The organism is Erysipelatoclostridium sp. An173, assembly GCF_002160495.1.
In the GTDB taxonomy this organism is placed as follows: Bacteria; Bacillota_I; Bacilli_A; order Erysipelotrichales; family Coprobacillaceae; genus Thomasclavelia; species Thomasclavelia merdavium.
The window spans coordinates 1-57,671 of sequence record NZ_NFKR01000006.1 but is presented as its reverse complement, the minus strand read 5'-3'; the positions used below and the strand labels follow the sequence as shown (position 1 = coordinate 57,671).

Annotated in this window: 65 protein-coding genes, 3 tRNA genes, 1 riboswitch and 1 other annotated feature (1 of these 70 running past the window's edge); of the genes, 20 read left to right on the top strand and 48 right to left on the bottom strand. The window is 28.9% G+C overall.

Annotated elements, in window-relative coordinates:
• The 10 genes from B5F09_RS04245 to B5F09_RS04200 all read right to left on the bottom strand — a co-directional run.
• A protein-coding gene (locus B5F09_RS04245) for a phosphoribosylformylglycinamidine synthase (RefSeq protein ID WP_087371965.1) crosses the window boundary here: on the bottom strand, positions 1-302 show its 5' end (the start). Its footprint begins 3,460 nt before the window's first position; the window shows 302 of its 3,762 coding nt (coding positions 1-302); it begins with the start codon at positions 300-302; the stop codon falls past the left edge of the window.
• A 10-nt stretch (positions 303-312) separates the two neighbouring features.
• Complete coding sequence (gene purD / locus B5F09_RS04240) at positions 313-1,563, bottom strand: phosphoribosylamine--glycine ligase (protein WP_087371963.1); 1,251 nt, start codon at positions 1,561-1,563, stop codon at positions 313-315.
• Positions 1,564-1,580: 17 nt separating this feature from the next.
• Complete coding sequence (gene purH / locus B5F09_RS04235; RefSeq protein ID WP_087299642.1) at positions 1,581-3,104, bottom strand: bifunctional phosphoribosylaminoimidazolecarboxamide formyltransferase/IMP cyclohydrolase; 1,524 nt, start codon at positions 3,102-3,104, stop codon at positions 1,581-1,583.
• Positions 3,105-3,698, bottom strand: a complete 594-nt coding sequence (purN, locus tag B5F09_RS04230; RefSeq protein WP_087299640.1) for a phosphoribosylglycinamide formyltransferase — start codon at positions 3,696-3,698, stop codon at positions 3,105-3,107. It lies immediately after the preceding gene.
• Positions 3,692-4,717 (bottom strand): phosphoribosylformylglycinamidine cyclo-ligase, encoded by a 1,026-nt coding sequence (gene purM / locus B5F09_RS04225; RefSeq protein ID WP_087371960.1) that lies wholly within the window; start codon positions 4,715-4,717, stop codon positions 3,692-3,694. The genes purN and purM overlap by 7 nt, the downstream gene beginning before the upstream one ends.
• 14 nt (positions 4,718-4,731) lie before the next feature.
• Positions 4,732-5,433, bottom strand: coding sequence for a phosphoribosylaminoimidazolesuccinocarboxamide synthase (purC, locus tag B5F09_RS04220; RefSeq protein WP_087299636.1), 702 nt, complete (start codon positions 5,431-5,433; stop codon positions 4,732-4,734).
• A gap of 13 nt (positions 5,434-5,446) precedes the next feature.
• On the bottom strand, positions 5,447-5,935 hold the full coding sequence (purE, locus tag B5F09_RS04215) for a 5-(carboxyamino)imidazole ribonucleotide mutase (protein WP_087299634.1): 489 nt from the start codon (positions 5,933-5,935) through the stop codon (positions 5,447-5,449).
• Between the two features lie 47 nt (positions 5,936-5,982).
• Positions 5,983-7,653: a formate--tetrahydrofolate ligase gene (locus B5F09_RS04210; protein ID WP_087299632.1), complete on the bottom strand. Its 1,671-nt coding sequence runs from the start codon at positions 7,651-7,653 to the stop codon at positions 5,983-5,985.
• 150 nt (positions 7,654-7,803) lie between these two features.
• A riboswitch (ZMP/ZTP riboswitch) is annotated at positions 7,804-7,883 on the bottom strand.
• 36 nt (positions 7,884-7,919) lie between these two features.
• Positions 7,920-8,186, bottom strand: a complete 267-nt coding sequence (locus B5F09_RS04205) for a hypothetical protein (protein WP_087371958.1) — start codon at positions 8,184-8,186, stop codon at positions 7,920-7,922.
• 53 nt (positions 8,187-8,239) lie between these two features.
• Positions 8,240-9,289 carry a CapA family protein gene (locus tag B5F09_RS04200; RefSeq protein ID WP_087299628.1) on the bottom strand — a complete coding sequence of 350 codons (1,050 nt, stop codon included), beginning with the start codon at positions 9,287-9,289 and terminating at the stop codon, positions 8,240-8,242.
• A gap of 181 nt (positions 9,290-9,470) precedes the next feature.
• Here B5F09_RS04200 and B5F09_RS04195 point away from each other — a divergent pair, with 181 nt between their 5' ends.
• Positions 9,471-9,920, top strand: a complete 450-nt coding sequence (locus tag B5F09_RS04195; protein ID WP_087299626.1) for an N-acetyltransferase — start codon at positions 9,471-9,473, stop codon at positions 9,918-9,920.
• Between the two features lie 27 nt (positions 9,921-9,947).
• Here the strand turns inward: B5F09_RS04195 and B5F09_RS04190 are convergent, their stop codons facing one another.
• The 3 genes from B5F09_RS04190 to eno all read right to left on the bottom strand — a co-directional run bounded on the left by B5F09_RS04190 (position 9,948) and on the right by eno (position 12,560).
• Positions 9,948-10,319 (bottom strand): metal-dependent transcriptional regulator, encoded by a 372-nt coding sequence (locus B5F09_RS04190; protein ID WP_087371956.1) that lies wholly within the window; start codon positions 10,317-10,319, stop codon positions 9,948-9,950.
• Positions 10,320-10,821: 502 nt separating this feature from the next.
• Positions 10,822-11,175 (bottom strand): class Ib ribonucleoside-diphosphate reductase assembly flavoprotein NrdI, encoded by a 354-nt coding sequence (gene nrdI, locus B5F09_RS04185; protein WP_087371953.1) that lies wholly within the window; start codon positions 11,173-11,175, stop codon positions 10,822-10,824.
• Between the two features lie 95 nt (positions 11,176-11,270).
• Complete coding sequence (gene eno, locus B5F09_RS04180) at positions 11,271-12,560, bottom strand: phosphopyruvate hydratase (RefSeq protein WP_087299620.1); 1,290 nt, start codon at positions 12,558-12,560, stop codon at positions 11,271-11,273.
• Between the two features lie 697 nt (positions 12,561-13,257).
• Between eno and B5F09_RS04175 the strand changes: the two genes are divergently transcribed.
• Positions 13,258-14,142: a LysR family transcriptional regulator gene (locus B5F09_RS04175; protein ID WP_087371949.1), complete on the top strand. Its 885-nt coding sequence runs from the start codon at positions 13,258-13,260 to the stop codon at positions 14,140-14,142.
• A gap of 2 nt (positions 14,143-14,144) precedes the next feature.
• Here the strand turns inward: B5F09_RS04175 and B5F09_RS04170 are convergent, their stop codons facing one another.
• Positions 14,145-14,525, bottom strand: a complete 381-nt coding sequence (locus tag B5F09_RS04170) for a MerR family transcriptional regulator (protein ID WP_087371946.1) — start codon at positions 14,523-14,525, stop codon at positions 14,145-14,147.
• Between the two features lie 116 nt (positions 14,526-14,641).
• Complete coding sequence (locus B5F09_RS04165) at positions 14,642-15,967, bottom strand: MATE family efflux transporter (protein ID WP_239404243.1); 1,326 nt, start codon at positions 15,965-15,967, stop codon at positions 14,642-14,644.
• 359 nt (positions 15,968-16,326) lie between these two features.
• On the opposite strand from B5F09_RS04165, the gene B5F09_RS04160 reads away from it, so the two are divergent.
• On the top strand, positions 16,327-17,343 hold the full coding sequence (locus B5F09_RS04160) for a M42 family metallopeptidase (protein WP_087299616.1): 1,017 nt from the start codon (positions 16,327-16,329) through the stop codon (positions 17,341-17,343).
• 32 nt (positions 17,344-17,375) lie between these two features.
• Here B5F09_RS04160 and B5F09_RS04155 read toward each other — a convergent pair whose 3' ends face one another.
• Positions 17,376-18,770, bottom strand: a complete 1,395-nt coding sequence (locus B5F09_RS04155) for a 6-phospho-beta-glucosidase (protein WP_087299614.1) — start codon at positions 18,768-18,770, stop codon at positions 17,376-17,378.
• Positions 18,771-18,931: 161 nt separating this feature from the next.
• Here B5F09_RS04155 and B5F09_RS04150 point away from each other — a divergent pair, with 161 nt between their 5' ends.
• Positions 18,932-19,387 carry a GNAT family N-acetyltransferase gene (locus B5F09_RS04150; protein ID WP_087299517.1) on the top strand — a complete coding sequence of 152 codons (456 nt, stop codon included), beginning with the start codon at positions 18,932-18,934 and terminating at the stop codon, positions 19,385-19,387.
• A 60-nt stretch (positions 19,388-19,447) separates the two neighbouring features.
• Complete coding sequence (locus B5F09_RS04145) at positions 19,448-20,332, top strand: DUF362 domain-containing protein (protein ID WP_087299515.1); 885 nt, start codon at positions 19,448-19,450, stop codon at positions 20,330-20,332.
• Positions 20,333-20,390: 58 nt separating this feature from the next.
• On the opposite strand, the gene B5F09_RS04140 is transcribed toward B5F09_RS04145, so the two are convergent.
• The 8 genes from B5F09_RS04140 to B5F09_RS04105 all read right to left on the bottom strand — a co-directional run bounded on the left by B5F09_RS04140 (position 20,391) and on the right by B5F09_RS04105 (position 26,054).
• Complete coding sequence (locus tag B5F09_RS04140; RefSeq protein ID WP_158095186.1) at positions 20,391-20,699, bottom strand: cyclic-di-AMP receptor; 309 nt, start codon at positions 20,697-20,699, stop codon at positions 20,391-20,393.
• Between the two features lie 120 nt (positions 20,700-20,819).
• Positions 20,820-21,572: a MurR/RpiR family transcriptional regulator gene (locus tag B5F09_RS04135; protein ID WP_087372054.1), complete on the bottom strand. Its 753-nt coding sequence runs from the start codon at positions 21,570-21,572 to the stop codon at positions 20,820-20,822.
• A 96-nt stretch (positions 21,573-21,668) separates the two neighbouring features.
• Complete coding sequence (locus B5F09_RS04130) at positions 21,669-22,265, bottom strand: PTS sugar transporter subunit IIB (RefSeq protein ID WP_158095801.1); 597 nt, start codon at positions 22,263-22,265, stop codon at positions 21,669-21,671.
• 126 nt (positions 22,266-22,391) lie between these two features.
• Positions 22,392-23,216, bottom strand: a complete 825-nt coding sequence (locus B5F09_RS04125; protein WP_087303014.1) for a histidinol-phosphatase HisJ family protein — start codon at positions 23,214-23,216, stop codon at positions 22,392-22,394.
• Between the two features lie 351 nt (positions 23,217-23,567).
• On the bottom strand, positions 23,568-23,966 hold the full coding sequence (locus tag B5F09_RS04120) for a cupin domain-containing protein (RefSeq protein WP_087371940.1): 399 nt from the start codon (positions 23,964-23,966) through the stop codon (positions 23,568-23,570).
• 12 nt (positions 23,967-23,978) lie between these two features.
• Positions 23,979-24,716, bottom strand: a complete 738-nt coding sequence (locus B5F09_RS04115; protein WP_087371937.1) for a carboxymuconolactone decarboxylase family protein — start codon at positions 24,714-24,716, stop codon at positions 23,979-23,981.
• A 20-nt stretch (positions 24,717-24,736) separates the two neighbouring features.
• The gene (locus B5F09_RS04110; protein WP_087371934.1) at positions 24,737-25,069 is read right to left on the bottom strand and encodes a MerR family transcriptional regulator; all 333 of its coding nucleotides are present in this window, start codon (positions 25,067-25,069) and stop codon (positions 24,737-24,739) included.
• Between the two features lie 103 nt (positions 25,070-25,172).
• On the bottom strand, positions 25,173-26,054 hold the full coding sequence (locus tag B5F09_RS04105; protein ID WP_087371932.1) for a LysR family transcriptional regulator: 882 nt from the start codon (positions 26,052-26,054) through the stop codon (positions 25,173-25,175).
• 175 nt (positions 26,055-26,229) lie between these two features.
• Between B5F09_RS04105 and B5F09_RS04100 the strand changes: the two genes are divergently transcribed.
• The 4 genes from B5F09_RS04100 (at position 26,230) to B5F09_RS04085 (ending at position 28,173) form a co-directional block, all read left to right on the top strand.
• Entirely contained in the window at positions 26,230-26,763 is a 534-nt protein-coding gene (locus B5F09_RS04100) for a hypothetical protein (protein WP_087371929.1), read from the top strand.
• Between the two features lie 37 nt (positions 26,764-26,800).
• Positions 26,801-27,163 carry a hypothetical protein gene (locus B5F09_RS04095; protein ID WP_087371926.1) on the top strand — a complete coding sequence of 121 codons (363 nt, stop codon included), beginning with the start codon at positions 26,801-26,803 and terminating at the stop codon, positions 27,161-27,163.
• A gap of 212 nt (positions 27,164-27,375) precedes the next feature.
• Entirely contained in the window at positions 27,376-27,732 is a 357-nt protein-coding gene (locus B5F09_RS04090) for a hypothetical protein (protein ID WP_087371923.1), read from the top strand.
• Between the two features lie 90 nt (positions 27,733-27,822).
• On the top strand, positions 27,823-28,173 hold the full coding sequence (locus B5F09_RS04085) for a hypothetical protein (protein ID WP_087371921.1): 351 nt from the start codon (positions 27,823-27,825) through the stop codon (positions 28,171-28,173).
• Positions 28,174-28,363: 190 nt separating this feature from the next.
• Here B5F09_RS04085 and B5F09_RS04080 read toward each other — a convergent pair whose 3' ends face one another.
• Positions 28,364-29,473: a metallophosphoesterase gene (locus B5F09_RS04080; RefSeq protein WP_087371917.1), complete on the bottom strand. Its 1,110-nt coding sequence runs from the start codon at positions 29,471-29,473 to the stop codon at positions 28,364-28,366.
• Positions 29,474-29,619: 146 nt separating this feature from the next.
• Between B5F09_RS04080 and B5F09_RS04075 the strand changes: the two genes are divergently transcribed.
• The 5 genes from B5F09_RS04075 (at position 29,620) to B5F09_RS04055 (ending at position 33,245) form a co-directional block, all read left to right on the top strand.
• A complete protein-coding gene (locus B5F09_RS04075; protein ID WP_087302996.1) occupies positions 29,620-30,120 on the top strand; it encodes a nitroreductase family protein in 501 nt (166 codons plus the stop codon).
• A gap of 40 nt (positions 30,121-30,160) precedes the next feature.
• Positions 30,161-31,036: a MurR/RpiR family transcriptional regulator gene (locus B5F09_RS04070; protein ID WP_087371914.1), complete on the top strand. Its 876-nt coding sequence runs from the start codon at positions 30,161-30,163 to the stop codon at positions 31,034-31,036.
• Between the two features lie 74 nt (positions 31,037-31,110).
• Positions 31,111-31,186: transfer RNA gene (locus B5F09_RS04065), tRNA-Glu, on the top strand.
• Positions 31,187-31,440: 254 nt separating this feature from the next.
• Complete coding sequence (locus B5F09_RS04060; protein WP_087371911.1) at positions 31,441-32,244, top strand: aldo/keto reductase; 804 nt, start codon at positions 31,441-31,443, stop codon at positions 32,242-32,244.
• Between the two features lie 26 nt (positions 32,245-32,270).
• A complete protein-coding gene (locus B5F09_RS04055) occupies positions 32,271-33,245 on the top strand; it encodes an alpha/beta hydrolase (protein ID WP_087371908.1) in 975 nt (324 codons plus the stop codon).
• Between the two features lie 64 nt (positions 33,246-33,309).
• On the opposite strand, the gene gltX is transcribed toward B5F09_RS04055, so the two are convergent.
• Positions 33,310-34,713, bottom strand: coding sequence for a glutamate--tRNA ligase (gltX, locus tag B5F09_RS04050; RefSeq protein WP_087371904.1), 1,404 nt, complete (start codon positions 34,711-34,713; stop codon positions 33,310-33,312).
• Positions 34,714-34,771: 58 nt separating this feature from the next.
• Between gltX and B5F09_RS04045 the strand changes: the two genes are divergently transcribed.
• A tRNA-Gln gene (locus B5F09_RS04045) sits at positions 34,772-34,847 on the top strand.
• A gap of 144 nt (positions 34,848-34,991) precedes the next feature.
• Here B5F09_RS04045 and B5F09_RS04040 read toward each other — a convergent pair.
• The 9 genes from B5F09_RS04040 to B5F09_RS04000 form a co-directional block, all read right to left on the bottom strand.
• Entirely contained in the window at positions 34,992-36,137 is a 1,146-nt protein-coding gene (locus B5F09_RS04040) for a site-specific integrase (protein ID WP_087371901.1), read from the bottom strand.
• Positions 36,138-36,625: 488 nt separating this feature from the next.
• A complete protein-coding gene (locus tag B5F09_RS04035; RefSeq protein WP_087371898.1) occupies positions 36,626-37,609 on the bottom strand; it encodes a D-isomer specific 2-hydroxyacid dehydrogenase family protein in 984 nt (327 codons plus the stop codon).
• A 61-nt stretch (positions 37,610-37,670) separates the two neighbouring features.
• On the bottom strand, positions 37,671-38,303 hold the full coding sequence (locus B5F09_RS04030) for a GyrI-like domain-containing protein (RefSeq protein ID WP_087371894.1): 633 nt from the start codon (positions 38,301-38,303) through the stop codon (positions 37,671-37,673).
• A 73-nt stretch (positions 38,304-38,376) separates the two neighbouring features.
• Entirely contained in the window at positions 38,377-39,282 is a 906-nt protein-coding gene (locus tag B5F09_RS04025; RefSeq protein ID WP_087371888.1) for a YafY family protein, read from the bottom strand.
• A gap of 2 nt (positions 39,283-39,284) precedes the next feature.
• Positions 39,285-40,061 carry an HAD-IIB family hydrolase gene (locus B5F09_RS04020; protein WP_087371885.1) on the bottom strand — a complete coding sequence of 259 codons (777 nt, stop codon included), beginning with the start codon at positions 40,059-40,061 and terminating at the stop codon, positions 39,285-39,287.
• Between the two features lie 9 nt (positions 40,062-40,070).
• On the bottom strand, positions 40,071-41,036 hold the full coding sequence (locus B5F09_RS04015) for a phosphotransferase (protein ID WP_087371882.1): 966 nt from the start codon (positions 41,034-41,036) through the stop codon (positions 40,071-40,073).
• 89 nt (positions 41,037-41,125) lie between these two features.
• Complete coding sequence (locus B5F09_RS04010) at positions 41,126-41,932, bottom strand: MetQ/NlpA family ABC transporter substrate-binding protein (protein ID WP_087371880.1); 807 nt, start codon at positions 41,930-41,932, stop codon at positions 41,126-41,128.
• A gap of 10 nt (positions 41,933-41,942) precedes the next feature.
• A complete protein-coding gene (locus tag B5F09_RS04005) occupies positions 41,943-42,608 on the bottom strand; it encodes a methionine ABC transporter permease (RefSeq protein WP_087371877.1) in 666 nt (221 codons plus the stop codon).
• Positions 42,608-43,606, bottom strand: a complete 999-nt coding sequence (locus B5F09_RS04000; protein ID WP_087302722.1) for a methionine ABC transporter ATP-binding protein — start codon at positions 43,604-43,606, stop codon at positions 42,608-42,610. The genes B5F09_RS04005 and B5F09_RS04000 overlap by 1 nt, the downstream gene beginning before the upstream one ends.
• Positions 43,607-43,640: 34 nt before the next feature.
• Positions 43,641-43,870 (bottom strand) — a binding site (T-box leader).
• 124 nt (positions 43,871-43,994) lie between these two features.
• On the opposite strand from B5F09_RS04000, the gene B5F09_RS03995 reads away from it, so the two are divergent.
• From B5F09_RS03995 to B5F09_RS03980, 4 genes are all read left to right on the top strand, one after another.
• Positions 43,995-44,270 (top strand): nucleotide pyrophosphohydrolase, encoded by a 276-nt coding sequence (locus tag B5F09_RS03995; protein ID WP_087371874.1) that lies wholly within the window; start codon positions 43,995-43,997, stop codon positions 44,268-44,270.
• Positions 44,271-44,347: 77 nt separating this feature from the next.
• Positions 44,348-44,548: a helix-turn-helix transcriptional regulator gene (locus tag B5F09_RS03990; RefSeq protein WP_087302726.1), complete on the top strand. Its 201-nt coding sequence runs from the start codon at positions 44,348-44,350 to the stop codon at positions 44,546-44,548.
• A gap of 114 nt (positions 44,549-44,662) precedes the next feature.
• Complete coding sequence (locus B5F09_RS03985; RefSeq protein WP_087371871.1) at positions 44,663-45,394, top strand: ATP-binding cassette domain-containing protein; 732 nt, start codon at positions 44,663-44,665, stop codon at positions 45,392-45,394.
• The gene (locus B5F09_RS03980; RefSeq protein WP_087302730.1) at positions 45,387-46,559 is read left to right on the top strand and encodes an ABC transporter permease; all 1,173 of its coding nucleotides are present in this window, start codon (positions 45,387-45,389) and stop codon (positions 46,557-46,559) included. Before B5F09_RS03985 ends, B5F09_RS03980 begins: the two co-directional genes overlap by 8 nt.
• A 29-nt stretch (positions 46,560-46,588) precedes the next feature.
• On the opposite strand, the gene B5F09_RS03975 is transcribed toward B5F09_RS03980, so the two are convergent.
• The 10 genes from B5F09_RS03975 to B5F09_RS03930 form a co-directional block, all read right to left on the bottom strand.
• Entirely contained in the window at positions 46,589-47,755 is a 1,167-nt protein-coding gene (locus tag B5F09_RS03975) for a cation diffusion facilitator family transporter (protein ID WP_087371869.1), read from the bottom strand.
• A gap of 2 nt (positions 47,756-47,757) precedes the next feature.
• Positions 47,758-48,099, bottom strand: coding sequence for a hypothetical protein (locus B5F09_RS03970; protein ID WP_087302734.1), 342 nt, complete (start codon positions 48,097-48,099; stop codon positions 47,758-47,760).
• 130 nt (positions 48,100-48,229) lie between these two features.
• Entirely contained in the window at positions 48,230-48,868 is a 639-nt protein-coding gene (gene hisIE, locus B5F09_RS03965; RefSeq protein ID WP_087371867.1) for a bifunctional phosphoribosyl-AMP cyclohydrolase/phosphoribosyl-ATP diphosphatase HisIE, read from the bottom strand.
• Positions 48,868-49,632: an imidazole glycerol phosphate synthase subunit HisF gene (gene hisF, locus B5F09_RS03960; protein ID WP_087302738.1), complete on the bottom strand. Its 765-nt coding sequence runs from the start codon at positions 49,630-49,632 to the stop codon at positions 48,868-48,870. The genes hisIE and hisF overlap by 1 nt, the downstream gene beginning before the upstream one ends.
• On the bottom strand, positions 49,614-50,339 hold the full coding sequence (hisA, locus tag B5F09_RS03955; protein WP_087371864.1) for a 1-(5-phosphoribosyl)-5-[(5-phosphoribosylamino)methylideneamino]imidazole-4-carboxamide isomerase: 726 nt from the start codon (positions 50,337-50,339) through the stop codon (positions 49,614-49,616). Before hisA ends, hisF begins: the two co-directional genes overlap by 19 nt.
• Positions 50,333-50,941, bottom strand: a complete 609-nt coding sequence (gene hisH / locus B5F09_RS03950; protein WP_087371860.1) for an imidazole glycerol phosphate synthase subunit HisH — start codon at positions 50,939-50,941, stop codon at positions 50,333-50,335. Before hisH ends, hisA begins: the two co-directional genes overlap by 7 nt.
• Positions 50,942-50,953: 12 nt before the next feature.
• Entirely contained in the window at positions 50,954-51,541 is a 588-nt protein-coding gene (gene hisB / locus B5F09_RS03945; protein ID WP_087302744.1) for an imidazoleglycerol-phosphate dehydratase HisB, read from the bottom strand.
• Positions 51,531-52,841 carry a histidinol dehydrogenase gene (hisD, locus tag B5F09_RS03940; RefSeq protein WP_087302746.1) on the bottom strand — a complete coding sequence of 437 codons (1,311 nt, stop codon included), beginning with the start codon at positions 52,839-52,841 and terminating at the stop codon, positions 51,531-51,533. Before hisD ends, hisB begins: the two co-directional genes overlap by 11 nt.
• Complete coding sequence (gene hisG / locus B5F09_RS03935; protein WP_087302748.1) at positions 52,835-53,470, bottom strand: ATP phosphoribosyltransferase; 636 nt, start codon at positions 53,468-53,470, stop codon at positions 52,835-52,837. The genes hisD and hisG overlap by 7 nt, the downstream gene beginning before the upstream one ends.
• Entirely contained in the window at positions 53,463-54,440 is a 978-nt protein-coding gene (locus tag B5F09_RS03930) for an ATP phosphoribosyltransferase regulatory subunit (RefSeq protein WP_239404241.1), read from the bottom strand. The genes hisG and B5F09_RS03930 overlap by 8 nt, the downstream gene beginning before the upstream one ends.
• A gap of 442 nt (positions 54,441-54,882) precedes the next feature.
• Between B5F09_RS03930 and gdhA the strand changes: the two genes are divergently transcribed.
• Positions 54,883-56,226, top strand: a complete 1,344-nt coding sequence (gene gdhA, locus B5F09_RS03925) for an NADP-specific glutamate dehydrogenase (RefSeq protein WP_087302752.1) — start codon at positions 54,883-54,885, stop codon at positions 56,224-56,226.
• Between the two features lie 21 nt (positions 56,227-56,247).
• On the opposite strand, the gene B5F09_RS03920 is transcribed toward gdhA, so the two are convergent.
• The 3 genes from B5F09_RS03920 to B5F09_RS03910 all read right to left on the bottom strand — a co-directional run bounded on the left by B5F09_RS03920 (position 56,248) and on the right by B5F09_RS03910 (position 57,667).
• A complete protein-coding gene (locus tag B5F09_RS03920; RefSeq protein ID WP_087371857.1) occupies positions 56,248-56,631 on the bottom strand; it encodes a hypothetical protein in 384 nt (127 codons plus the stop codon).
• A gap of 313 nt (positions 56,632-56,944) precedes the next feature.
• The gene (locus B5F09_RS03915) at positions 56,945-57,379 is read right to left on the bottom strand and encodes a hypothetical protein (RefSeq protein ID WP_087371854.1); all 435 of its coding nucleotides are present in this window, start codon (positions 57,377-57,379) and stop codon (positions 56,945-56,947) included.
• Positions 57,380-57,591: 212 nt separating this feature from the next.
• Positions 57,592-57,667: transfer RNA gene (locus tag B5F09_RS03910), tRNA-Phe, on the bottom strand.
• Positions 57,668-57,671 lie beyond the last annotated feature (4 nt).

The window sequence follows — 57,671 nt, the reverse complement described above, 5'->3', positions numbered from 1 at the left end:
TGTTCACAAGAATCTGCTCTTTGATCATATTGACCAGGTAAATATTCAATCGCAAAAACTGACTCTTGATTACTTACCGGGAAACTTTCTTGATATACATCATCAACCATTGGTTCAGCTAAAATTGTATTAATTCCTTGATTTAACACATCATCGCTAATACCTTGAATGTCATAACGATTAATTATTCTTAAAGAATTAATATTTATATTTAGCTGTTGACTTAAATTTTGTTTTGTTTCATTGGCTTCTGTTGCATAAGCTAAACGTTTTTCAACATAGATTCGCTTTACATTACTCATTTTCATCCCCCTATCTAAGTCCGATATCATTGCGGTAGAATTTACCATCAAAATCAATTTTATTGGCTACTTTATATACTTTTTCACGTACCTCATCTAAAGAATCACCAGTAGCACAAATATTTAAGACACGACCACCACTAGTCACTAATTTTCCATCTTTGATAGCTGTTCCGGCATGGAATACTACACAATCATCACAGTCATCGATATTTTTTATTTCAATTCCTTTTGGATAACTTCCTGGATATCCTTGACTTGCAAGTACTAAACATGCAACATGTTTATCATTCCATTTTACTTCAACATCTTTTAATGTTTTAGTCGCACAAGCTACCATAATATCATATAAATCACTATCTAAACGAAGCATGATTGATTGTGTTTCTGGATCACCGAAACGAACATTGAATTCTAATACTTTTGGTTTATTATTTTCAATCATTAAACCAATAAATACAACACCACGATAATCCATGTTATCGGCTTTTAAACCAGCCATAAATGGTTCTAAAATTTCTTTTTCAAAAATCTCGTCCATACCTTCAGGTAAGAAAGGATTTGGTGATACAGTTCCCATACCACCAGTATTAGGACCAGTATTACCGTCAAAAACTTGTTTATGATCTTTAGCACTTACCATTGGTACAATTGTTGTTCCATCTGTAAAGCAAAGTAAAGAACATTCAAACCCTGTTAAAAATTCTTCTAAAACAACTTTACTTCCAGCACCATCTAAGCTGCCATCAACCATCATTTCTTTTAATGTTTTTTTAGCATCATCAACATTTTCAACAATAACGACACCTTTTCCAGCTGCTAAACCATCAGCTTTAATTACTAAAGGAAATTGGAAATCATTTATTGCTTCGACAGCTTCATCATAACTATTTACCTCTTTATAACGAGCTGTTGGAATATTATGACGAATCATAAAGTCTTTCGAGAATGCTTTACTTCCTTCTAATGTTGCAGCATATTTAGTTGGTCCAAAAGCCATTAGGCCAGCTGCTTCTAAATCATCAGCCAAACCATTACATAATGGTACTTCAGGTCCAATTACCGTTAAATCAATATTATGATCTTTTGCAAATTTAACGATCATTTCATTATCTTCAACACTACCAGCAACACATTCACCGATTTTTGCTATCCCTGGATTACCAGGAATAGCATAAATCTTATCAACTTTTTCACTTTGATTTAATTTATATGCAATCGCATGTTCACGACCACCACTACCAATTACTAATACTTTCATATTTTTTAGCCTTTCCATTAATGTCTAAAGTGACGATATCCTGTAAATACCATTGGAATACCTTTTTCATTACAATAATCAATTGATTCTTGATCTCTAATAGAACCACCAGGTTGAACAATTGCTTTAATTCCTGCTTTATAAGCAACTTCAACACAGTCGCTAAATGGGAAGAAAGCATCACTTGCTAAAACAGCTCCATCGAAATCTTTATCAGGATTATTATGAATTGCATTTTCTAATGCCCAAACACGTGATGTTTGACCACCACCAACTGCTAATGTTACACCATTTTTAACAATACAGATTGCATTTGATTTTACGAATTTAACTACACGCATTCCAAATTCCATATCGCTGATTTGACTTTCAGTTGGTTTAGCTTCAGTAACACAGTTCATTTCTTTGATCATTTCGGTATTGATATCTTGAACAAGTACTTTTCCTTCTAAATATTTAATATCATATTTTGCTTCACGAACTTCTGGATTCTTTAATTTTAAAATACGTAAATTTTTCTTTTTCTTTAAAATTTCTAAAGCATCATCATCAAAATCTGGTGCTGCAACAATTTCTAGGAAAATTTTATGCATTTCTTCTGCTGTCTTTTTATCAATTTTATAATTAACAGCTACGATACCACCAAAAATACTTTGAGGATCAGCTTCATAAGCTTTCATATAAGAATCGTAACCATCTTTACCAATAGCTACTCCACAAGGTGTTGAGTGTTTAATTGCTGCTGTTACGATTTGATCTTTAAATTCACGAACTAAAGCAACTGCTCCATATAAATCATTAACATTATTGAATGAAATTTCTTTTCCGTGTAATTGTTCATAATCTAATAGACTATGTTGAACAAATGGATCAACATATGCATTAGCACGTTGTTGTGAATTTTCACCATAACGTAAATGTTCAGTTTTCTTTAAACTAATATTTAATGTATCTGGGAAATCATCACCAACAACCCCAGCAAAATAGCGTGAAATCATGGCATCATAAGCACCTGTTGTTGAAAAGGCTTTATATGCAAGATTTAATCTAAAATCAAAATCATCACTATTATTTTTAATTGCTTCTAAAACATTATTATAATCACTTGGGTCAGTAACAATTAAAACATCTTTAAAGTTTTTAGCTGCTGAACGAATCATTGATGGACCACCGATATCGATATTTTCAATCATATCTGCCATTGGTTTACCGGCTTTTAAAGCTTTTTCAAACTCATATAAATTAACACAAACTAAATCAATTGGCGTAATTCCCATCTCTTTAACTGTTTCAACATGTTCTTTAACATCTCTTCTAAATAACAAACCACCATGTACTTTTGGATGTAAAGTCTTTACACGACCATCTAAAATTTCTGGAAATCCTGTTACATCATCAATAGCAATACATGGAACATTGGCTTCTTGTAATTTAGCCATAGTTCCCCCAGTTGAAACAATTTCAAATCCTAATTCAACTAAGCCTTTACAAAAATCTACAATTCCATCTTTATTAGTTACACTAACTAATGCTCTTTTCACTTAAATCACCTTAGCCCTTTCATTTTCAACAACTATTTTTCCATCACAAAATAATGCTACTGCCTTTGGTAAAATACGATGTTCAATTTCTAAAACTCTTGCTTGAATATCACTAGCATTGTCTAAATCATCAATATTACAAGCTTCTTGTAAAATAATTGGTCCACCATCAACTTCATTACTTACAAAATGAACCGTTGCTCCAGTTACTTTAACTCCTCTTGCTAAAACACTTTCATGAACATGCATTCCATAAAAACCTGGTCCACAAAATGAAGGAATTAATGAAGGATGAATATTAATGATTTTATTTGGATAAGCATCGATTAAAACATCTGTTAAAATAGCTAAATATCCAGCTAAAACTATTAAATCAACATTTCTTTCTTGTAACATCTTTACAAGCAGCTCATCATCTTTTCTAACTACTGCAGTTTCAATACCAGCTAATTCAGCACGTTTTAGCCCATATGCATTTTTGCGATTAGAAACAACTAAAACAATTTCACCATTAATGCTGCCATTTTCAACAGCATCAATAACTGATTGCAAGTCTGTTCCGCCTCCAGAAACAAAGACTGCTATTTTTAACATAATTTAACTCCTTTAGTGCCGTTTTCAATAGTTCCAATAACATAACATTTATCACCAGCTGCTTCAATTGCTGCTGTTGCTTTAACAACATCATCTGGATCTAAAGCAATAACCATTCCAATTCCCATATTAAATGTATTGTACATTACATCTTCACTAACATTACCTTTTTTAGCAATAAGTTTAAAGATTTCAGGAACTTCGTAGCTATCTTTTTTAACAACTGCTACAGCATTATCTGGCAACATTCTAGGAATATTTTCATCAAAACCGCCACCAGTAATATGTGAGCATCCTTTGACTACTACACCAGCGTCTTTAATGTTTTTCAATGCTTTGACATAAATTCTAGTTGGGGTAATTAAAGCTTCACCTAATGTTTTACCTAATTCATCATAATAAGTATCTAAAGATTCTTTAGTCATTTCAAATACTTGACGTACTAATGAAAAACCATTACTATGCACACCACTTGAAGCAATACCTACTAAAACATCACCTGATTTAATATTTTGACCATTGATAATATCTTTTTTATCAACAACTCCAACTGCAAAACCAGCAAGATCATAATCATCTTCAGGCATAAGCCCAGGATGTTCGGCTGTTTCACCACCAACTAAGGCACAACCAGATTGTTTACAACCTTCAGCTACACCACTTACAATTGTCGCAATTTTTTCAGGATAATTTTTTCCACAAGCAATATAATCTAGGAAAAATAGTGGTTCTCCACCTGAACAAGCAATATCATTAACACACATCGCAACAGCATCGATTCCAATTGTATCATGTTTATCCATGATAAATGCTAATTTAACTTTTGTACCACAACCATCTGTTCCTGATAATAAAACTGGTTCATCCATATTTTTAATAGCACTCAAATCAAAAGCACCAGCAAAACCACCTAAACCACCTAATACTTCAGGACGCATTGTTTCTTTAACGTGTTTTTTCATTAACTCTACTGATTTATATCCAGCTTCAATATCTACTCCAGCTTTTTTGTAATCCATTTTATGTTCCCCTTTTATTTTTGCATTCTAGCTAATACAGCTTTATAAGTTTCAATTAAATCACCAATATCTTGTCTGAAAACATCTTTATCATATTTTTGATTAGTTTCTACATCCCATAAACGACAAGAATCTGGAGAAATTTCATCAGCTAATAAGATTTCACCATCAGGTGTTTTTCCAAATTCAATTTTAAAATCAACTAATTTTAAATTTAAACTTAAGAAAAATTCTTTTAATAATTCATTGATTTTTAAAGTTTGTTCTTTAATAAAGTTGTATTCATCACGAGTACATAATTTCAAAGCAACGGCATGATCTTCATTAATAAGTGGATCACCATAATCATCATTTTTATAACTTAATTCAAAAATTGGTTCATCTAAAACAATTCCTTCTGGTGCTCCTAATCTTTTACAGAAAGATCCAGTAGTTATATTACGAATAATTACTTCTAATGGGAAAATTTCTACTTTTTTTACTAAAACATCGCGATCATTTAATTTTTTGATCATATGAGTTTTAATTCCCGCTTCTTCAAGCATATCAAAGATAATACATGAAATAGTGTTATTTAAAACCCCTTTACCTTCAAATTGATCATGTTTAACACCGTTTCCAGCTGTTGCATCATCCTTATAATGAATTAAATATTCATCTTCTTTGTCTGTTTTATAAACTTGTTTTGCTTTTCCTTCGTATAATAATTCTGCCATTTGTAATATCTCCTTATTTGTACTTTTCAATAACTTCTTCGTTTGCTTTCATTGCTTGATTTTCCATATCTTTACGATAAGCAATTAATTTTTCTTTAATTTCATCATGTTTAATTGCCATGATTTGTAATGCTAGATAAGCTGCATTTTTACTTCCATTAATAGCAACTGTTGCTACTGGAATTCCTGAAGGCATTTGGACAATTGATAATAATGCATCCATACCATCTAAAGTAGCTCCGCTAATTGGTACACCAATTACTGGTAATACTGTTTGTGAAGCAACAACTCCTGGTAAAGCAGCAGCCATTCCAGCAGCAGTAATGATAACTTCAGTACCATCAGTTTCAGTTTCTTTAATAAATGAACTAAGCCCTAAATGAGCTCGATGTGCTGATAAACAACGAACGTTTACTTCAACACCATAATCTTTCAAAATTGTTATTGCTGGTTCAACTTTACTTAAATCACTAGTTGACCCCATAATAATTGCGACTTTCATAATTCCTTCCTTTCTATTTAAACCACTAAAAGTGACCTGCGTCACTTTTAGAATAGTCCCACAATCTTACCATCTTTATCAATATCCATATTAACTGCAGCTGGGCGTTTTGGTAGTCCTGGCATTCTCATAATGCTTCCAGAAATAGCGATTAAAAAACCGGCTCCAGCAGCTGGAATTAGATCATTTATCTTAACTGTAAAACCACTTGGGCGACCTAATAAATTAGGCTGATCTGATAAAGAATATTGTGTTTTAGCAACACAAATAGGTAATTTATCTAATCCTTGAGCTTCATATTTTTTCATCTTTGTGATGACTTTTTTATCGAACGCCACACCATCGGCACCATAGATTTCTTTGGCGATTGTTTCAATTTTTTCTTTAATTGTTAAGTCTAAATCATAAATTGGATGATAATTTGCTTCTTTAGTTTCTAAAATCTCTAATAATTTTTCTGCTAATTCAATACCACCATCAGCACCTTTTTCCCATACTTTAGAGATTGCTACATCTACACCCATTTTATTGCATGTATCTTTTAATAATTGTAATTCAGCTTCACTATCAGTTGGGAATGCATTTATTGCAACTACTGAAGGTAAATCATATTTAGCAATATTTTCAATATGTTTTTCTAAGTTTTTAATACCAGCTGCTAAGGCTTCTAAATTTTCATTAGCTAATTCTTTTTTATCCATACCACCATGCATTTTTAAAGCTCTAACAGTAGCCACAATTACTACTGCTTGAGGATTTAAATTAGCTTGACGACATTTAATATCTAAGAATTTTTCAGCCCCTAAATCAGCTCCGAATCCAGCTTCAGTTATTGCATAATCACCTAATTTCATTGCTAATTTAGTTGCCATAACTGAATTGCAGCCATGAGCAATATTAGCAAATGGCCCACCATGAACAAAAACTGGCGTATGATCTAATGTTTGCACTAAATTTGGTTTAATAGCATCTTTTAATAATAATGTAACCGCACCTGTTGCTTCAATATCATCAACAGTCACAGGTTCACCATCATAATTATAAGCAACTATCATTTTTCCTGCTCTTTGTTTTAAATCATCAAGACTTGTTGCTAAACATAAGATAGCCATAACTTCACTAGCAACAGAAATATCGAATCCATCTTCACGAGGCACTCCATTAACTTTTCCACCTAATCCACAAATTGTATGTCTTAATGCTCGATCATTTAAATCAACAACACGTTTCCATACAATATTACGAACATCAATATTTAGTGGATTACCATGATGAATTGAATTATCAAGCATTGCTGCAATTAAGTTATTAGCAGCAGTAATTGCATGAATATCACCTGTAAAATGAAGATTAATATCTTCCATTGGTACTACTTGAGCATACCCGCCACCAGCAGCTCCACCTTTGATTCCAAAACAAGGACCTAATGATGGTTCACGCATTGCTACAATTGATTTTTTTCCCATTTTATTTAAAGCCTGAGAAAGACCAATCATTGTAGTTGTTTTCCCTTCTCCTGCAGGAGTTGGATTAATTGCAGTAACTAATACTAATTTTCCATCAGGATTGTTTTCTACTCGATTAATAGTTTCTAAAGATATTTTAGCTTTGTATTTTCCATACAATTCTAAATCATCTTCGACTAATCCAATTTTGCTTGCAATTTCTTTAATTGGTTCCATTTTTGCACTTTGTGCAATTTCAACATCAGTTAACATAACGCCACCCTTTCCAGTTAAATTTTTAGAGGAATTTCACATCTTCTTTATACCATATTTTGGCTTTTTTCTCAACCGATAGCAATGTAAGCTTAGTATTTTAAAGACATACTTCCTAACAATGAAAAAAGAGCCGTGCACCATCTAGACTACTTTGGCCCAGACGGTCGGCTCTTACACGATTATACTCCCTGTGGTTAATTCCACTTCCGTCAGTCGTATAACTATTTGCATGATATCATTTATTAAAATAAGTTTCAAGTAAATTAATGATAAAAATTGTTGAATAATAACAAAACTACAATTGGAATAATAATTTGTAATATTGTTTTATTTATCGCAGTTCTATCATCAACTTTAATCTCTTGTAATTTAAGATATCCAAAATAACCAATTATCGCTAAAATAATAATTACTAAATAAATAATATTCAAAACACTTGTTGAATAGTTGCCAGAAATACGTCCACCTAATAAACCAATCAACAATACGATAAAACCACTATAAAAAAATTTTAATAATTTTTCTTTCAATTAAAACACCTCTTATCTTTTAAATAAATAGAAGCCAAAAGCTTCTATTTATTTTAATAACTATATTGTTGAATTTTATCAAGTACTCTTTGTTTTTCATCGCCTTCTAATATAGTTGGCTGGTAGTTATTACGGCTAGAACTTGTTGTAATTGAACAAGGAATAATTTCATGAGTTTCGCTAGTAAATTTACCATCCGTAAAATTCATTGTAATTGAATAAATCATTGAATCAGTATCACTTGGATTTTTATTGCCACCAAAGCAGAAATTTCCTAATGAATAAACAATTTGTTTACCATTATATTCCTCAACCCCTTGAATAACATGAGGATGAGAACCAACGACTAAATCAGCTCCGCTATCAATTGAAAATTTAGCTAATTCACGTTGATCATCATTAGCTGAATAATCACGTTCAATTCCCCAGTGATAAAATACTACAACAGCATTAGCACCTTGATTATTTTTTAAATCTTCAATAGCCGCTTTAATTGTAGCACGCCCTTGTTCATTATTCATTGAAACAGACATCGAACGATAACCTAGAAAACCAATTTTGATACCATTAACTTCTTTAACACATGAAGTTTCATATCCAAAATAACCAATACCCTTTTCATCTAATATATTTTTGGTATCGCTCATTCCTTGAGCAAAATAGTCTTCAGAATGGTTATTAGCTAAAGAAACCATCTCAACACTACCACTAGTTAAGATATTAGCATATTCATATGGACCACTAAAAGCAAATTGTTTTTCAGCATGAGAAGTTGCCGTTGTTAACGGACCTTCTAAATTAACGATCGTTAAATCATCTTGTTCAAATACACTTTTTACATTTCTTAAAAAATATGTAGTATCATTTCCCTGATTAGCGTATTCTTGATTAAAGGATCCTGAATATGATTGGCCGGCATAATTTCCTAAAGTACAGTCACCAGCAAAACTCATCTTTACACTAACATTTACCGGCTCTTTTTCGACAGTTGATGTTTCATCTTTCTTTTTACTTTCTTTTTTTTCTGTAGTGTTGCCATCTCCTGATGAAGAGCAGCCAACTACCATCAACACCATTATCAAACATAACAATATCTTTTTCATTTCCTTACCTCATTTCTTTTATTAGTATAACATTCTTTGCTATAAAAAAAAATATTTCCGCTAACTATTACAATAAAATCCATTAATCTCTCTCAATAAATTTTTATTAAAAAAATTTATTGAAAAAAACAATCTTTTAATTATTTAACAGCTTTGATATAATTCTTTCTAGGAGGCTAGTATGATAAAAGAAATAGATAACAAAATGGATTATGATCAACTACTTACTGAAAGTGATCCTAACATAAATCTTGTTCGTGATTATTTAAAACACGGTACTTTATATGGCTACTTTGTTAACAATGAACCTGTTAGTTTTTTAGCTGTAGAGATCATCGATGGTAATGTTGAAATAAAAAATATTTTAACGTTACTTGAACATCGTAATCATGGTTATGCCAAAGCATTAATTAAATATGTTGAAGAAAAATACAGTTCTTATCCTTGTATTTTAATTGGAACTGCTAACTCTAGTTTAGAAAACATCACTTTCTATACTCGGCTAGGATATCGTTACTCACATCGGATTGAAAATTTCTTCATTGATTATTATCCTAAAGAAATAATCGAAAACGATATGCAAGCTACAGATTTATTGTATTTTAAAAAATGTCAAAATAGTTTTAATTAAACAAAAAATTAAGTCCTTTATCAGAACTTAATTTTTTTTATTTTCTTCAACATATTGTTTTATACCTGCAAACACTTCATCACTAATAATATGCTCAATTCTACAGGCATCTTCTTCAGCTACTTCCTTACTTACATTAGCAGTAGCCATTAAAAAATCTGTTAAATAAAGGTGTTTTTCATACACTGAATTAGCTTTATTTAGCCCTAATTCTGTCAATTCAATAAAACCTTTACTATCAATTGTAATATAGCCATCATTTTTCAAAATGCCCACTCCTCTACTAACACTAGGTTTACTAAAACCTAATTCTTTAGCCACATCAATCGAGCGAACACTATTATTACGTTTTTTCAATAATAAGATTGTCTCTAAATACATTTCACCAGATTCATGCATATTATACACCTCCAATTAATACATTATAAGTATACCAACAATAACATAAAAAGAAAACCGGAAGGATAATTCCGGTTTTGAAAGTAAAACGAACTATTTTAGAATGATAATTATAATGGCTAAATTATTTATCACTTAATTAGGATGTGGATTTTTATAGCTCGATTATTGAAAATGCATACTTATGACTTGAAGGATAACTTTATCGCATTTTCAAAAAACTTTCTAAAATATTTTGAAAAATCAAAATATTACTTGAGAATGAAATCAAATATTAAAGAAATCATTATATTTAAGGAATTTGGCTATTCAAGTTAATATTATTTATTATTCGACGGGATAAAATTAGTAAGAGTACCGTATTTAATATCTTCGAGAAAAAGGTGAATAGCATAATACGGATACTCTCACTAAATGTTATACTTATAATTACTATTTCTAAATTATTAGGAAATTTTAATCGTTGTAGGTATATTAGATAAGATTATAAGTATAAAACTTATTATTGATTTTCAATTATTTTTCTAATTTCATCAATATCTTCTTCAGTTCCATCATTCTCAACTTTATAAAGACATGGTACGTTATATTGCTTAGCAATAACATCTCCAGCCTTGCAATAAGCTTCACCGTATCCTTGATCACCACTAACAATGACACCCTTTAAATGGCTATTATTACCATTTAGAAATTCTTCAACCTCGCTAGGGACATCACCATAGCCATCAGTATAAGTTATCAAAAGATAATCTTCACTAATCATTTCTGCTCCAGAGCTGATTTCTAAAGCATCAACATTTAAACGATCAATAATACTTTGAACATTACCGGTTCTTGATGCATATACTATCTTCATATAACTATGCCTCCTTTTCTTAGTTAGCTTTAACTAACTATCTATATGTTAGCACAGACTAACCAAGAAAGCAACTACTTTAATAATTTTTTTAATTATTTTTCTAATTGATAGAACCCAGTCATTCCTGAATATTTGCTTTGGCTTCCTAAACGATCTTCAATTCTGATTAATTGATTGTATTTAGCAATACGATCTGTTCTTGAAGCAGAACCAGTCTTAATTTGACCAGCATTAGTAGCTACTGCGATATCTGCAATAGTAGTATCTTCAGTTTCACCTGAACGGTGTGAAATTACTGCAGTGTAGTTAGCTTTTTGAGCCATTTCGATAGCTTCTAATGTTTCAGTTAATGTACCGATTTGATTTACTTTGATTAAGATTGAGTTAGCTACTCCACGATCAATACCTTGTTGTAAACGTTTAGTGTTAGTTACAAAGAAGTCATCTCCAACTAATTGTACTTTTCCACCTAATTTTTCAGTTAAGTAGTCCCAACCTTCCCAATCGTCTTGGTCTAAACCATCTTCGATAGAAATAATAGGATATTTTTCACATAATTCAGCATAGAAATCTACTAATTCTTTTGAAGTGAAAGATTTGTTGTTTTCACCTGGTAAAACATATTTACCATCTTGGTAGAATTCACTACTTGCAACGTCCATTGCTAATTTAACGTCTTCACCTGGTTTGTAACCAGCTTTTTCGATTGCTTCAATAATAGTTTTGATTGCATCTTCGTTTGATGCTAAGTTTGGAGCAAATCCACCTTCATCACCAACAGCAGTATTTAAACCTTTTGAATTTAATACTGATTTTAAAGCATGGAATACTTCAGCACCCATTCTGATTGCTTCTTTGAAGCTTGGTGCATTTACTGGCATAATCATAAATTCTTGGAAATCTACGTTGTTGTCAGCATGAGCTCCACCATTGATAATGTTCATCATTGGAGTAGGTAATACATAACCATTAGCTCCACCGATATAACGATATAATGGTAAACCTAAGCTTGCAGCAGCAGCTTTAGCAACAGCTAAAGAAACACCTAAGATAGCATTAGCACCTAATTTACCTTTATTTGGAGTACCATCTAATTCGATCATTTTGTAATCGATTTCTCTTTGGTTAGTTACTTCCATACCAATAACTGCTTCAGCGATAACATTGTTTACGTTATCAACAGCTTTTTGTGTTCCTTTTCCTAAGTAACGGTTTTTATCACCATCACGTAATTCAACAGCTTCATGAACACCAGTTGAAGCTCCACTAGGTACAATTGCGCTTCCAAAAGCACCGCATTCTGTAGTTACTTCTACCTCTACAGTAGGATTACCACGTGAGTCAAGTACTTCACGTGCATATACGCTTTTAATTTTACTCATTATTTCTCCTCCTCTATGATTCGCTCTAACCCGGGTGACTAAGCCAGGTTAGAAAGAACCATTTATTCACACGAAGTTAGTTTTACCTAACCATTAATAGGATACCACAAAGCCTTATATTATGCAATCTAAAAGATGATAAAAATCAAAATTTTTTTCAAAAAAATAACAGTTCATTTATAGTAAAAAAAGTTAGATTTTTCTAAGTCTTTAGCCAAATCTCAACATATCGATAAAGCTTTTCATTGCCAGCTAATCATCCTTAATAAATATTAATTAAATTGAAAATTTTTAAAAGATTATCATATATGTTTCATTGACTTTAAACCGTCTTTATTTTATACTTTATTCAGGTGGTTTATTATTCACCTTAAATAGCTGACTACTATTTAAAAAATGTTAGAAAAATGATTTATTTACACGAAGCTATAAATGACTGCAATTCTCTAACCTAACTGATACTTAGCTATCTGAGAATTCTTTTTAAATGTCATAATTTATTGAAGGCTTAGCAACTACCCTTTAAAAGTATTGGCATTTAATCTTAATTATAATCACTTTTCTAGCTATTCCATCTAATGGAATATTATTAGCGATTATCGTTGCAGGTAATCCATCTTAAAAGCCATTTTATATGGCTTTTTTATTTTATTACAAGTCAGTTTATATATTATAATTGTAACATGATGTGATATTGATGGAATTTAGAGTCTTACAGTATTTTTTAGCTATCGCTAGAGAAGAAACAATTTCAAAAGCAGCTGAAAGTCTACATATAACCCAGCCTCCCCTTTCAAGACAAATGAAAGAATTGGAAGAACAATTAGGTAAACAATTATTTATTCGTGGAAATCGAAAAATAAATTTAACTGAAGAAGGTATCTTACTTAGACAACGAGCTGAAGAAATAATTAGTTTAGTTGAAAAAACTGAATCAGAAATCATGCATAGCGATACAACAATAAGTGGTGATATTTATATTGGCAGTGGTGAAACAGAAGGAATGCGGATTCTAGCAAAAGTAATCGATACTTGCCACAAAGAATATCCTAAAATAAAATTTCACTTGTACAGTGGTAATTCTCAAGATGTAGTTGAAAAAATTGAAAATGGTTTAATTGATTTTGGGGTATTAATTGAACCAGCTGATATTTCTAAATATGATTTTATTAAAATACCTGTAAAAGATAAATGGGGCGTATTAATGAGAAAAGATAGTCCTATTGCATCGCTAAAAAGCATTACTGCCGATACATTAAAAAAACTTCCTTTAATCTGTTCAAGTCAGGAAATAGTCAAAAATGAAATATCCGGCTGGCTAAATGATGATTATAATAAACTTAACATTGTAGCAACTTATAATTTAATCTATAACGCTTCTTTGTTAGTTGAAGAAGGAAGTGGTTATGCTTTAGGTTTAGATAAATTGATCAATACTTCAGGTAATAGCAAACTTTGCTTTATCCCACTAGAACCGAAGCTTGAAGTTGGCTTAACATTAATATGGAAAAAATATCATTTATTTTCTAAAGCGACGAGTTATTTTTTAAATCAATTACGAAAAGAAATTAATAAATCATAATATCATTTTCCAACTTTTAGATATGAATCATTTTGACTAATATTAAAATAACAATTTTCATGTTCTAAAAAAGACAATGCTCTTTTTAGATCTTCAATTTCATTTAAAAGACTTTGACGCTGTTTTTCAATCAATTCATTGCGCTTTGCTAATGTGATATCGCCACAAGAAAATAAATAGCAAAAATACTTGATGTCTTTTAAAGGCATTCTCATTTGCTTTAAAGTAAGTATATTCTTTAACACACAAAGATCCCGCTCACTAAAAACGCGAATACCACTATGACGAGTTATTGGTGGCAACATTCCTAATTTTTCATAATATCTGATTGTAGAAACCGGTATATTTAACTTTTTAGCTACTTCACTAATTGAATATTGCATAATATCACCCCTATTTCACATACATTATAACTATAAAAAAATAACGATACCAATACTTTAAAAGAATGTCCATTATGCCTAATTTAAATAATAAAAAAGATGCAGTTTTCAAAAATCTACATCTTCATCATTTTTTTACTTGTAACTTTAATTAAAATAACACTTATAGTACAAACAATAAACTCTGTAACCGGGAACGTTGCCCAAACACCATTCATATTGGCAATCAAAGATAAGAAAAATGCCATTGGAATAATAATGATAAAACCACGTAACAGTGATATTACATGCGCTGGTAATGGATGCTCTATTGAAGTAAAATAAATAGACGATACAATATTAATACCAGCAAAAAGACAACCAACAAAATATATTTTCAAGCCATTTTCAGCGATATTTTGTAAAGCTATATTATTTTCACTATTGAAAATTCCAGCAATCACATCACATTTAAAAAAGATAATTAAATATATACAAATAGATATTATCACTACACTAAATATTGCATATTTAAAAATAATATGTACCTTTTTTATTTGTCCAGAACCATAGCCACTACTTAGAAGCGGTTGGATGCCTTGAGATATACCTGTATAAATAGAAATAACTACTAAAGATAAATTTGCAATAACGCCATAAGCTGCCACTCCAGTATTTCCAGCTAAGTTTAAAATAATCATATTAAAGATAATCATAACTATTCCTGAAGACACCTCAGTTACTAATGATGGCAACCCACTAGAAACGATATCTAAAATATGTCTATCTACTAATTTAGTTTTAACTAATTTAAAATTATTTAATTTTTTTATAAAAAATGGTGAAAGTATCAAAATACTAATAACTGGTGCTAATCCAGTTGCAAAAGCAGCACCAAAAATCCCCATATCCAAAGGAAACATAAAAACATAATCTAAAACTATATTAGAAAAACTACCACCTAACATTGCCATCATTGATAATTGTGGTGCGCCATCATTACGAACATAACATAATAATAAATTATTCATCATAAACATCGGTGCAAATACTAATATAACTCGTAAATAAACACTACTCATATCATAAACACTTTTAGTTGCTCCTAGTAATTTAGCTAGCGGACCAGAAAATAGGATTCCAATCAAAAAATATATCGCTGCCATTGTCACTACAAGAAAGAAAGCCTGAGTAAAAATGTTATTTGCCTTTTTAAAATTGTTTTGACTTTTAAAAATTGAATATTTAGTAGCACCACCCATACCGATCATTAATCCACTACCATTTATAAAACTATAAATTGGAATTGCAAGATTTAAAGCTGCAAGTCCATTAGCACCTAAGGCCTTAGAAACAAAAAATGTATCCGCTAAAATATAACAAGATAATCCAATCATTCCTAGCACATTTAACGAGGTATACTTGGCAAATTCTTTAAAATAATTTTGCTGTTCCATAATCATAATTTCTCCTTTACAACTAAAAAAATAACATTATTAACATTAAAAAAACCTCTTATCCATTCCAACTAAGGCCTACTGGAATAGATAGAGGTAATGTCCGGCGACATGTAGTTTTATTTTACTAATTCTCTTACAATAAGTCAATATACTAAAAATACTATTTTATCAATATACTTATATCTTTTTAAATCTTACCTCATTTTTAAAATATTACTAACCATAAATATACTAATTTCCAAAAATTTAAATGCAAATATTCAGTTTATGTAATATAAAAATCCATTAACAGATTAAAAATTATTTACCTCACAAAACTATAATATATTATGTTATAATAATTGCCATTGGAGGTATTTATAATGAATGATTATATATTACATATTTTAAAAGATATTATGGCAATCGATAGTCCTTCTGGTTATACTAAAGAAGTTATTAGCTATTGTCAAAAAGAAGCTGAACAACTAGGTTTTAAAACTGCGATAACTAATAAAGGAAATCTAGAAATATTTGTTGAAGGTAATGATGACTATACAATTGGCTTTTGCGGTCACGTTGATACATTAGGTTTAATGGTTAGAAGTATTAAAGATGACGGAACACTTGCTTTTACTAATATTGGTGGTCCAATTATTCCTACTTTAGATGGTGAGTATTGTCGAATTATAACTCGTGATGGTCGTAGTTATACGGGAACTATTTTATCAAACTCTCCAGCTGTCCATGTATATAAAGACGCTCGTACTTTAGAAAGAACATGTGATACAATGCACATTCGTATTGATGAAATAGTAAAAAACAAAGCTGATGTTGAAAAGTTAGGTATTGGTAATGGTGACTTCATTGCTATCGATCCTAAAACAACAATTACTGGATCAGGTTTTATTAAATCAAGATTTTTAGACGATAAGGTTAGTGTTGCTATTTTATTTGGATTATTAAAAACTATTGCAACAGAAAATATCAAACCTCAACATAATTTACAATTAATTATCTCTACTTATGAAGAAGTTGGTCATGGTAGCAGCTATATTTCTAATCAAATAAGTGAGTTAATAGCTGTTGATATGGGATGTATTGGTTTAGATTTATCATGCAGTGAATATGATGTAAGTATCTGTGCTAAAGATGGCAGTGGTCCATATGACTATGAAATGACTACTAGATTAATTAATCTAGCAAAAGAAAATAATTTACAATATGCTGTTGATATTTATCCTTTCTATAGTAGTGATGTTTCAGCCGCATTAAGAGGTGGTCAAAATATCAAGGGTGCCCTAATCGGTCCTGGTGTTTGTGCATCACACGGTATGGAAAGAACTCATCTTCAAGGAGTCGAAAATACATTAAAATTAATTTTAGCTTATATAAAATAAGGGGGCATTTCATTTCAACCCCCTTTTCCTTTTTATAATCCTTTTTCTGTTAATTCACGAGCTACATCATCTTTTACAGTAACTCCTGCAGCTTCTAATTCAGCAATTTTGTCTGCAAATTGTGGTAAATATTTTTTATGTGCAATTAATAATTCATCTAAGACACGTTTTGCAGTTTCACCTGAAGGAATTTGTGGATTTAATATAAATGCTTGTAATGCTAATCCATAATCTCCAGTAACAGCTGCTTCTTCTACACATAATTCCATATTTTTCATACATTGTAACCATCCACGTTGTGCTGGTTCTAAAGGTCCAAAAGCAATTGGTAATGCTCCTGCTGCTCCAATATGGGCAGATACTTCTACTGCACAATCAGCTGGTAAATCTGGTACAGCACCATTATTTTTTGTAGTTACAACAATATGAGTATTTTTATTAGCATAAATTGAAGCAATTGTTTCACAAGCTGCATCACTATAATGAGCCCCACCACGTTTAGCTAATTGTTCTGGTTTAACATTTAAATCAGGATCTTTATATAATTCAAACAATTCAGCTTCTGTTTGTTTTACCTGTTGTGCTCTTGTTCCAATTGTATTATATTCTTCCAAACCATGTTTAAGCATTTCTTCTTGACGATAGTAATAACGATGATATCCACATGGAATTAAATTCATTTGTTTTAATTGTTCTTTAAAGAATGGAATATCATGAATATTAGCAGGAATTCCAGCATCTTTTCCTTCATACATTGCATCAATGATTTTTCCTGTTACATCATTACCATGAATATCAAATACACGATGCCAATGGAAATGGTTTAATCCGGCAAATTTATAGATTAATTTATCTAATGTAGTCCCAATAGTTTCTGGTTCAGCCATCATTGCTCCAACTGGAACATTACATAATCCAATTACACGATCCCATTTACCATAACGCATTACTGATTCAGTAACCATACCACTTGGATTAGTAAAGTTGATTAACCATGCATTAGGGCATAATTCTTTCATATCTTCAACAATACTTAAAATTACTGGAATTGTTCTAAATGCTTTAAAAATTCCTCCTGCTCCATTTGTTTCTTGACCTAATAAACCATAAGAAAATGGAATTCTTTCATCTTTAATTCTAGCATTTAATAAACCAACTCTAAATTGAGTTGTAACAAAATCAGCATCTTTTAAAGCTTCGCGACGATCTAAAGTTAAATGAACTTTAACATCATATGGTGATGCATCCCACATTCTTTGAGCCATTGCTCCAACGATTTCTAATTTTTCTTTACCATCTTCAATATCAACTAACCAAATTTCTTTAATTGGTAGTTCATTGTATCTTTTAATAAATCCTTCCATCAATTCTGGTGTATAACTACTTCCACCACCAATTGTAACAATTTTTACTGGTTTTTTTTCCATATACTTACTTCCTTTCGTTCTTGATGATTATATTTTAACGAATTAATTTAAATAATGAAATAGCTTTCATTGTTTTTTTAATGTCTTTCAATTTTTGAAAAAATAATGTTAATATTTATCTAGAAGGTATTATATAATGAATAGTATTTGGAGGTATTTAAATGATACTTAGAGAATATAGAAGTGCAGATTGTAAAGAAATCATTGATTTATTTTATCAAACTGTTCATAACATTAATATTCAAGACTATACTAAAGAACAAGTTGATGCCTGGGCAAATAAAAATATTGATCTAAAGATTTGGCAACAATCATTAGCCAAAAATTATTGTTTAGTTGCAATAGAAAACGATTTAATCGTTGGTTTTGGTGATATCGATCAAACCGGTTATTTAGATCGTTTATATGTCCATAAAGATTTTCAAAAACAAGGAATCGCTACTAAAATATGCGATAAATTGGAAATGAAATTTAATGTTTCTAAGATTACTACTCATGCATCAATTACTGCAAAATCTTTCTTTTTAAAAAGAGGTTATCAAGTAATTAAAGAACAACAAGTAATTAGAAATGGTGTTGTTTTAACTAACTATGTAATGGAAAAAGTGTTGACTTAAAGTGAACTTTAAGGACTATAATGAAACTAAAGTTAGAAAACTTTAGAAAGGAAGATAGTCATGGAAAAAGCAAATGTTTATTTTACTAAAGAGATTAGTGCTGAAAGTTTAATTAAAATTTATGAAGCACTAAATAGAGATTTAAAAGGTAAAGTAGCAATTAAAATTTCTACAGGTGAACCTGGTGGACACAACTTTTTAAATCCTAATCTAATTAAAGATTTAGTTTCTAAATTACAAGGAACAATTGTTGAATGTTGTACTGCTTATGGTGGTAAAAGAATGGATGTTAAAGATCATTGGCAAACTATTGAAGATCATGGATTTAAAGCAATTGCACCATGTGATATTATGGATGAATTTGGAGAAATAGAATTACCAATTACTAATGGTTTCCATTTAAAAGCTGATATTGTTGGTGAACACTTTAAAAACTATCAATCAATGGTTGTCCTATCTCATTTTAAAGGTCATGCCATGGGTGGTTTTGGTGGTGCTTTAAAAAATATGAGTATTGGTATCGCATCTTCTAACGGAAAAGCAAATATTCATACTGCCGGAGTCACTACAGATCCTAAAAAACTATGGGATAACTTACCTGAACAAGATCATTTTCTTGAATCAATGGCTGATGCATGTAAAGGAGTTATTGATTACATGGGTAAAGACAATATTGTTTATATAAATGTAGCTAATAACTTATCTGTCGATTGTGACTGTGATTCTCATCCAGCACCTCCAGAAATGGCAGATATTGGAATCTTTGCTTCTATCGATCCAGTAGCTCTAGATCAAGCATGCTATGATGCTGTTATTAATTCACCTGATGATGGAAAAGCTGCATTAATTGAACGTATGGATTCACGTCATGGTATTCATACTGTTGAAGCTGCCGCTAAATTACAATTAGGAAATCGTGAATACGAAATTATTAATATTGATTAGTTTTTTTTAATTATAATAAACGATTAAATCCTGTTTTATGAAAAAACAGGATTTATTATTATATTAATATTAACTTATCTGGATCTAAAATAAAGATTGCTGCCTGATCAACTGTTAATCGATTTAAAGTGCAAGTACAAATATTATCAAGTTCAATTTTTTCATTACTATTATCTAAATTATCTTTAACAGTTTTTAAAGCCATTTTAATCTGGTATTCTTCTAATGCCAGCATGATTGCTATTTGACCATCTTTAATAAAACCACCTAAACTTTTTAATCTTGTAACTTTGTAATCATCCATCTCTAATTCATTTGCAATCTTTTTTCCATCGTCTTCATTTAGAACTATTAACATAATCTTCATAGTCATAGCCACCTTTCTTTTTTATATCATACAACTTATAGTTAACTCAAAGTCAATAACAATATTTTCACTCTAAACAAAAAAGGCACTTAAAATGCCTTATCTTGTAATTATGATATATTAACGATAATATTTTTGATAATAACGAATCCGTAACAAATCAAAAATCATCATTATTTGATAGTTAAACTGAATTCCATCAAATTTACCTAATACTTCTATTGCATAATCAGCACATATATTTTCATATTGACGATATTTGATATTTTGAGTGATTAATACTAAATATGCTTCACAAATATTTTGCGGTTTTAACTTTTTGACGTTTTGTTCCATTAATCTACCTGTTGCCGTAATGAAAAATACAACATCATCGTCACCAAATTCAAATTTGGTATCAAAACTATGATATTCGACTACTTCTTTTCCTAAAGAGATTAAATCAGTTTGAAAATCAACAGCTACACTACTTGGATATAGCGCCCCAATAATAACGATCCTTTTTTTCTTAAAGATCAAATCACAAAGCTCATCAATTAACTGATTCAATTCTTCTTTATCATAACTAGTATCTAAATGTTCAATAAACTGATTACAATCTAAATTCAACATTCTAGCATGAATTTGTTCTAAGCGGCTTTGATGATCTGCTAATAGTCGTCCCTTAAATTCATCATAACTATGAATTCCAAAATGTCTACAAAAATCAAGCAATTCACTTTCACTAAAATTACTAGCACTTAAAAAACCATCTAAATCATATTTTTCCATTTCTGTATAATGCTGGATAACAAAATTACCAATTCGGTACATATGATCATCATCAAGACACCCGTTTAAATATTTTAAAATTCTTGAAATCATCAGTTCCATATACATCTACTCTCTTTCTATATATTTACTGTAAGACCACCTTTAATAATAGTATATACCATTTCTATTCAAAAAGAAATTGAGACATAACGATGATTATAAAAAAATCTCCTGAATTTTAGCGATAATATTATTACAATTATATTGACCATAATCATTAGGATCAATATTTAAAATCCGCTGATGAAAAATATTAGCTAATCCTTTTGTATAATGTTGTACTTGTGGTGCCATCAAAAGCAAATCATATTCTTTATTCAATGCTTCTTTATCAAAAATACTTGCTGCTTTAAAATGGTAATTAACATTATGTTCTTTACAAAAATTATTTAATTTCATGACAAATAAACTTGATGTTAAGCCACTAGAACAGCAAAGTAATATTTTGCGCAATTGATCATCTTTTTTAATGATAAAATCTTGTCTATTAATATTAAATATTCGCCATTTAAAATTTTCAACTAATTCATTTGTTTCAGTTTTATCACTAATTTCATAATGCAAATAATACATTTGCTGTCGTGTTTTTTGATTTGTAATAATTTCTTCTACTATCAAATTATGCCAAACTACTAGTTCCCCTAAAAAATCTTCATATATTATTGAATATATTTTTCTATCATCATAAACTAATGGTTCAATATTTTTATCAAGGTTATTTTTTATTAACCAATTTTGGAATACTTCCTCCATTTTTACACCTCCTTTATTAAATGTTTCCTTTATTAAATTATGACACAATTGACTAGACATTTCTATAAAATCCATTCGTGTTATTTTAATAAAAAAACAAATAATAAAAGATGGAATTTTCCATCTTTATAGTTTATGGAAAATTGGTTCCATTTGTTTATAAGTACAAAATTCTTTAAAACCAATTTTTCTTAATTCATCTTTCATTTCTTCAATATAAGCACCTAAGTGTGCCGATTCATGACTATCACTACCAATGGTAATGATTCTACCACCTAAATCATGATAGAGTTTTAGTATCTTTCTTGATGGCATTAAATCATTAAGACCATAACGTATTGATGAAGTGTTCAGTTCAATTCCTTTACCATCTTCAATAATACATTTTAATATTGCTGTAATTATTTCTTTATTATTTTCAAAACCAGAGTAGCCATCTTTATTATCGTATCTTTTAATTAAATCAAAATGACCGATAACACTATAATCATGATAATTTTTTACTACTTCATACAATTCTTGATAGTACCTTTGATAGTATTGATCTTCGGTTTTATTTTTTTGAAAATCACCAGTCCAAAATTCTTTATCTTCAATTTGATGAATTGATAAAATAATAAAATCAAAAGTATAACGATCAAATAATTTTTTAAACTTATCGATAGTATGGGTTTGAATTCCAAACTCTAATCCTTTTTTTATTCTAATTTTATTATAGTATTTTTTAGTTAAATATTCTATTTTTTGAAAATATGCCGGATAATTAACATTAGGCACTGATTTTCCTTCAATAAAATCCGGATCATCCCAATCCAATTTAATCCCATAATCTACATGATCTGTAAAACAAATCTCTTCAATCCCCTTCTCGATTGCATCTTTTACAACATCTTCCATTAAGTAGTCAGAGTCATCACTAAACTCAGTATGCAAATGGTAATCACAAAACATATGTCGTCCCCCTTTAGTATTCATTATAGCAGTTTTTTTGAGATTATTGCTAGATAATGCAAAAATAAAAAAATTTGTCAAATACCTGCTTATTTTTGGGAGAATTTTGAAAAAAACAAATCATTGTCATGTAATAACGTTTATTTTTATTCAAATGCAATTATAATAAACTCATAATGAATGATAAAAACTTAATATCAACAAAAATAATGCTTCCATTAATTATATCGCTTTATAAAACATTTTATACCTAAAATTAGATATTTAGCTTAAATTATCTTTCATTAATTAATAAATACCCATCAGTATTACTGATGGGTATTATCGTATCTACTATTTAATTACAACCTTTTAAAGCTTATTGTATTGTTCATCATCTACTGGTTCTAGCCATTCATTAGAAGAACCTGGAGCTGGAACTTCAATAGCAATATGGGCAAACCAAGAATCTTTAGCAGCACCATGCCAATGTTTAACTTCTGGTGCAATATTAACAACATCACCTGATTTTAATTCTTGAGCTGGTTTTCCCCATTCTTGATACCAGCCTTTTCCATCAGTAACTAATAAAATTTGGCCACCTTTATGATGAATATGCCAATTATTACGACATCCTGGTTCAAATGTTACATTAGCTACACCAACACCATTACTTTTAGCTAATGGATTTAAAAAGCTTTTTCCAATAAAATATTCTGCAAATCCAGTATTTTCTTCACCATTTTTAAATAAACTATTAAAATCACTCATTTTATATTCCTCCTATTTATTGGTAATTTCGTTAATTATAGCAATTGCATTTAACGTTCTTGGAAATCCAATATATGGTTGACATTGAGTAATTGTTTCCAATAACATATCACGTGTATTTCCAACTGTTAAATTTGCTTGAACATGAGCTCGTAATTGATTTTCACATCCTCCTAAACTTGCTAGCATAACAACAGTAAGTAATTCTCTTGTTGCTAATGTTAAACCATTACGAGTATAAAAATCTCCAAAACAATATGCTGATAAATAATCTTGAATATGTTTTAATTCAGCTGGAGCATTATCGTGATTAGCTTGAATATTTTTTCGTCCAAAAGCTTCACTTTGAACATCAAATCCTTTTTTAAAACGAGTATCTAATGTTACTGTTCCTTGTTTTTCTAAAGGTAAAGCAATATTTTTACTTACAAATACTTGATTAATCACATCTAATGCATCTTCGACTTTTCCAAGACCAACATATGGTGTACATTGATAAACAGCTTCTTTGATTGAAACTGGATCAACATCAGCATTAATTGCTCCAATAACATGTTCTTTTAAAGTATTTAAAGTGTGATTAGTTGTATCAACAACAATTAAAATTAACTGTCTTAATTTTAAATCTAATGAACCATGTTGATAAACATCATTATATAAATAGTTTTTCATGATTTCTTTTAATTCAGGATCATTTGTTAATTGTTCATCTTGATCATGAAGTAAATCATATAATTTATTTCCTTCCATAAAAATCCTCCTCCAGTACATTAATTATTTTTTGTTAATTGATAGATAAGAAAATCGATGATATCTAAATTTTTTTGTTGAAGATGAATATTGTCTAAAATAATTTGTCGTTGTTTTTTTAAAATTGATAACTGATTATTTTTATTTTTAGAATTTATAAAATCAGCAATCATATCTTTTTTCAATCCAATTTTTTTTAAAGATATGATCATACTCAATCTTTCAATATCATCATCACTATAGTTAATGTCACCATCTACTACATTAATATCATCAAACAGACCAGCGTTTTCAAAAATTTTTAATGTTGCTTTAGAAACATTAAAAATTTTGCATACTTCATCACTTTTCACCAGGTCACCTCCATCAATCATTTCTAATTACACTTATATTTTAATAAGATAGCCTAAATATGTCTAATACTCATTTTGTATTAAAAGCAATGCTTTTAAAGCATTACTTTTTCAAAGACATTTTTAATTTTTCAATAAATCGAGAAGTTGCTGGCGAAAAAATCTGATGTTTTTTCCAAACAACAACAGTACCTGTTTTTAGTGAGGGTGAAAAAGGAATAAAACAAGTATTACTATCACCTAAATTATTTATTAATTTTTCAAAACAAATTGCATATCCAATTCCTTCTTCTACTAATATTGCAGCATTATAAATTAAATTATAAGTTGCAATTATATTTAAACGTTCATAATCTTCACCAAACCAGTTAGCAATTTCATTTTGTACAATCATTCTTCGAGTACTAAGTAATGGCAAATCTATTAAATCCTGTGGTGTTACACTCTCCTTACTTGCAAGCTCACTATCTTTTGGAGCTAAGATTCCCCAAACCTCATGATGAGGTAAACGTATAAACTCATATTTTTCAATATCTACTGGTTCAGTTAATAAACCAATATCTATAAGCCCCTTATCAATTCTTTCTTTTATATCATCAGCATTACCACTAAAAAGATTATATTTTATTTGTGGATAATCTTGTTTAAATTCTCGAATCATTCTAGCAATGATATGCATCGCATTAGTTTCACCACTTCCAATAAAAATCTCCCCAGTGACTAAATCATTTCGTTCCAAAAATTCTTTTTCTGTTTTTTTAGCAAGATCAACAATTTCTTCAGCACGTCGGCGTAATAACATTCCTTCATCAGTTAAAACAATTCTATTTTTACCTCTAATAAAAAGCTGTGCATCCAATTCTTCTTCCAATTGCATCAATTGTCTAGATAAAGTTGGTTGGGTTATATGTAAAAACTTAGCAGCTCTAGTAATATTCTCTTCACGAGCTACTGCTAAAAAATATTTTAAAGTTCTAATTTCCATAAATACACCTGCCTTTTACAATCATTTTACAATTATTTTATAATCATCGCTATTATTTCCTTCTAGAAAATTATAAATTCTATTTAATAAAATGATTTATAATGCTTATTTATTTGCATTATAATGTATAAAAATGTTAGATTATGTGATACCATGTAAACTGAAAGGAGAATTATTGAATGAAAAAATATTAATTACTTTTATTACATGTTTTTTATCATTAAATCTAGCAGGATGTAGCAGTAATGAATCATCATCAAAAAAAGAATCTTTCGAAATGAGTGAAAAACAAATAGAGAAAATTGAAAAAAATTTAAAAGATAATAATGTTATCGATAGTTTTGATGCTGGTGATGGTATTTATTATAGTGAAAAACCATTTCAATATACCATTAGTCCAGTTAATGATAATTTGACATATTATAACCTCACTTACAATATGAAAAAAGATCTTTTTTATCTACGTGATTATACGTATTATGAAAGTTTAGGTCTTTGTTACAACATTGATACAAAAAAAGTTTTAGATATTAGAAAATTGACTGCTACTGATAATAGCAAAATTTATCAAAATGATAATAATGATAAAACATGTGAAGAATTTTTAGATTATATCATTGAACTTTCTGGTGCCAGTTTAGATGATCTAAAAACATATATGAAATCAAAATTAGCTAGTAAAAGATTAGTATTCAAAAAAAACAACTGATAAAAAAATAATAGCTAGAGAAAATATAAATAAAAAAATGATTCCTAATAATATTAAAGCTTATACGGTATCTACCGATAGTGAAATTTATACAGAAGCAAAATTAGAAAAAGAAAACGATGATTACAAGACAACTACAACAATTACTTATGATATTGAAAAAAATCTTTTCTATCTAACTGATCATGATTACTGTAAAGAAAATTCTGTATATTATAATATTGACACCCAAAAGTTTATTAGCACCGATACTTTGGAACCATCTAGTAATAATGACCAATTGGCAATTGCCAATTGTAAAAAACTTTTAAAAAACATTACTGATTCACTAGAAATATCAACTGATGAATTAAAAAACTATTTAAAAGACATGTTAAAAATATCAAGCGAAAATAAATAAAAATTTATCTCGGTATGTATTGCCGAGATTTTTTACACTTTTATAACTATTTAGATTACTTCTTATTAAAATTTGTAAATAATATTTACAATTTCTTTATTCTTAACAAAGGATTTTTGTTAATAGTATTAAAAGTCATTTAATTTTGCTAGTAAAAATATTTTTTTAAGATTATTATATGGCTGTAAAGAAAAGAAAGAAGGTAATTCAAGATGGATGTAAATCAAATCAATCAAAATGCTATCAATTCATTACATCATTATTTTGAAAATGACTATGCAGATAAAACAATTGAAGCTTCTACGAAGCCATTAACTCAAGATGAAATTACAGAGATAGTAAAGAATCAAGCAAATATTTGTAAAACAAAAAATACCTCACTAGAAGTTTTAAGAAAAAATATTAATATTAAAGCCAAAGAATCTTTAGATAACGTTGTTAACGAAAATAAGACAGCAAAGAAAAAGAAAAACAAATTATCATTTGACCAATACCATAAATTACTTCAAGATGAAAAAATGCGTCAAATTAATATTGTTGAAGCTTTAAAAGCTACTAAATTAGGTTAATAATCTTATAAATGTTTACCATTTATAATTGATTATTTTATATAGAATTATTATTTATCAAAATGATATATGAGAAAGAAGGAATGTACTATGAATACTAAAAAAATTAATGAACAAGCTATTGAATCTTTAAAAAAATATTTTAATGAAAACAAAGAAATCTCTAAAGAAGATATGCAATCAATGACAAAAGAAGAAGTAACTAATATTGTTGATTCTGAAATTTCAAGATATAAAGCTAAAATTGATGAATTAAATGAATTAAAACATAAAATTTCACAAGAAGCAGAAGAATCATTTGAAAAAATTTTTGGTAAAACAAAAGTTGAAGAAAAACATCATCATTTAAATACTGATGAAATGGAAAAACAACTAAAAGAAAATGCTGAACATCAAATAAACGAAATGAATAAAATCAAAGAAGAAAAAACTCAAAAATAAAAGATTTAGATTAAAAGTCACTAGAAAAATTATTCTAGTGACTTTTAATATTTTTCAATATCTTCTACATTAGATTTAAAAACTCCAATTCAATTACTACAGTAACTATATTAAAATTTTCTTTTTTATATGAATATTTTTAATATTTCTAAAAATCTAGTAAATTCATTATTAAAGTAACATCCAGTCTCTAACACTTTTTCAAATAACAGAATTTTACCCAGCCAATTTCATTATCTTTTATCACATAAGCATATGGTCCAAAAATACCTATTAACTTAACTAATTCCCCTTTATTTAATCCGACCATACAATCAACATAATCATCTAAACAATAGGTTTTATTATCTTTTTGATACAAAAATTCATTTTTTATTTTAAAAGTCTGATTAGTATCTATTTGTCGACATAATGTGAAGTTTTTACCTGCTTTAATTACCTGAACTTCAAAACTAGGCCAAGCAACCTTATGAACATCTTGTTTTTCGACTAATACATCTACTTTGGCTTGATAAATTGGCAAAGGTTGAACATAATCTGTCAATAATTTATATTCATTTCCATTTCCTTCTATAATCAACGCATTCAATTGACTAATTGATTTAACACCGGTACCACCGTCAATACAAATAATTCTTTTTTCTTTATCAATAATGATATTGTTATCAATTCGATTTTGGTGGTGATTAGATGTTGGTAAATGACCAACCACAACATACTCATCTAAACAATGCCCATCTTGATAAAAAGTACGCATTTCAATCAAAGAACTCAAACTAGAATTTTGCCAATCTACCCTTTTTTCTAATCCAGCATGTACAAAAATAAAATTATTTAAATGTAAAGTTGTTGGTAAAGTTCTTAAATACTCAAAACATGGTTTTAAATATTCTTTGATTATATCCTGTAATTGTTTGGCTGGTAATTGAGTATAATCGATTTCCAAAGCCGAAAGCGCCTGACGAATTATACCACCCTTCCCTACATGATTTAAATAATGAACAATATGACTAGCATAATTTTCATTATTTACGATCTTCTCAATTGCATATTCGCAATTTCCTAAAAGAACATAAACACGGTCACTTTGACGTTGTAATTGCATTAAATAATCTATCATTTCCAAGGCCTGATTTCCTTTTTCAATAAAATCACCTAATATAACCAAATAATCATCTTGGCAATAATTAACTTTTTTTAACAGTTCAATAAAACGATCTAAATGACTATGAATATCACTAACAACAATACAACGATATTTTCCCTCTATTCTTTTTTCAAGATGTCTAACTTTAATCATAAACTTCACCTCATGAAATAATATATCACAATCTTTCAGCCAATGTTATAAATATTACTTTAATTAATTGTTATTATAAGTTAATTTGTAATTTATTATTTTTATCAGTATAATTATATTAATATTAAACAAGTGAGGTATAAAAAATGTTAGAAGCTATAAAACAACGTCAAAGTATTCGTAAATATCAAAATACTCCTGTTGAAACAGAAAAGATTAATTCTCTTTTAGAAGCAGCAATGAATGCACCAACTGCAAGAAATACTCAGGAATGGAAATTTGTTGTTATTACAAATCGTGAAGCTTTAAATGATATGTGTAATCTATCTCCTTATACAACAATGATGAAAGAAGCTCCATGTGCTATTTTGGTTTTAGCCGATTTAGAAAAAGCCATTAATAAAGAATATGGCTTGATTAACTGTGCTGCTGCAATTGAAAATTTAATTATTGAAGCTATGCATCAGGAATTAGGAACTTGCTGGTGTGGTATTGCTCCTGTTGAAGAAAGAATAGAAAAATTTAAAAAATATTTTAAATTGGCAGATAATGAATATCCTGTTGGGGTGGTTGCTGTTGGTTACAGCAATGAAAAAAAGCCTTTAATTAATAACTTTGACCCTAAAAAAGTTCGATATTATAAATAAGCAGCCTAGTCTGCTTTTTCATTAAAAAAAGAGGTATAATATGCTATTAATTCATAAAATTGAACAAACCCATTTTTCAGCTACTGAAGCTATAATTATTGACTATATATTAGATCAAGGACTAAATATAAAAAATATGTCAGCAAATAGTATTGCCAAAGCAACATATACATCGCCACCTTTATTAGTAAGAATTGCTAAAAAACTAGGTTATCATGGTTGGAATGATTTTAAGGATGCTTTTATCAATGAATTAGAATACTTATTTAAAGAGCAAAATATTGATGCCAGTATTCCTTTTGTCGTAAGCGATGATATTATGACTATTGCCCATAATATTGGACAATTACAAATTGAAACAATTCAAGATACTATGTCGCTTATAAATCATGATGATTTACAGCAAGCCTTACGCTATTTACGTGATTGTAAAGAATTAGATATTTATGGCGTATCTAATAATCTATTATTAGCTGAAGAATTTAAAGCAAAATTATTTTATTTACATAAAAATGTTAATATTTGTCATTTACCTGGAAATGCTAAAGTCCAAGCAGCAATGAGTACAAAAGAACATTGTGCTATATTAATTTCATATTCTGGAGAAACTAACTATATTATTGATGTTGCTAAAATTTTAAAGAATATGCAAACCCCAATTATCGCTATTACTAGTATTGCTGACAATAATCTTTCTAAATTAGCTGATGTTACATTAAGAATTTCATCACGAGAAATGTTATTAACTAAAATCGGTGACTTTGCAACTACTACATCAATAAAATACATTTTAGATACTTTATATGCTGGAATATTTTCATTCGATTATCAAAAAAATTTAGATTATAAAATCCAAATTGCAAAACTCGTTGATGATCGCCACTCTGGTTATGAATTTATTGATGAAGATGAATAAAATATGAGTTTTCTCATATTTTTTTCATTTACATCTTTAATTAATCAAAAAAAGTGCTATTATATATTATACATGGTCCGTTGGTGAAGTGGTCAACACACATGGTTCTCATCCATGCATTCAGGGGTTCGAACCCCCTACGGACTACCAATAGAAATCAATGAGTCCTATTTTATAGGACTTTTTTAATTAGACTTTTTAACAACACTTATAAAAATACTATTAAACAATCTTTTTTATCTTCACCAATTCTTCATCTCACTACTATAAAAATTCCTTGACTAAAAGTAAAATAAATTTTTTAAATAATATCAGTTATTCTAATTTTAAATAATTAATTATAGATAATAAATATTTTACATATCTATTTTTATTTATATATAATAATTACGTGGAGGAAATTTATGAAATATATAACTTTAAACAATGGTTTAAAAATGCCAATGGTTGGTTTAGGAACCTGGGATCTTTGTGGAGAAAAAGGCAAGCAAAGTATTATTAATGCTTTAAAAACCGGATACCGTTTGATTGATACTGCACAAATGTATGGAAATGAAGATATTGTAGGTCAAGCAATTATTGAAAGCAAAATTCCTAGAGAAGAGATTTTTATTACAACTAAACTAAATCGATCTTGTGCTGGTTATCATGAAGCAAAAAAAGGAATTTTGAGATCTTTAAAAAATCTACAAACTAATTATATTGATCTATTATTAATTCATGAGCCATATCCAGAAGCATTAGAAATGTATAAAGCAATGGAAGAAGCTTATTTATTAAAAAAAGTACGAGCTATCGGTATTTCAAATTTTCATAATGATAACTATGAAAATTTTATTTCCACCTGTAATATTAAGCCTGCCGTTAATCAAATAGAATCCCATGTTTATTATCCACAACTTTCTTTTAAACAAAAAATGGATAATGATGATATTCAAATGGAATCATGGGCATGTTTTACAGAAGGAAGAAAAAATATTTTTAAAGAACCAATTTTAATAAAAATTGGTCGCAAATACCATAAGTCTGCAGCCCAAGTTGCCTTAGCATATTTAATTCAAAATGGAATTATTGTTATTCCTAAAACTTCACATCTTGAAAGAATGATTGAAAATATAAATATTTTTGATTTTAATTTATCTGATGAGGACATGGCACAAATAAAATTATTGAATTTAAATCATTCGTTATTTAATTGGTATGATTAATAAATTATAAAATGGAGGAATTTATAATGGAAAATACGTTAAATTTAGTTACAACATGGGATAAGACCTTTCCTAAAAATAATAATATAAATCATCAAAAAGTAACTTTTCATAACCGCTATGGCATTACATTAGTAGCCGATATGTATACACCTAAAGATATCGAAGGTAAATTACCAGCACTTGCAGTTTGTGGACCATTTGGTGCAGTAAAAGAACAAGCTAGTGGTTTATATGCTCAAAGCATGGCAGAACATGGATTTTTAACAATTGCTTTTGATCCATCATTTACCGGAGAATCAACTGGCACTCCAAGATATATGGCTTCACCTGATATTAATACCGAAGATTTTCAGGCTGCTGTTGATTTTTTATCAACACACAAAGATGTTGATCATGAAAAAATTGGAATTATCGGTATTTGTGGCTGGGGTGGTATGGCTATAAATGCAGCAGCATTAGATACTAGAATTAAAGCAACTGTAGCTGCTACTATGTATGATATGTCAAGAATTAATGCTAATGGCTATTTTGATAACGATGATAACGAAGAGGCTAGATATCAAAACAAAATAGCATTGAATAACCAAAGAATCATTGATTATCAAAATCAAAATTATAAAAGAGCTGGTGGGGTTGTTGATCCTTTACCAGAAGATGCACCATATTATGTTAAAGATTACTATGATTACTATAAAACTAATCGTGGTTATCATCAAAGATCATTAAATTCTAACGAGGGATGGAACACAATTGGCTGTATGTCATTTATTAATCAACCAATACTTGCTTATTGTCATGAAATAAGAAGTGCTGTTTTATTAATTCATTGTCAAAAAGCTCATTCTTGTTATTTTAGCGAAGATACTTATAAAAGATTAAAAGGTGATAATAAAGAATTAATGATAATTCCAAATGCTGTTCATACTGATTTATATGATAATTTAGATGTTATCCCTTTTGATAAAATGGCAGAATTTTTTAAAGCAAATTTAAAATAAGAATATTTAAAAAGGTAGTAGAAAATTTTATTTCCACTACCTTTTTAATATCAATAACAAAAATCTATACACTCATTTGTTTAATTGCTAAATCAATCCGTCTTAATGTCTCTTCTTTACCTAAAATATGAGCAATTTCAACTGCTCCACCAGGAGTAAAAGCTTTAAAAGTTAAAGCAACTCTTAATGGAAACATGATTCGACCATTTTTTACTTCTTTTTCTTTGGCTAGATTGACAAACAATTGATGTAGTTTTTCATCATCATCAAAACTATTAAAATCAATTAGCTTTTCTTGAATCCACAATAGAGCTTCTAAAGAATTCTCTAAATTTGTTTTCATTTTTTTATTTTTAAATAAACCGGCATCATAATTACATGGTTCATCGATAAAATCAATCATTGATTCAATTTCTGCAAGATAAGAAATTCTTAATTGTAATACTTTACTAAGTTCCATCAAATCAACATTACGATGAATTAATCGTTGATAATATGGCATAGCTAATTGATGAAATTCTTCTAATGAAAGCTTTCTTAAATAAATCCCATTCAACCATTTCAATTTTTCTAAATCAAAAATAGCTGGTGCTTTAGAAATTCTTTTAACATCAAATTGTTTAATTAATTCATCTAAAGAAAAAATTTCTTCCTCACCTTCTGGTGCCCAGCCAAGTAAGGCTAAATAATTGATGATTGCTTCACTTAAATATCCTTGTTTAACAAGATCTTGATATGAAGCATCACCATTACGTTTTGATAATTTATGCTGTTCATCTTTCATAACCGGTGGCACATGAATATAGGTTGGAATTTCCCAATTAAAAGCTTGATAAATTAAATTATATTTAGGAGTACTAGATAAATACTCATTTCCACGAATTACATGTGTAATATGCATCAAATGATCATCAACGATATTAGCAAAATTATATGTTGGATAACCATCACTTTTCAATAAAACACCTTCATCTAATGTATTATTATCAACAGTAATTTCACCATAAACTTCATCATAAAACGTTGTATTTCCTGAAGGAATAGTTTGTCTAATAACATATGATTTACCTTCAGCAATCATTTTCCTAGCAGTTTCAATTGATAATTCTCGACAAGGATCATGATCATTTTCATCATCTTGATTACAAAAACAATAATGAGCACCACCTAATTCAACTAACTGATGAGCATATTTTTGATATATTTCTAAACGTTTCGATTGAATATATGGTCCATATGGTCCAGAAATGTCCGGCCCTTCATCATGCTTCAATCCAGTGTCTGCCAAAGTCTGATAGATCATCTCTATCGCTCCATCAACTTGTCTTGCTTTGTCAGTATCTTCTATTCTTAAAATAAATTTACCATTTTCTTTTTTAGCAATTAAATATTCATATAATGCTGTTCTTAAATTTCCTATATGCATATATCCAGTTGGACTTGGTGCAAATCTAGTTCTTATTTCCATAAATTCCCTCTTATCTCTTGTATTTTAATTAAAAAAGTTATAAAATAATATCTGTTATTGGGGTATAGCCAAGCGGTAAGGCATCAGACTCTGAATCTGACATTTCCTTGGTTCGAATCCAAGTACCCCAGCCAATTGATTATTAAGCAGGTTTTTCCTGCTTTTTTTATTATATTCCTATTTATATAAAAAAGAAACTGAAAAATCAGTTTCTTTCAAGCTGTTGATAAAACATATATCAATGTTTTTATTTCCTTTCAAAACTATCAATTAAATATTCATCTTATATCAATTGATTTTAAAAAAATTTCTGAAGCTTGATTCATAAATATATTTTTTGTTTCATAATCTGGATGAGTATACCTGTCTAATGTAATTTGAATATTTGAATGTCCTAATATTTGACTTAATACTTTTATATTTAGATTATTTTCAACACATAAAGTAGCAAATGTATGTCTTAACATATGAAAATTACCATCTTCTATTTCTGCTGACTTAATATATTTTTTAAATTTTTTTTCTAATAATCGCGGCTCGATAAACTTGTCTGATCTGCCGGTTAACAAGTAATGATCATTATTCTTTTTATATTTTATAAGTATTCTATATAGATAATCTGAAATAGGAATTTTTCGTAAAGAACTATGTGATTTTGGGGATGTTTCAATAATTTTTGTTTTAGGTTTATTATCATCAAAGTTTTTTACACGCTGCATTGTTTTTTCTATATAAATATAATTTTCATTTAAATTAATATTTTCCCATTTTAATGCACAAATTTCACCAACCCTCATACCAGTCATTAAAGCAATAAATGTACCTAATTTACATAAATCACTTTCCATATCTGTATATATTATCATTAACAAATTATATATATCACTTTTAGAAAATACAGATACCTTATTGTTGAATGACTGTTTTGGAGGAATTATTACTGCATTTATTTTTATATCATAATTTATTTCTATATATTTAAAAATGTTTTTTAAAATTAATAATGTATCTTTAATTGTTTTTGTTGCAAGAGGTTTTCCTCTTGTTCTTTTTATTGTCATTAAATTGAAAATAAAATCATTAATTTTTTGTGTAGTAATATCTTCAATTTTTATTTTTCTAAAATAAGGCATTATGTAATTTTTCAATGAATTATCATATTTTGTTAGTGTACTCTCTTTTAAATTACGTTTATTATTTTCAAACCAATGATGGATATAAAATTCTAAATGTTCTGTTGGCGTTATTAAATGGTTATAGTCAACCTTTTTTAAAATATCCAGTCTTTTATTTTTTACTTCTGTATAAGTTTTAGCATAAACAGAACCATATATTTTTGTGCCATCTTTCTTATATCCTTTAATATATCTTGCTTCCCATCTTCCATCTTTACGACGAAATATACTTTCACCTTTTCTTGGCATATACACTCTCCTTTTTTATAAAATGTTTTATTACATATTTGTTACATCAATATGAATTTTATTGCACATTATAAAAAAGAGAATTTTTCAATTATGCTTTTGATTTCATATAATTAAATTAGTAAGTATAATATCTAATGATTAAAAATTTATATTTATAAATAAAAGAATTTTCCAAAATTATTTAAAAACAATAACCAAAACCATTAGATCCTATATATTATTCGAGTATAGCGTACTAATTAGTTATTGAACAAAATTTTTCTGCTTTTTATCATGTTTATTAAAAAAGAAACTGAAAAATCAGTTTCTTTTGGCAATTACTTTCCGTTTGTTTTTTCATGATGAGAGTGTTTATCAGAATAACTTTTTTGATTACTAACCCATTGGTTATCGTAAGCAGATTTTTTTTCTTTATTTAAATTATTTTGTTGTCTCATTTATATCACCCAATTTAGTTTGAGCAAAATATAATATTTAATTCTCTTTTAGCAAATTTTAAATTTATTTTCTTCACCATTGAAACTAGCAACAATACTAGCAATTGAATTCTCCACCATATCACTAACTGCTTGTTCTGTATAAAAAGCTAAATGTGGCGTTAATAAAACATTAGGCATATCTCTTAAAATTGATAATTCATGATTTCCAATTACTTGATATTTATAATCTTGATAATATAAACCTAATTCATTTTCAATTACATCTAAAGCGCAAGCACCTATTTTTCCATTCTCTAAATTTTTTATTAAATCAGTTGTATTTATCACGCTGCCACGCGCAGTATTAACTAAGATTACACCATCTTTCATCTGATCAATTGTTTCTTGACGAACAATATGATATGTATCTTCTAAAGCAGGTACATGAAATGTAATGATATCACTTTCTTTGATTAGTTTTTCTAATGATACATATTGAGCATATTTAGTAACTTCTTTTTTTATAAATGGATCAGTAGCAATTATTTTACAACCAAAACCACTTAAATTCTGAATTACTTTTTGTCCAATAGCTCCAGTTCCAACAACACCAACAGTTTTATTTTCTAATTCCATTCCTATACTATTTTCCAAAGAATAGTCAAATCCAACAGCACGTCGCATAACCATTTTCATTTTTCTAAGAGCCATTAAAATCAACATAACAGTATAATTAGCAACACTAGCTGTTGAATATGTAACATTACTAACAGTCATTCCTAAATCTTTTGCAGATTCAAGATCAATATGATCGTAACCAATTGTTCTAGTTGAAATATGTTTTATCCCAAGATGAGACCATGTTTGAATAATATCTTTTGTTATTGCTGTTGTAATTACACTAACACCAAAGCAACCTTTAGCTAAATTAGCATTTTGTAAATCAGGCGCATCATCGATTCTGACAATCTCTACATTATAAATTTTAGAAAATTTTTCAAAATATGCTCCCTCATCAAATTCACGATAATTATATACTGCAATCTTCATTTTATCCCTCCATTAAACATTATTAGTTTAACACTGGTTTTTTAATTAGTAAATAATTAGATTATTTCACTGGTATTCGAATTACTGTCTTTAAGTTTTCTTTTTTACAACGACGCGGATCACTCAAATATATTTCATGATGTTTTCGTTGTTCATTAAAATCTGCTTTTAAATTATTTGCTTTTAAAAAAGCATCTATTTTATCAATTGACACTTGTTCTTCATCATAACTGCCTATATGCATAATTTGAACACATTTCCCTTCTTTTATTACCTCATATTTTACTTTATCAATATTTATCGCTGGCTTTTTATTTTTTAACAATTTTTTAGCATGATTAAATACTTTTTCATCGACAAACTCTGGTAAACGAATCATTGATTTCCAACAAAATTGATCCTTATCAATATTTTGCATATTTATTGTTCCATCTTCACACCACCATAATCCTTCTAATGGTGGAACAACATATTCAAAATATCCCGGTATTTTATCTTCTGTCATCTTTGACATTTTTATTGTAAACGAAATGCCATACAATAATTCAAGCGCTTCTTGATATTCGACACTGTTATTAGGATTGCCTTTTCCATCGACAGTAACATAACTTATCTTAGGAACATCAATAAGCATCGGCTTTCTTTTTGGTAAATATAAATCTCGATATTCTTTTTTATAATCTAATTTTTTCATCTTAATTGCTCCTTTAAATAATTTTATTTTCACTAATATTATAACAAAACAAACCTGACATCCTCTGTCAGGTTCATTGATATATTTCCATCATTTTCTTCATCTCTGTTATTAATTGCTCTTTTAAAAAATCTGGTTTTAATATTTTTATTTTAGAGCCAAAAGATAAAATAAAACTCATTAACCAATATGTATTAGACACTTTCATTGTGACAACAAAATCACCATTTTGCTTTTCTATTATATCACTGTGATTAAATTCATCATAAACTACACTTGCAATTTGATGATCAAATTGTAAAGTCACTTCTATTTCCTTTTTAGTATCAGTAATTAAATTATTTTTATATTTACTTAAATCAATATTTTTATAAGCAAAAGTTTTATCTGTAATCTCCAGTTTAAGAATTCGAGACAATCTAAAAATACGATTTTCTTTTTTATTTAAACAGTAAGCTAATAAATACCAGGTACCACTTTTAAAAAATAATTTATATGGCCATACTACCCGATTAGACTTTTGACCACTAGAATTAATATAATTAATTACAATTTCATGATTAGTTATAATCGCTCTTTTTAAATCATTAAATTTCTTATTCAAATTATTATTTTGATACCATGAGTTTAAATCTACCTCAATCCAATCAATAACATTTAAATTAAAGATAGCTGCCATCTTATTAATTAACTGGCTATTTTCTCCTTTTAGATAATCAAATTCCTGTAATGCTGCTAAAATCTCTATTCTTTCATCATCAGTAAAAAATGTCCGGTCTAAAACAAAATCATTATCAATATATATACCACCATCATAACCATTTTTACAATAGATAGGAAAATTCATCATCATTAATCGTTGAATATCACGATATATTGTTCGCTTAGAAACTTCAAAATAGTTTGCTAATGTATCAGCCGTTGTTTGTTTATGTTCTAAAAGATAATATAAAATTTCAAATAAACGACTATTACTCATTGTTAATCAATCCATTTAAAATGTTTACAAGCATTATAAATTCCATCTTGATCACAAGCATCAGTTACATAAGTAGCTTTAGCTTTCAACTCATCAATAGCATTTCCCATAGCAATGCTAGTCCATTCATCTTGAAACATACTCAAATCATTTTTTTCATCACCAAAAACAACAACATCACTATAATCACCATTAAAATAATCAACCATAGCTTTAATTCCTACTGATTTATCTCCAGGTTCTACAAAAATATACTCTTTGTGAAACCGACACCATGGTAATTGTTTTAAACTTTCTAATTTTTCTTCTTCAGGCGCAAAACAAGCAACATATACTTTATAAATCTGATCAAAATCTCTTGGATTCAAACCTTCTTGCACTTCAGTTTTCATATAAATATCATGAGTAAAATCATAAAAACGATTATCAGGCGCTAATCTTCTTTGAGTGTTATCAGGCGAAAAAGCCCATATATAATTTTGTTCGATACACTCATCAATTAAATTCAAACATTTTTGATAATCTAATGGTTTGATTTCAATTAATTTTTCATCAATAGTAATCCCATTGCCACCATCACTTACCATATTTTTAAAGCCTAATTCTTTCATATGATCAACAGCCATTGCATAGCTACGTCCAGTAGCAATAGCGACAAAGTGACCAGCTTGTTTTAATTTTTCAATTGCTTCTTTAGTTGAATCAGGAATATATTGTTTTCCTGGTTGTCCTACAGCTAAAGTTCCATCAATATCAAAAAAGAAAAATTTACGTTTCATTTTTTCCTCCTAAATTTCTTTAATTATTTCCATTAATTTATCTTTTATCTCATTATAATATCTAATTTGCTTAATAGTCAAAATAACTTGTTGAATTGCAATATCAACATCATCATTAGTTATTAATCGATTTAAATTAAAAACTAACCATTCAAACATTCCTAAATTACAATCATGTATATCTTGCCAGTTTAAAATCTTAAACCCACCATTTTCAAAATAAGATAACATAAAAGCTTTAAATAATTCATAATCAATCTTGCCCTCTTGATAACCACTATAACTTAATGCCAATTCATAGACCTCTAAAAATGGACTATCATAATCTAGACATTCTAAATCGATAATACGACATTCATCATCTAGCCATAAAACATTTTTACTGTCCATATCACGATGACAAATTGTTAAAACAGGAGGAATTTTATCAATTGCCTGATTAGCTTTTTTTAATAATTCATCAAGTAATAAAACATTTTTTTCTAATAAGTCATAAATCTCTTGATGTTCTATTTTTCTTAAATAATAATTCCAATCAATATTTACGGGTTCTTTTAAATATCTTTGCTTTTTTATTTCAATTTGATGAATCTTTGCTAATAAACTGCTTATTTTTTGACAATGAACCTTATTAATTTGTTCCTGTTTTAAACTTTTTCCTTGATAATAATCATAAACATAGAAATAGATATCATCTATTTTTTGCATTTTCTTTTGATTAAAAATTAATGCCGGAATAATTGGCAATCCATGTTCTTGTAAAATCAATTCTAATTGTTGTGCCCGTTTGAAATTAGACATAGCTGTTGGTCTTTTCATAATTTCTGGGTTTAATATCTTAATGGCATATTTATTTTTGTCAGTTGTTATTGCATACATTTGATGAGTCAAACCACCTGTTAATTTTTGAGGCGAAGATGTTAACTGACCTAAATTTAGTATTTTGACTATTTTTTCAAAAAAACTTATTTCCATAATTTCCTCGATTCCATATAGAATTATAAAATATCGATATCATAAAAACAACTAACAAATAAAAAAGGTAGAAATTTCTACCTTAATAACTATACTACCGGAATAACAGAACCATCTTGATATGTATCATTGATAAATTTTTTAATTTGATCTGATTTTAAAACAGCAACTAATGCTTTTACTCTTTCATCATTTTCATCTTTACAAGCAATGATATTTACATAAGGATTGTTTTCGTTGGCACTTTCTAAAAGAAGCGCATCTTTAGTTGGATTTAAATTAGCATCAATTGCATAATTTCCATTGATTGCAACCATAGCCCCTTCATTATTTTGATAAGCAGTCGTTAACATTTCCGGTTTAATTTCTTCAAATTTTAAATTTAGTGGATTTGCCACAATATCTTCAATCGTTGCTTCTTGAATTTTTACATTATCATCCAACTCTATAATTCCTGCTGTATCTAATATTGATAAAATACGACCATGATCAGCAACTGAATTAGAAATAATAACTACATCATTTTTCTTTAACTCGCTAATATCATCAATTTTCTTAGAATAAAAACCAAACGGTTCAATATGAATACCACCAGCATTAACAATATCATAACCATTTTTTTCTACATCATCTTCAAAAAAAGGTAAGTGCTGAAAATAATTGGCATCTACATCACCATTATCTAACGATCTATTAAAAATATAATAGTCATCTAGAATTTCAATTTTTAAATCAATATCATAATCTTTCTTTAAAATATTCTTAGCTTCTTCTAAAATGTCCCCATGAGGTTTAGAAGTAGCAGCAACTGTTAAAGTATTAGCATCATCACTACTTTGACATCCCGTCAAACTAAAACCTAAAAATAAACAAATTAATAATATTATCTTTTTCATCTTTTTTCTCCTATCTTCTATCTATTTTTCTAACCACATAATCACCAGCAAATTGAATAATAAAAACAATAATCAAAATTAATGCTGTAGCCATGTATGTTACATAATTATTTTGTCTTACAAAACCATATAAATAAGCTAAATTACCAAGCCCGCCTGCACCAATTGCTCCAGCCATTGCTGTATAACCAACTAGTGAAATTCCCATCACTGAAATTGAAGAAATCAATGCAGGTTTGGCTTCTGGAATTAAAATTTTCATAACAATTTGTAAATTAGTAGCTCCCATGGCTTTACTAGCTTCAATAGTTCCTTTATCAACTTCATTTAAAGCAATCATAACCATTCTTCCATAAAAAGGGGCACTAGATAAAATTAATGATGGTAATGCCGCTTTAGCACCTAACATTGTCCCAACTATTGCTTTTGTAAAAGGAATCAATAAAATCAACAAAATAATAAATGGTATTGCTCGTAATATATTAACTATCCAATTTAAAATTTTATTAACAAATAAATGTGGATATAAACCATCATCCTGGGTCAAATAAATTAAAATTCCTAAAATCAAACCAATAATAACTGCAACAATTAATGAAACCCCAGTCATAAATAATGTTTCCATTAATGCTTCGAACATTTGATTAAAATCAATATTTTCTAAAAAAGCTTGCATTATATTACCTCCACCTGTGCTTTATATTGAATAAATAAATCTACTACTTCTTTATAATCACCGATTACTTCAAGAACCATCACCCCAAAAGAACTAGAAAGAGTATTGCTTAAATTAGCTTCAATAACATTCAAATCAGCATCACAGTTTCGAATTACTTTAGTCAAAATAGGTAAACGACTAACCTGATCATTAAATGTTACTTTAATCAATTGTCCCTTCGAGTAAATTTCTTTTAACATCTTTTCATCAAAATCACCATTACTTTTATATATAAAACTTTTAGTAATCTCATGTTTAGGATTTCTAAAAATATCTTCTACCAAACCTTGTTCAATTACTCTGCCATCAGCCATAATAGCAATTTGATTACAAATCTTTTGTACAACTTCCATTTGATGACTGATCATTATAATCGTAATATTTAACTCTCGATTTATTTTTAATAATAAATCCAAAATCGCACTTGTCGTTTGTGGATCTAAAGCACTTGTTGCCTCATCACATAACAACACTTTAGGATCATTAGCTAACGCTCTAGCTATTGCCACACGTTGTTTTTGACCACCTGACAATTCACTAGGATAAGCATTTTCTCTTCCAATTAAACCAACTAAAGATATTAACTCCTGAACTTTTTGTTGTCGTGTCAATTTATTTTTATGCCCTGCTATTTGTAAAGCCAATTCAATATTTTGACTAACAGTCTTTGACCATAGTAAATTAAAATGCTGAAAAATCATTCCAATTTTAGTTCGTAATTTTCTTAACTCTTGTTTTGAAAGTTTTTTTATATCTTGACCATCAATTAAAATTTCACCTTCATCTTGTACTTCTAATTGATTAATCATCCTTAACAATGTTGATTTCCCTGCCCCGCTAAAACCAATAATGCCATAAATATCACCTGTATCAATCGTCAATGAAACATCATTAACAGCTTGAACACTTTTGTTTTTTAAATTAAAAGTTTTACTTACATTTTTTATTTCAATCATTTTACCCTCCTAAAAAATAAAAAAACCCGTCCTATCTAAGGACGAGCATCACCCGTGTTACCACCTTAATTTATTATTATCTTACAATAATAACCTCATCGAGTACCATCATACTCTAGCGCAATAACGGGCGCTCCCGTTATAGACTAAATATCGCCTATAAGACTCCAAGACCATCTTCATTTATCCTCGCTTATTCTTTTCCACCAGCCAAGAACTCTCTATCAAGCTAATATAAACTACTCTTCTTTTCAACGTCGTTGGCAATATATTAGCTAAATCATCTATGAAAGTCAAGTGATTTTTAAAATATTTCCTACTTTTTTGCTATGATTTATTGAAACCTGATATATTATAGATATAATTAATACAAAGGAAGGGAAATAAAATGGAAGAATTAGAAAATAAAATCATTAAATTTGTTAAGGAGAGAAATTGGGATCAATTAGATTATCCTGATAGTCTAATCAAAAGTATAGTTATTGAAGCTAGCGAATTACTTGAATGTATTCAATGGGATAGTAATTTAAATATTGATAATTTCAGCGATGAATTAGCTGATGTATTAATTTATTGTTTTCAATTAGCTTACTCATTAAATCTTGATATTAAAACAATTATTGAAAATAAATTAGAAAAAAATGCGATTAAATATCCAAAATAATTTGTGGTTATTGACTTTCAATGCAAAGTAAACTATACTAAAAATGTAAAGCAAGCTTTGCAAAGCGGGTGATAATATTGAAAAACAGAGTTAAAGAACTACGTAAACAACAAAATATTTCACAAGAGGCACTAGCTAGGTCTGTCGGGGTAACCCGACAGACTATTACCTCAATTGAGGTAGGCAAATATACAGCATCTCTTTTGTTAGCATATAAAATAGCCAAATTTTTTAATCTTACAATTGAAGAAGTTTTTCTATTTGAAGAAAATCAATAAAATATTAAATCTTAAATATTCTTAATTTGATAACTTATAAGATTTAATTTATCGCTTATAAAATTAAAAAGTTATATAATTATGTTATCAAAAGACTATATGGAGGGGAATTCTATGTTGAAGGTTGAAAATCTGACCAAAAAATTTAAAAAAATTACAGCCGTAGAAAACGTTTCTTTTGAAGTAAACCCAGGCGAAATTGTTGGTTTACTTGGAGAAAACGGTGCCGGTAAAACTACAACATTAAGGATGATTGCCACAATGTTAAAACCAACTAGCGGAACTGCAAGTATTAATAAATTTAACATTATTGATCATCCTGATAAAATCAGGGGCCATATTGGAATCTTATTCGGTGGCGATGTTGCTTTATATGATCGACTAACCGGACGTGAAAACATGACTTATTTTGCAAAACTAAATGGAATGAGTGATCAAGAAGCTAAAGAAGCAGTTGAACAAATAGCTAGTGATTTAGAAATGACCGATTATATTGACCGTCCTGTTGGTAAGTATAGTCGTGGTATGAAACAAAAAGTTTCTTTAGCTAGAAGTATAGTTCATCGTCCTGATGTAATGCTTTTTGATGAACCAACTACCGGTCTTGATGTACTATCTAGTAAATTGATTCACGACTTTATTTTAAAATGTAAGTCAGAAAATAAAGCAATTGTATTTTCTAGCCACAATATGTACGAAACAGAAAAACTATGTGATCGTATTATTATTATTCATAAAGGTAAGGTTGTTGCCAGTGGAACAATTGAACAATTAAAAAAAGATTATCAAAAAGATACTCTTGAAGATTTATTTATTGAATGCATTGGAGGAAATAACTATGAATAACATAATGACGATTGTAAAAAAAGAATTTAAAGATATTTTAAGAGATCGTAAAACACTTTTGATGACTTTTGTTATTCCGATCATAATTATGCCTTTATTATTTACTTTTATCTTTTCATCAGTATCAGATATGGCTGCACCAAGTGAAGATAATCGTTATAAAATTGTACTCGACTGTGACGAACCACAAATCGTCCAATTATTTGAAAATGCTGGTATATATGAACTAGTAAAAAGTGATGACCCTATTAATGCTGCATATGAAGGTGAAATAACAGCCTATATCAGTGCTAATGGTATCAATCAAGCATTACTTGAAAATAAAATTCCAACGATTGATTTATACTATGATACGACATCACAACGAGCATTAACAGCAATTAGCTCAGTCCAAACAATCTTTAGTAATTATCAAAATAATTACTTAGCTAGTTATTTAGAAGCTAATAATTTATCAAGTACATTATTGCAGCCTTTCAATTATCAAGAACATGCAAAAGATCAAGAAAGTGATGGTGTGTCTTTGATGATGTTAGGAATGTTAATTCCTATGATGATTATTGGTTATTCAGGTTCAGGAATTACACCTATTGCAACTGATTTAGGTGCTGGTGAAAAAGAACGCGGTACATTAGAACCGCTTCTTTCTACTGGGGTTTCTAGAAGTTCGATTTTAATTGCAAAATTGATTGTTACTGCGACTTTTGGAACAATTACCTCAATTTTCTCTGGTGTAGGATTATTGTTGGCATTTAAATTTGGATTAAGTGAAACAATGCCATTAACTATCAATATATCAATACAAAGCATGTTATTAATTGCAGTATTAGCAATTTTATACGTTTTATTTATATCAGCAGTTATGCTATTAGTTTCAACTTATGCTAGATCAATTAAAGAAGCTAATACATATTTAACACCAGTAACTTTGATTCCGGTACTATTATCTGTTATTACAATGTATACAGAACCAAGCAGTGTTTCTACTGCGATGATGAATATTCCAATTTTAAATGTAGTAATTGTTATTAAAGAAATTATCTTTAATCAATTAAATTACACTCATTTATATATTACTTTTGCCTGGTCAGTTGCCTATGTAATAATTGCAATGGTTGGTGCTAAAATGATGTATGAAAAAGAAGAAGTAGTTTTCAGAGCATAAAAAAGAGCGGTTCGAAATGAACTGCTCTTTTAAATATAGCTATGTTCTATTTGCATAACTGTAAAATAATTTTCATTAATATTCTTAATTTTTTGATCAATTTCTTTTTTTAGTGATTTATGATCAACTTGATCATCTATTGGTAATAAAACATCAAAAATTAAGTTAGTATGTGTTGGACCAGTTACTACTCTAAAATCGTGAATACTATATTCTTGATTAATATCTTTAACTATCGTTGCAACCATTTCTTTTAATTCATTGGTCAACGCATCATTTGAATCGATTGGATCCATATGAATAGTAGTTAAAATATGATATTTATCTAGAATTGCTCGTTCAATAATGTCCATTGCATCATGAACAGCCATAATATCATCATTGCAATTAACTTCAGTATGTAAAGTTAAAAATCTTCTCCCTGGTCCATAATCATGCATCATCAAATCATGTATTCCTAAAACTTCAGGATAAGATAAAATATAATCTGCTATTTCTTTTACTAATTCTTTATCTGGAGCCATTCCTAATAATGGATTAACAGTATCTTTGAAAATCTCAATTCCTGATTTCAAAACAATAATTGATACAAGTGAACCAATAATACCATCAATTGGTAAATCAGTATAAATTGAAGCAATAAGTGCAATTAAAGAAGCTGCCGTTGTCAAACAATCATTTAAACTATCCTGGCTTGCTGCTTGTAAAGTTGTTGAATTTATTTTACCAGCTACAATTTTATTAAAATGTGCCATGTATAATTTAATAAAAATTGAAACAACCAATATTATTGCCGCTATATAAGTAAAAACAACTTTTTCAGGATTAAAAATCTTTAAAACAGAATCTCTTAAAGACTGAAATCCAACTAATAAAATTAAAAAAGCAATGATTAATCCAGCGACATATTCAATACGACCATGGCCATAAGGATGTTCGGCATCAGGATGTTTATTTGCTAATTTAAAGCCAAATAGTGAAGCTAAATTACTACCAACATCAGATAGATTGTTTAATCCATCTGCGATTATGGCAATACTATTAGTAATGCCACCCATTGTAAGTTTAAACAGTACCAGAATTATATTACAACCAATAGAAACTAGTGAACAAAGTGTCCCATACTGTTCTCTTACCTTATTATTATCATAATTTTGATAATTATTAATGAATTTTTTAGCTAAATAGTTTATCATCACTAATCAACTTGATATACAAAAATATCTTGTTTATTAATTTCTATTAAATTAGCTTCACATAATTCATCAAAATACTTTTCCATTTTATCTTTATCAACATCTTTATTAGCAAGTTTTTCCAACGTTGCCATAATCATTGGATTGTCACGTTTTAACATAGCAATTCCATCTTGATTAAAATTTGCCTTTTTTAATAAAGTATCAAGAATAGCAACATATGCTAGTTTAGTTTCTAAACGAAGATTTTTATTACTTTGGAATAATCCTTTTGGCATATAATAACTATCATCTAACAAGCTATCTTTTAATACTTTTAAATTTTCTTTGTTGTATAATTCCATAATAATTCCTCCTAAAACATAATAGTTATTATACCACAAACTCTAGTAGTATTGACACGAAATTTCCATATAATTAAAAATAGCCATTTTAATTTGGCTATTTAGGATAATTATTCAATTAATAAAACTTTTAATACTCTCCTCGAGTATGAAATTCTTTTTTATTTCCAGTAATTTTATGCCGTTCTTTCAATTTATTTTCAACATCATCCAAAGAAACACCTTGATTATTCATTAAAACAAAGACATGATAAAACAAATCACTTATTTCACCAATCAATTCATCTTTATCATTGTTTTTAGCAGCAATAATTGTTTCACTTGCCTCTTCGCCAACTTTTTTACATATTTTATCAACACCTTGATCCAATAAATAGTTAGTATAAGATTTTTCAACTGGATTTTGTTTACGATTAGCAATTAATTTTTCTAAACTTCTAAAAATATTAGTATTATCAAAAGGCAATACTTCATTAAAGAAACATGAATAAGCCCCAGTATGACAAGCAACCCCAATTTGTTCAACAAAAATCAATAAAGTATCTAAATCACAGTCTAAATACATTCCTTTTATATTTTGGAAATGTCCTGATGTTTCTCCTTTATGCCACAATTGTTTACGTGAACGTGAATAAAAATATGTTTGCTTAGTTTCAAGCATTTTATTATAAGCTTCCTCATTTACATAGGCAAGCATTAGTATTTGATTAGTTTGATAATCTTGTACGATTGCTGGAATTAATTCCATCTTTTTAAAATCAGGTTTCATTAAATTGCCCTCCTAACATTAATTCCTTCTTTACGTAATTCTTGACGAACCTGTTCAACAGTTGCTTCACCGAAATGAAATAACGAAGCAACTAAAGCGGCATCGCAGTTAGTCTTTTTAAAAACATCAACAATATCCTGGATACTGCCACAACCACCACTGGCGATAACTGGGATATCGACAACATCACAAACAGCGTTAATCATATCAATATCATATCCAGCTTTAGTACCATCAGCATCCATTGAAGTTAATAATATTTCACCAGCTCCAAGTTCCTGACATTTTTTTACCCATTCAATTAAATCAATTCCAGTATTTTCACGACCACCTTTAACATAAACATCGTATCCTCCTGATGCTCTTTTTTTAGCATCAATAGCAACGACAACACATTGAACCCCAAATTCATCAGCAGCTTCTTTAATTAAATCAGGATTAGCAATAGCTGCCGAATTAACAGATACTTTATCAGCCCCACTAGCTAAAATCATCCTAAAATCATCAATAGTTCTAATTCCGCCTCCTACTGCAAGTGGAATACTAAGTTCTTTAGCACCACGTTCAATAAGATCTTTTATAATATCTCGCTGTTCATAACTAGCAGTGATATCTAAAAATACTACTTCATCACTACATTGCTGGTCGTATCGTTTAGCAAGTTCGATTGGATCACCAACATCTTTTAATCCAACAAAATTTACTCCTTTTACAACCTTGCCATTTTTAATATCTAAACAAGGAATTATTCTTTTTGTAAGCATGCAATAGCCTCCTTTAGATCAACTTTTCCTTCATAATATGCCTTTCCTACAATACAAGCATAATAATTATTTTTAGCTGTTTCTTCAATATTATCAATATCTTTTACCCCACCAGAAACCACAAAATTAATTGAGCTTGCCGCTTTAATTTTTTCATACATTTTAAAATTAGGACCTTGTAAAGTACCATCTTTACTAATATCTGTAACCACAATATATTCAATTCCTATTTTTTCTAATTCTAAAATAAAATCTAAATAAGGCACATTACTTGTTTCTAACCAGCCTGAAGTTGATACATATCCATCTTTAACATCAACGCCAACAACAATTTTCTTTGAACCATATTTCTTTAATGCCATTTTTAAAAAATCAGGATCATTTATTGCTGCAGTTCCTAGAATAACGCGGTCAATACCAATTTCTTCTAGATACAAATCCACTGTATCCATATTTCTGATTCCACCGCCTAATTCAATAGCCATTTTAGTTGCTTGTTTTATTTTCTTGATTGCTTCTAAATTAACACACTTTCCATCTTTTGCTCCATCTAAATCAACAACATGAAGGATCTTAGCTCCCATTTTTTCAAAAGCTATTGCTAATTCTTCAGGATTTTTACTGTAGACAGTTTTTTGATTATAATCACCTTTATATAATCTTACAGCTTGTCCATCTTTTAAATCTATTGCTGGAATAATTAACATTCGATCATCTCCTTAAACGCTAAGAGTATTTTTTTACCAACTGTTCCACTTTTTTCTGGATGAAATTGACATCCAATTACATTATCTTTTGAAGCAATTGCAGTAATATTGGTACTACCATAATCGCTGTAAGCAACTAACTCTTCATCAGGACATTTAGCCATAAATGAATGAACAAAATAAACATCATCATTTTCATGAATATATTTTAAAATCGGATGTTTTTGATTAAAATGTAATTGATTCCATCCCATATGAGGAACTTTTTCATCAATATCCATATACACTACTTCACCTTTTAAAAAGCCTAGTCCTGGTGTTTCTTGGACTTCATAACCTTTTTCAAATAAAATTTGCATCCCTAAACATATTCCTAAAATTGGTATTCCAGCTTCTTTTTGTTTTGTTAAAACATCTATTAAATCATATTTTTTCAAATTATTCATTGCCACTGGAAAAGTACCAACTCCTGGTAAAACAATAGCCTTAGCTTTTTCAATTACTTTTTTATCACGAGAAATAATAGCATCAATGCCAACTCTTTTTAATGCTGAAATAACACTACTTAAATTACCAATATTATAATCTATAATAACAACCATGGTCTTTTCCTCCTATAAAACGCCTTTTGAAGATACTATTTTATCTTTATTAGCTTCATCAATACTTACAGCTTCTTTTAAAGCTCTACCTAAGCTTTTAAAAACCGCCTCAACAATATGATGATTATTGGTACCGTAATGTTGATTAATGTGCAAAGTTATTAAAGAATTAAATGCAAATGCTCTAAAGAATTCTACTGCCATCTCTGTTTCAAAAGTTCCAATTCTTTCACAAGTCAAGTTAACATTAAATACTAAATAAGGTCGACCACTAATATCTAAATTAGTAGTTACTAATGTTTCATCCATTGGAATTGTAAAAGATCCATAGCGTTTAATACCTTTTTTATCATTCAACGCTTCTTTTAAACAAGTTCCTAAAACAATTCCTAGATCCTCGATAGTATGATGGCAATCAACTTTTAAATCACCATCGCACTTAACCGTTAAATCAAAATTACTATGAAAAGCTAATAATGTAAGCATATGGTCGAAAAAACCTATTCCAGTATCAATATCACTTTTTCCAGTTCCATCAAGATTTAAGTCAACGTAAATAGATGTTTCTAAAGTTTTACGTTCTATTTTACTAGTTCTCATCGTAATCCTCCTCAAAACGCACTGCAATTGAATTAGCGTGTCCATCTAACCCTTCACTTTTCGCAAATGCCATAACATCATCTTTAAAAGTAGCTAAAACATCCTTAGGATAATAACTATATGATGAATATTTGACAAAATCGTATACTCCTAAAGCTGAATAAAATTTAGCGGTTCCTCCAGTAGGTAAAACATGATTAGTTCCACTCATATAGTCTCCTAATGGTTCTGGTGAATATTCACCTAAAAAGATAGAACCGGCATTTTTAATTTTAGGAAGACAATTTACTGGATTATCAACTAATACTTCTAAGTGTTCAGGTGCTAAATAATTAGAAACCTCAAAAGCCTGATCAATATTATCAACAATTATCGCCCCACCATAATTAGCTAAAGATTCTTCAATAATTTCTTTTCGTGATAGATAAGCAATCTGACGTTTTAATTCTTGATTAACTTGATCAACTAAACTTTTACTTGTTGTTACTAACATCGCACTAGCTAATTTATCATGTTCAGCCTGACTAATTAAATCAGCAGCAATATATTTGCTATTAGCATTTTCATCAGCAATTACTAAAACTTCACTAGGTCCAGCTACCATATCAATATCTACTAAGCCATAACTTAACTTTTTAGCAGTAGCAACATAGATATTTCCTGGTCCAACTATCTTATCAGCTTTTTTTATTGTTTGAGTGCCATGAGCAATAGCTGCAATACCTTGAGCTCCTCCAAATTTATAAATTGTATCAATGCCACAAACTTTTGCAGCTGCTATAATAATTGGATTTACTTTACCATCTTCTTTTACCGGCGTAATTATAACTAAATCTTTAACTCCAGCCAGTTTAGCTGGTAAAGCATTCATTAATACCGTTGATGGATAACAAGCAGTTCCCCCTGGAACATATAAAGCAACTCGTTCAATAGGACGAACCATTTGCCCCATAATAACGCCATTTTCTTTAAATAAAGACCATGATTTATCAATTTGATTTTTATGAAATTCAATTATCTGTTCTTTTGTTCTTTCTAGAATTCGTAAATAATTAGCATCTACTTGCTTTAAAGCAATTTCTTTTTCTGCTTCACTAACAATTAAATCTGCTTCATCTTTTATTTGATAACCATCAAACTTTAAACAATATTCATATAATGCTTCATTCCCCCGCTTATTAATATCATCAATAATTTTCATTACCGCATCATTAACTTCTTTACTAATATTTTCTTTTCGATTATCAAGTTTTAAAGCAACTGCTTCTAAATTACCGTTGTATTCAATTACTTTTAACATTTTTCTTCCCCCGTTACTGCTTCTAATTTATTAACTAAATCAAAAATTTCATCCTTTTTAAATTTTAAACTTACTTTATTTACGATCATTCTAGTTGAAATGTCACTGATTTTTTCAATTACTTCTAATCCATTGGCCTTTAAAGTTGATCCGGTTTCTACAATATCAACTATCGCATCACTAATTCCGACGATTGGTCCTAATTCTACTGAACCCTCTAGTTTAATTATTTCAACATCCTCTTGTTTTTTAGCAAAATAACTTTTAGCGACTTTAGGATATTTACTTGCAATTCTTTTTCTACGGACATATTTTCTATTTCGATATTCAGGATAGGCGGCAACTGCAAAATAACATTTACCAATTTTTAAATCTAATAATTCATAGTAATCTTCAAAATCACTATCATCTAAAGTATCTTTACCTACAAAACCAACATCAACAATTCCATGCTCTAAAAATGTTACAACATCATTAGCCTTACCAAAAATCATTTCAATGCCATCTTTGGTCTTAATTAAAAGTTCGCGATCTTTATTAAATACCGGCTCCATATCATAATTAGCTTCTTGTAATAACTTACAAACCTGCTTTTCAATTCTTCCTTTTGTAATAGCAATCTTAATCATTGAATTCCCCCTCCTTATCCAATGCTTTTAAAATATGATTCATATGATAACAAAAACCAATTGCCCCAACATTTTTATTAAAACGTGGTAATAAATCATCATAACGACCACCAGAAATAATCGGCTGGGCACTTTTATCACAGTAACCTTTAATCATTAACCCAGTATAATATTTCATTGCCGGTACCATTCCTAAATCAAAAATAATTTGATCATTACAATCTAATACCTCATATAATTCTTTTAAATTATTTAAAGCTTCTAATAATATTGGATCATTAAGATTACAAATTGCACTATTTAATAAGTTTATATCCCCAAAAGCTAATGGTAATTTTAATAATAATTGATTTAATGAATCCGAAAAATCATTTTCACTTACAAACTGTTTCATTGCACTAATATTACGATATTTTAAAATTTCAGTTAATTTATCAGCTTTATCCCCCACTAAATAACAAATTCGATTAAAAAATTTAGCCGAACCAATTTCTAGTAATATATTATTTAATCCTAAATGTGGTAATGACTCTAAAATCATCGTCAAACATTCTTTATCACCAGCAATACCTGGTTTATTGATTAACTCAACGCCCCCTTGGAAAAACTCACTAGAGCGACCTTTATGCATAATTTCTTTACGATACACTTTGCCAAAATAACAATAACGAGCGACTTCATTATTAAAGTTATTTGTTGAATAAAAACGAGCTAACGGAATAGTAAAATCACAGCGCATTGCCACATTTTTTCCTTCATGATTAATATATTGAAACATCTTTTCTTGATCAAAACCACAATCTAGTTTTGTATATAAATCAACATATTCAAAAGAAGGCATCAATACTTCTTGATAGTTGTTTTTAGCAAAGATAGTACGCAGATTATTTTCAATTTCTCTTAACTTACCAACATTGCTAATAATCGCATCAATGCTTTCTTCTGGTATTAAATATTTAAACTCTTCCATTTTATTTCCCCCTTTATTTACAAAAAAACGAGTCATTTACTAATGACTCGCTATAATCATTTTGTCATTAGATACACCCAAAAAATATTTAGCACAAAATGGGTTGTATCATAAAAGATATAACCCTAGGTAATCCAATGGTGGTGATGTAATTGTTGTAAATTTTTTATCGCTTTCATTTTTTATCACCTCTTATTGTATACAATATTATCATATTAAGTTATAAATGAAAAGAAATTTTTATTAAAATTATAAAATACAATAACATTTTGAATTTGTGATTTAAAAATTTCCCGATATAATCATATTATTTTGAAAAATGCGGTATTTTAATATCAATGTTAATAATTTTTTCTATCTATAATATATTTTTCTTAAAATGTTTATTTATTATTAGATTAATAGTATTATATTGATTAGATAAAAAAGGAGGACAATTTTAATGGATTATATTACAAGAGTTTTAGATGAAGTTAAAACAAAAAATGCTGATCAGCCTGAATTTATCCAAGCTGTAGAAGAAGTATTAGAAAGCTTACGACCAGTAATCGAAGCTCATCCTGAATATGAAAAACAAGCTATTTTAGAAAGATTAGTTGAACCAGAAAGAACTATTATGTTTAAAGTTCCTTGGATGGATGATAATGGACAAGTTCAAGTTAACCGTGGATATCGTGTTCAATTCTCAAGTGCTATTGGACCATATAAAGGTGGTTTAAGATTACATCCAAGTGTTAACTTAGGTATTATTAAATTCTTAGGATTTGAACAAATTTTCAAAAACTCACTTACTACATTACCAATCGGTGGTGGTAAAGGTGGTTCTGATTTTGATCCACAAGGTAAATCAGATAACGAAATTATGCGTTTCTGCCAAAGCTTTATGACTGAATTATATCGTCATATTGGTCCAGATGTTGACGTGCCTGCAGGAGATATCGGAACAGGTGCTCGTGAAATCGGTTATATGTATGGACAATATCGTCGTATCCGTGGTGCATTCGAAAATGGTGTTTTAACTGGTAAACCATTACCATATGGAGGAAGTTTAATTAGACCAGAAGCAACTGGATTTGGTGCTTGTTACTATGGAAATGAAGTATTAAAACATTTCAACGATAGTTATGAAGGAAAAACTATTGCTTGTTCTGGATATGGAAACGTTGCTTGGGGAGTTTGTTTAAAAGCTCGTGAATTAGGTGCTAAAGTAGTTTCTATTTCTGGACGTGATGGATATGTTTATGATCCAGAAGGTATTACTACTGATGAAAAAATTGATTTCTTATGTAAAATTCGTGAATCAAATGATGTTAAATTAAAAGATTATGCTGAAAAATTCGGTTGCGAATTCCATCCAGGTGAAAAACCTTGGGGATTAAAAGTAGATATGGCATTCCCATGTGCTACTCAAAATGAAATTGGATTAGAAGAAGCTAAACAATTAGTTGCTAATGGTGTTAAATATATTATTGAAGGTGCTAATATGCCTACAACTCCTGAAGCAATGGAATACTTCATTAATAACGGTGGAACTTTAGGACCTGCAAAAGCTGCTAACGCTGGTGGAGTTGCTGTATCTGCATTAGAAATGGCTCAAAACTCAATGCGTTATAGCTGGACTGCAGAAGAAGTTGATGCTAAATTAAAAGAAATCATGAAAAATATTCATGATAACTCAAAAGCAGCTGCTGAAAAATATGGATTAGGATATGATTTAGTAAAAGGTGCTAATATCGCTGGATTCGAAAAAGTTGTTGCTGCAATGATTTCTCAAGGAATTTATTAATTTAATAAGGCGCTATCTTTCTTAAATAGCGCCTTTTTTATATTCGTTAATATTTTCCATCAATTCTTCATAAAATGCCTCAGCATTTAAAATATAAAGCGTTGACTGTCCACGATGTTTGATTTTCAATTTATGCTTTCCAAGCAAAGTAACGTCCTTAATATCTTTATACTCAATTAATGCAGGTAAGATACCTATTCCTTTAAATTCATAAATCAATGTTGAATCATTAAATATTTTCAAATTATATTTAGTTGTTAAAATTATTAATAGTGTAAAAGCTAAAATAATACCAATAATAACTTTTGTTCGATTATTATCTAAAGCAAAATATACACATGCTCCACTAACCGCTAGAAAAAAAATAATTGAGAATATTAACATTCTAAACTCTTTATACTTCATTAAATCACCTCATTAAATCTAGTCATCAGTATATCATAATCATATAGAAATACAATATTTATATATAAAAAAAGAATTACAAATAAAAAGTAAAATGATAACTATAATAATCAACCTCTATTACTTGTTAATTCTTCTTTAATAATCCAACTGTATTTATAATTTTATTACACGCTTATTATAATTTTCTATACATTAAACTTATCAGATTTACTTAAATATTTAGAATCAAAACCCTTAACCTGAATTGTCTTCATCATCGCTTTAAAAACCTCTAGTTCAAAATTATCATCCATACAAAACACTTCATAATCTACACCAAGATATGATAGGAAAAGCCCTGCTCCTTTACATACCCATTATGTAAATAAAAGTTACGTCTTTTTTCTCTTTGAATACTATTATCAGCTAAATTATCAAGCATTTCAAAATCAACAACTTGTTTCTTTGATGGATATTTTTCTTTTAAAATTTTAATAGCACGACTTTTATACCCTTTTGAACGACAAGATGAATCGATTGTTAAAAAGAAAAGATATGCTAAATCTTTAGATGTAAGAACGACCATAAAGTCAACAAAAGTATCTTTATCCTTTAATGCTAAAAAATTAAAATTATCTGCTTTTGCCATCTCGATAATTTTTGCTGGTTCTAAATATTCTTCAGGTGGAAAAGCCTCTTTTGCAAGGTTATTAACTTTATCTAAAAAGATACTATCTTTGGTAATATTTTCTATATCTAATATCATATAAATCTGTCCTTCTACAAATTATTAATTTAACAATTATAGTATACATGATTTATGTTTGTTTTGATAAACATATTATGCATTATCTAATAAATAACTAATAATAGCTCAATTAACAACTGTTATATAAAAAAAGAAGTAATTTATATAAACTACTTCTAAGATCTATATTTTAAATAATAAAAAAACAACCTTACAGTTGTTAAGTCAAATGGTGGTTCCGGCCGGAATCGAACCAGCGACACGAGGATTTTCAGTCCTCTGCTCTACCGACTGAGCTACGGAACCATGG

What these genes read in the sequence shown, in the direction of transcription:
- purD (WP_087371963.1), bottom strand. Translation starts at nt 1,563, where the DNA reads ATGAAAGTATTAGTAATTGGTAGTGGTGGTCGTGAACATGCGATTGCA.
- purN (WP_087299640.1), bottom strand. Translation starts at nt 3,698, where the DNA reads ATGTTAAAAATAGCAGTCTTTGTTTCTGGAGGCGGAACAGACTTGCAA.
- purM (WP_087371960.1), bottom strand. Translation starts at nt 4,717, where the DNA reads ATGGATTACAAAAAAGCTGGAGTAGATATTGAAGCTGGATATAAATCA.
- purC (WP_087299636.1), bottom strand. Translation starts at nt 5,433, where the DNA reads ATGGCAGAATTATTATACGAAGGAAAAGCAAAACAAGTTTATAAAACA.
- purE (WP_087299634.1), bottom strand. Translation starts at nt 5,935, where the DNA reads ATGAAAGTCGCAATTATTATGGGGTCAACTAGTGATTTAAGTAAAGTT.
- B5F09_RS04210 (WP_087299632.1), bottom strand. Translation starts at nt 7,653, where the DNA reads ATGTTAACTGATGTTGAAATTGCACAAAGTGCAAAAATGGAACCAATT.
- B5F09_RS04200 (WP_087299628.1), bottom strand. Translation starts at nt 9,289, where the DNA reads ATGAAAAAGATATTGTTATGTTTGATAATGGTGTTGATGGTAGTTGGC.
- B5F09_RS04195 (WP_087299626.1), top strand. Translation starts at nt 9,471, where the DNA reads ATGATAAAAGAAATAGATAACAAAATGGATTATGATCAACTACTTACT.
- B5F09_RS04190 (WP_087371956.1), bottom strand. Translation starts at nt 10,319, where the DNA reads ATGCATGAATCTGGTGAAATGTATTTAGAGACAATCTTATTATTGAAA.
- nrdI (WP_087371953.1), bottom strand. Translation starts at nt 11,175, where the DNA reads ATGAAGATAGTATATGCATCAAGAACCGGTAATGTTCAAAGTATTATT.
- eno (WP_087299620.1), bottom strand. Translation starts at nt 12,560, where the DNA reads ATGAGTAAAATTAAAAGCGTATATGCACGTGAAGTACTTGACTCACGT.
- B5F09_RS04175 (WP_087371949.1), top strand. Translation starts at nt 13,258, where the DNA reads ATGGAATTTAGAGTCTTACAGTATTTTTTAGCTATCGCTAGAGAAGAA.
- B5F09_RS04170 (WP_087371946.1), bottom strand. Translation starts at nt 14,525, where the DNA reads ATGCAATATTCAATTAGTGAAGTAGCTAAAAAGTTAAATATACCGGTT.
- B5F09_RS04165 (WP_239404243.1), bottom strand. Translation starts at nt 15,967, where the DNA reads ATGATTATGGAACAGCAAAATTATTTTAAAGAATTTGCCAAGTATACC.
- B5F09_RS04160 (WP_087299616.1), top strand. Translation starts at nt 16,327, where the DNA reads ATGAATGATTATATATTACATATTTTAAAAGATATTATGGCAATCGAT.
- B5F09_RS04155 (WP_087299614.1), bottom strand. Translation starts at nt 18,770, where the DNA reads ATGGAAAAAAAACCAGTAAAAATTGTTACAATTGGTGGTGGAAGTAGT.
- B5F09_RS04150 (WP_087299517.1), top strand. Translation starts at nt 18,932, where the DNA reads ATGATACTTAGAGAATATAGAAGTGCAGATTGTAAAGAAATCATTGAT.
- B5F09_RS04145 (WP_087299515.1), top strand. Translation starts at nt 19,448, where the DNA reads ATGGAAAAAGCAAATGTTTATTTTACTAAAGAGATTAGTGCTGAAAGT.
- B5F09_RS04140 (WP_158095186.1), bottom strand. Translation starts at nt 20,699, where the DNA reads ATGAAGATTATGTTAATAGTTCTAAATGAAGACGATGGAAAAAAGATT.
- B5F09_RS04135 (WP_087372054.1), bottom strand. Translation starts at nt 21,572, where the DNA reads ATGGAACTGATGATTTCAAGAATTTTAAAATATTTAAACGGGTGTCTT.
- B5F09_RS04130 (WP_158095801.1), bottom strand. Translation starts at nt 22,265, where the DNA reads ATGGAGGAAGTATTCCAAAATTGGTTAATAAAAAATAACCTTGATAAA.
- B5F09_RS04125 (WP_087303014.1), bottom strand. Translation starts at nt 23,216, where the DNA reads ATGTTTTGTGATTACCATTTGCATACTGAGTTTAGTGATGACTCTGAC.
- B5F09_RS04120 (WP_087371940.1), bottom strand. Translation starts at nt 23,966, where the DNA reads ATGAGTGATTTTAATAGTTTATTTAAAAATGGTGAAGAAAATACTGGA.
- B5F09_RS04115 (WP_087371937.1), bottom strand. Translation starts at nt 24,716, where the DNA reads ATGGAAGGAAATAAATTATATGATTTACTTCATGATCAAGATGAACAA.
- B5F09_RS04105 (WP_087371932.1), bottom strand. Translation starts at nt 26,054, where the DNA reads ATGGAAATTAGAACTTTAAAATATTTTTTAGCAGTAGCTCGTGAAGAG.
- B5F09_RS04095 (WP_087371926.1), top strand. Translation starts at nt 26,801, where the DNA reads ATGATTCCTAATAATATTAAAGCTTATACGGTATCTACCGATAGTGAA.
- B5F09_RS04090 (WP_087371923.1), top strand. Translation starts at nt 27,376, where the DNA reads ATGGATGTAAATCAAATCAATCAAAATGCTATCAATTCATTACATCAT.
- B5F09_RS04085 (WP_087371921.1), top strand. Translation starts at nt 27,823, where the DNA reads ATGAATACTAAAAAAATTAATGAACAAGCTATTGAATCTTTAAAAAAA.
- B5F09_RS04080 (WP_087371917.1), bottom strand. Translation starts at nt 29,473, where the DNA reads ATGATTAAAGTTAGACATCTTGAAAAAAGAATAGAGGGAAAATATCGT.
- B5F09_RS04075 (WP_087302996.1), top strand. Translation starts at nt 29,620, where the DNA reads ATGTTAGAAGCTATAAAACAACGTCAAAGTATTCGTAAATATCAAAAT.
- B5F09_RS04070 (WP_087371914.1), top strand. Translation starts at nt 30,161, where the DNA reads ATGCTATTAATTCATAAAATTGAACAAACCCATTTTTCAGCTACTGAA.
- B5F09_RS04060 (WP_087371911.1), top strand. Translation starts at nt 31,441, where the DNA reads ATGAAATATATAACTTTAAACAATGGTTTAAAAATGCCAATGGTTGGT.
- B5F09_RS04055 (WP_087371908.1), top strand. Translation starts at nt 32,271, where the DNA reads ATGGAAAATACGTTAAATTTAGTTACAACATGGGATAAGACCTTTCCT.
- gltX (WP_087371904.1), bottom strand. Translation starts at nt 34,713, where the DNA reads ATGGAAATAAGAACTAGATTTGCACCAAGTCCAACTGGATATATGCAT.
- B5F09_RS04040 (WP_087371901.1), bottom strand. Translation starts at nt 36,137, where the DNA reads ATGCCAAGAAAAGGTGAAAGTATATTTCGTCGTAAAGATGGAAGATGG.
- B5F09_RS04035 (WP_087371898.1), bottom strand. Translation starts at nt 37,609, where the DNA reads ATGAAGATTGCAGTATATAATTATCGTGAATTTGATGAGGGAGCATAT.
- B5F09_RS04030 (WP_087371894.1), bottom strand. Translation starts at nt 38,303, where the DNA reads ATGAAAAAATTAGATTATAAAAAAGAATATCGAGATTTATATTTACCA.
- B5F09_RS04025 (WP_087371888.1), bottom strand. Translation starts at nt 39,282, where the DNA reads ATGAGTAATAGTCGTTTATTTGAAATTTTATATTATCTTTTAGAACAT.
- B5F09_RS04020 (WP_087371885.1), bottom strand. Translation starts at nt 40,061, where the DNA reads ATGAAACGTAAATTTTTCTTTTTTGATATTGATGGAACTTTAGCTGTA.
- B5F09_RS04015 (WP_087371882.1), bottom strand. Translation starts at nt 41,036, where the DNA reads ATGGAAATAAGTTTTTTTGAAAAAATAGTCAAAATACTAAATTTAGGT.
- B5F09_RS04010 (WP_087371880.1), bottom strand. Translation starts at nt 41,932, where the DNA reads ATGAAAAAGATAATATTATTAATTTGTTTATTTTTAGGTTTTAGTTTG.
- B5F09_RS04005 (WP_087371877.1), bottom strand. Translation starts at nt 42,608, where the DNA reads ATGCAAGCTTTTTTAGAAAATATTGATTTTAATCAAATGTTCGAAGCA.
- B5F09_RS04000 (WP_087302722.1), bottom strand. Translation starts at nt 43,606, where the DNA reads ATGATTGAAATAAAAAATGTAAGTAAAACTTTTAATTTAAAAAACAAA.
- B5F09_RS03995 (WP_087371874.1), top strand. Translation starts at nt 43,995, where the DNA reads ATGGAAGAATTAGAAAATAAAATCATTAAATTTGTTAAGGAGAGAAAT.
- B5F09_RS03985 (WP_087371871.1), top strand. Translation starts at nt 44,663, where the DNA reads ATGTTGAAGGTTGAAAATCTGACCAAAAAATTTAAAAAAATTACAGCC.
- B5F09_RS03980 (WP_087302730.1), top strand. Translation starts at nt 45,387, where the DNA reads ATGAATAACATAATGACGATTGTAAAAAAAGAATTTAAAGATATTTTA.
- B5F09_RS03975 (WP_087371869.1), bottom strand. Translation starts at nt 47,755, where the DNA reads ATGATAAACTATTTAGCTAAAAAATTCATTAATAATTATCAAAATTAT.
- B5F09_RS03970 (WP_087302734.1), bottom strand. Translation starts at nt 48,099, where the DNA reads ATGGAATTATACAACAAAGAAAATTTAAAAGTATTAAAAGATAGCTTG.
- hisIE (WP_087371867.1), bottom strand. Translation starts at nt 48,868, where the DNA reads ATGAAACCTGATTTTAAAAAGATGGAATTAATTCCAGCAATCGTACAA.
- hisF (WP_087302738.1), bottom strand. Translation starts at nt 49,632, where the DNA reads ATGCTTACAAAAAGAATAATTCCTTGTTTAGATATTAAAAATGGCAAG.
- hisA (WP_087371864.1), bottom strand. Translation starts at nt 50,339, where the DNA reads ATGTTAATTATTCCAGCAATAGATTTAAAAGATGGACAAGCTGTAAGA.
- hisH (WP_087371860.1), bottom strand. Translation starts at nt 50,941, where the DNA reads ATGGTTGTTATTATAGATTATAATATTGGTAATTTAAGTAGTGTTATT.
- hisB (WP_087302744.1), bottom strand. Translation starts at nt 51,541, where the DNA reads ATGAGAACTAGTAAAATAGAACGTAAAACTTTAGAAACATCTATTTAC.
- hisD (WP_087302746.1), bottom strand. Translation starts at nt 52,841, where the DNA reads ATGTTAAAAGTAATTGAATACAACGGTAATTTAGAAGCAGTTGCTTTA.
- hisG (WP_087302748.1), bottom strand. Translation starts at nt 53,470, where the DNA reads ATGATTAAGATTGCTATTACAAAAGGAAGAATTGAAAAGCAGGTTTGT.
- B5F09_RS03930 (WP_239404241.1), bottom strand. Translation starts at nt 54,440, where the DNA reads ATGGAAGAGTTTAAATATTTAATACCAGAAGAAAGCATTGATGCGATT.
- gdhA (WP_087302752.1), top strand. Translation starts at nt 54,883, where the DNA reads ATGGATTATATTACAAGAGTTTTAGATGAAGTTAAAACAAAAAATGCT.
- B5F09_RS03920 (WP_087371857.1), bottom strand. Translation starts at nt 56,631, where the DNA reads ATGAAGTATAAAGAGTTTAGAATGTTAATATTCTCAATTATTTTTTTT.
- B5F09_RS03915 (WP_087371854.1), bottom strand. Translation starts at nt 57,379, where the DNA reads ATGATATTAGATATAGAAAATATTACCAAAGATAGTATCTTTTTAGAT.